Raw genomic sequence first — 56,129 nt, forward strand, 5'->3', positions numbered from 1 at the left:
TCGGCTGTAAATTTTTAAAGATCGATCGCGAAAGTGCCGCGCAGTTTCGTTCAGACAACCACTCAACTACCGGCTTCCTTCTGCGTTGCTGCGTCAGCAGCAGAGAAACGAGATTATGAAGACTGTCTGGCGATCTGTCAACAGGTTTTTTAACTTCGTTCAACCTGCCGCTCAACTTCGAATCACCCGCAGACCCAGTCGCCACAAGGCTTTCGCCTGGGCTTCCCGTCTCCCCGCGCCTTCATCGAAAGCGCGAAAGACCGGAATTCTAGTCACGCAGGTGACATCTTGCAAGCGGTTTTTTGATGGTCCAGCAAAGTCGGGCTAAACACGTCTCGCCTGCTCCATATAGCAGTCGCCATAGTGCTTCCGGCCGATGCCTTCTGGCTGCGCAGCAACGACGATCCCGCATCGCGCCCAGGCCCATCTGGCGCGCTCCTGCTGCCCAATCCGATGGCGCGCACGGAACCGACTAGAATATGGGGTTCTCTGCACCCCAACTCACAGATTTATGCGCTCGCGAATCGCCAAACGCCTTCCTCCTGACGCCGACAAGCTCGTCGGCCTCTCGCTCGCCCTGTTCGCCTCGGGCAGCCGCACCGAAGACCGCTTCTGGGAGGCAAAGCTCGACACGCTGCTAGCGAAGGTCGTGCGCAACGGCAATCAGACTACGCTCGACGCCGCGCTCGATCATCTGCAGCAGAATCATCCTGACGCCTACGGCGCGCTCGCCGACATGGCGGAGACGCACAGCGAGTCGTTCATCGTCGAACACGACGGCGCGCAATACGAGGCGCTGCTCGTCGCCGCGCCGGTGCTGGCCTGGACGCGCTATGTCATCCCTTCGGGCCCGCTGAAGGCCGAGGGAGCAGACGCCCTGCGCACCCATCTTCAGGCCCACGTGCTCGCGAACGGCACGCGCGTGGCGATGGCCCCTTATCTCTACAGCATCGACCAGTTGCCGCGCCACCATGTCGAAACCTGGCGACTCGCACAACAGCTTACGCAAGCGGCGCTGAGCGGCGCGCCGGCGAAAATCAGCTCGGGCGAACTGCCGGAAACGTCGCCGATCCTCGCTGATCCGCGTTTCCTGCTCGCCGTCGTCGCCGCACCTGTTGGCGCCCCGCTCTTCCGCTGGCAGGAAGAGGAGCACGGCTCACGCATCGAGCGCGGTCAATGCCTGGAACAATGGGCCACCCAGGGCGGCGCCAACCTTGCCGTCGTCATGCCGGGCTGCGAGTTCGAGTGCCTGCTGCCGGACGCCTACTACTCCGCCTGCCGCGACGCGGACGAGCGCGTGCGCCCGCACACGATCCGCACCGCCGTGCGCTATCTGCTCGACACGATCGGCGCAGGCGCGCAGGACTTGCGCGCGGTCGTCGCCGGCTTCGGCGAGCGCCGTATCGACGAATACCGCATCGCTTTCACGAAGCGCGGCAGCAACGATGTGCTGTATGGCGTGGTCTGGCCGCTCTATGGCCGCGAGAACGGCGACGCCGAGATCGACGAAGAACCGACCGAAGAGAATGTCAGTAGCGGTCCGCTCGAAGAGATCGTTGCGCTGCTGAAGGAATCGGGCATCACCGACATCCGTCGTCACGCTGGCCGCTTCGAGCCGGAATATTGCGATGACTGCGGCGTGCCGCTCTATGCGGATCCGCTCGGCGAGATCGTCCACGCCGAGATGCCAGAAGATGCTGAGCCCGTACAGCCACACTTCCACTAGGACAACGCCCAAATTCCTACCCGGTCCCGCCTGAGTGCGGGACTTTTTTTTGCCCTATGTCTTATGCCTTTTGGACAGGCCGCCAGCGCGCAACCTTTTTGTCATCATGGTGCTGTTGGTCTGGTTCACCGCCGCTTAGAAGCGGTGCGCGTTTCACAACATTGCGAGAGGCCGTCAACGAGAGGAGGGCATATCCATGCGGTTCGTTGTACTCAATCCGGACGCCGAAAGGCGCGAAGGGCTCAAGGCGCTGTTAAGACAAATCGACCGTCGCGCACGCTTCAATGATGCGCCGGACTGGCGCAGCGCTGAGCGCGCCTTGCAACGGTTCACCCCCAACCTCATCGTGATCGACTGGCACGACGGCATCCGCGCCGGCGAACTGCGCCACTTTGTCATGCGGCACCGCAGCTTGCCAGTCGCCATACTGGTTGACAGCACCGAGACGCCCACGACCATGCGCGCGCTCATCAACGAAGGCGCCCGCGGCGTCATCCGGCGCACAACGGACTCCATCCTGATCGTGAAATTTCTGGAGCTCATCATGCTTGGCGGCGATCATCTGCCGGCCGACGTGCTCGGTCCATGCACGCCATGGCCCCTGCCACCCCGGCGCAATGCCAAGGCCGCCGCACAGGCCCGCAAGGTGCGTCCGAAAGTCGACCTCTCACCACGACAGGAGCAAATCCTGCGCTGCGTCCATATGGGCAATACCAACAAGATGATCGCGAGAGCCCTCGGCATCAGCGAGGGCACGGTGAAAGTCCATCTGACAAGCATCTTTCAGCAGCTCGGCGCGCCTAATCGCGCGGCGGCCGTCGCGATCTACAACGGATTGCTCGCGAACCAGCTGCAGGTGCTGCGCGCGCGATGCGAGCGGGCGGCGAAGCCCAGGCACGGCGAGCACGGTCCGGTGCCATTGCGCGCACGCGACGGTCTGGCGCATCGCTATCCGTTGCTGTCAGGCGACAGTGGGGAGGCGCTACCCATCGCCGCGGAGCCGGTGACGCCTTATGGCGACCCCGCCGCGGCGCAGCAGATACGCCCCGTCGAGGTCGGCGAGGTCGGCGAGGCCAGCGAGAGCGCGGACGAGGAAGCCCTGGTGCTCGCCCGCGCACACGGCTTGCCTTCCAACGAGTAATATGAAGCACATGGGGTTCCTATTTACACCGCTTCCGCTCTGGGTTGCTATCGGTGCCTGGGTTGTCACCGTGGGGCTGCTCGCGCTCGCGCTATGGAAGAACCCCTTCAAGCGTCTTCAGGACGCAACGCTCCAGCACGTGTGGCTTGCGATCGTCGTCGCGATCTCCGTGCTGTGGGCAAGCAATGCGTGGCTCGAAGACGGCACCGTGCTGCACCTGCTCGGCGCCACGCTCGTGGTCACGCTATTCGACTGGGGACTCGCGCTCGTCGCCATGGGCGTCGTCGTCGGGCTCGCCGCGCTTGTCTTCGACGCCCCCTGGGAAGGCATCGCCCTCACCTTCCTGATATTCGGCGCCTTCCCTGTCGCAATTTCGGCGCTGCTGCAGCGCGCCTGTACCGCGTGGCTGCCGCGCAACCTCTTCATGTTCATCGTCGGCCAGGGTTTCGTGTCGCCGGCCATCGCCGTTTCGGCTGCGGCCTATCTCGCGCTCGGCACCCATGTCGCGCTCAACGGCGGATCGGCGATCACCGTGCCCGCAGGTTATGCATTCAGCGTATTTCTGCTCGCTTCGGGCGAAGCCTGGTTCACAGGCATGGCAACGGCGCTGATCGCCGTCTACCGGCCGACCTGGGTCACTACCTACGACGTGCGGCGCTATCGCCTGGGCGGCCCGCGAACCTGAGCGCTGCCCCAAGCCACGCCCCCCGCCGCCAGCAACGTGACGACGGGCGCGACGACACGTCGCGATCGGCCTTCGGCCCACACACAGCAGCGCTTGCGCCGATTCCATCGCTCAGGCAGAAGAAAATAATTGTTTCCGGATTGAACTCGGCCCGGCTGTGCAGCATCTTACGGTGCCTGACGTCTCACCCCTCATCCCTAGCAAGCAGATGGACCGCAACCATGCATCCCGCCGGCTGTTGCTCGTAGCCGGTCAACTGGCGGCGTGCGCCGCGAGCCTCATGCTCATCGCCGCGCCAGCCGCGCAGGCCGATCAACTCGATCAACACAACGATCTCGTCAATCAGTTCGTCACCCAGATGCACGCGGACCCGCTAGTCGCGGACTGCGCGGCGCATGGCGATTTCGTAGCCAGCACGTCGACGGCGCTCGATCACGTCGAGTTTCCGCCCAGTTCGTTCGACAGCGCACACGCGAGCGTGACGCCGTGGAACGACTCGTTCGACGAAGGCAAGCAGCGCGTGAAGGTCGATACGATCGTGACAGTCGACGGCATCGGCATCCCCAAAGAAAGCGGCAATTCGCCCTATGACCTGAAGTTTCGCTGCGGCTATGTCGGGCAGCAGATGCTCGCGTTCAGCTGGAACGATCCGGTCCCGCCGGCGCACGCACGCAGCGAGCGCGGCACGGCCTCGAGCGGCGCACATGGAAAGGGCAAGCATTCGACCAAGAAGGCCACTGGCAAAGGCTCGAAGAAGGCACCCGCCCACAAGTCGTCGACGAGCAGCACGAAGTCGTCCAGCAAATCGACGACGACGAAATCCACTGCGAAGAAAACGACTTCAAAGAAGAAGACGACGGCTCACTGAACGCGTCGGTGTTCTCGATGCAAGAAAAGGGGAAGCGGCCTGGCCGCTTCCCCTTTTCTTCATGTCTGCGTGGCGAAGGCGCGTGTTACGCAAACGCCTCCACGTGATGCAGGATGGCCTGTAGCATCGCAGCGCCAAGCGCGGCGCTACGCTCGCCGTTCCAGCCTACGCGTTCGTCGGGCAGATTGGCGTTGTCCTTGAACGGCATCTCGAGCGTCAGCGACAGGCAGCCATAGCGATGGCCGATGTACTTCGACGCGAGCTTGAGCGCATCTTCGCGGTAGCGGCTCGCCTCGTAGCCGTGCTGATCCTGGAAGTCGGGGCTCGCCACCTTGAACGCCTCGATGAACGCCTTCTGCTCCGTGCGTTGCTGATCGGTAAAGCCCGGCAGCATTTCCGAGCCCGCCACGAACACATACGGGAGCGTCTCGTCGCCATGGATGTCGAAGAAGAGATCGACGCCCGTGGCTTCGATCGCATCGCGCACGACCAGCACTTCGGGGCTGCGCTGCGCGTCCGGCGCCATCCACTCGCGGTTCAGGTTCGCGCCCACGGCGTTGGTGCGCAAATTCCCGTGCACGCTGCCGTCCGGATTCATGTTCGGCACGATATGGAACACAGCGCGGTCGTACAGCTTGCGCGCGACCGGATCGCCCGCCCAGTCGCCCCAACCGGCGAGCCGCTTGACCAACCCTTCGACGAACCACTCGGCCATGCTCTCGCCCGGATGCTGGCGCGCGATGATCCAGACCGTCTTCTTGGGCTTGCCATCAGGCGCAGTGTCGCCGGGCATGCCGAGCGAGAGCAGCGACATGGGCCGGCCTTCCACGCTTTGGCCGAGTTCCGTGAGCGCGGCGTGCGGCAGCTGCTGAAGCGCGCCAAGAAACTCCGAGTGACGCTCTTCGCTATACGGCTCGAAGTACGCGTAGTAGATGCTGTCGAAGTCGGGCGTGTGGTCGATGACGAGTTCCTTCCCGTCATACGAGGTCGGCACGCGGAACCAGTTCACGCGGTCGTAGCTCGCCGCGGCCTGGTAGTCGCGCCAGCCCTCGGGAAATGCGCAGGCCGACGCGTTCTCGAACGTCATCACGCAACGCTCGCCGCGCGCGCCCGAGAGGCGGAAGTAGAACCATTGCGCGAACTCGGACTGGTTGTCCGCTCGCACGCGCAAACGGATGTCGTCGGCGCGCTCGCACGACAGAACCTCGATCGCGCCCGCATCGAACTGGTTGGAGATGGCAATCGTCATGGTGTTTTCCTTCCCGCTTGCTTGTTCACTTACTCGGCGATGCGCCGACGAAATACATAGGTCGAATCGTTCGATGCATCCGCATCGAACGCGTAGCCTTCCACGTCGAACGCCTTGAGCCCTTCGGGCTCGGTAACGCGGTTCTCGACTGCGTAACGCGCCATCAACCCGCGCGCGCGCTTCGCGTGGAAGCTGATGATCTTGTAGCGCCCGCCCTTCCAGTCTTCGAATACCGGCGTGATCACAGGCGCGGCGAGCTTCTTCGGCTTCACGGCCTTGAAGTACTCATTGGACGCGCAGTTCACCACCACACGCGCGCCCTTCGCCGCTTTCGCGTGGTTGTGCTCGATCTGCGCATTGATCGCATGCGTGATGCGCTCGCCCCAAAACGCGTAGAGATCCTTGCCGCGCGCATTTTCGAAGCGCGTGCCCATTTCCAGGCGATAAGGCTGCAGCAGGTCGAGCGGACGCAGCAGGCCGTAGAGCCCGGAGAGCACACGCACGTGCTGTTGCGCATAGTCGAGATCCGCCGACGAGAGCGACTTTGCGTCGAAGCCTTCGTAGACGTCGCCGTTAAATGCGAGCACGGCCTGCTTCGCGTTGATCTGGCTGAACTGCTTCGACCAGTCGGCATAGCGCTGAAAATTCAGGCGCGCGAGCGGGTCGGAAATGCTCATGAGCGAACCGATCTGCTGCGGCGAGAGGCGGCGCAGGCCTGCGATCAGCTCGGCTGCGTCGTCGACGAAATCGGGGATAGTGTGGGCTTCGATGTGCGCCGGCGTGTCATAGTCGAGCGATTTGGCCGGCGACAGAACGATTATCATAGAGGCTTGCAGGCACGATGTGCCGATGTTCAAAGGCGAAAGCCCGATTGTAGCGAATTCACGAATGACCGGCCTCACGCCCCCAACCGCAGCACCCCTCTCGCCCGCCGCCGCTCGCGCGCTTCCCGTGGTTCTCGACTCGAACGTCTGGCTCGATATCCTCGTGTTCGACGACCCGCACACGCGCCCCATTCGCGCGGCGCTCGAGCGCCGCGCGATCCAGGCGCTGATTGACACGCGCTGCCAGGCCGAGTTGGCCCACGTGCTCGACTATCCGCAGTTCGCTGGCCGCGGCGTCGCGAAAGCGGACGCGCTCGCGGCGCTGGGCGGGCTCGTCGAACGGGTCGAGCTGCCCGAGCTGCCCGCCGACGCGCGGCCCCTGCCCCAATGCCGCGACCGCGACGACCAGAAGTTTCTGGAACTGGCGCGCGCAAGCGGCGCACAGTGGCTCGTCTCGAAGGACCGCGCGGTGCTCAAGCTCGCCAGGCGCGTGGCGCGCGACTTTGGCTTTCGCATTGCGACGCCTGACGCCTTCGTCGCCGAATGCGTGCAAAACGCTGCACAAGCGGCCCAGGCCTGATGCCCCTGCATCACGGCGCTTGCACCCGGCCTGACCACCGCAGCCGCGCCGATTTGCCTACAATCGGACTTTGACCCAATCTTTCCCGTCCCAACGTCCGACTCCCGCCCGCGACATGAACGCACCGCATCCCACGCAGAATTCGCAGGACACCCTGCTCACGCCCTCTTTTCCGTCGCGTCTGCCGAACGTCGGCACGACGATCTTCACCGTGATGAGCGCGCTCGCCGCCGAAAAGGGCGCAGTCAACCTGGGTCAAGGCTTTCCCGACTTCGATTGCGACGCGCGCATCGTCGACGCCGTCGCGCAAGCCATGCGCGGGGGCCACAACCAGTACCCGCCGATGACAGGCATCGCCGCGCTGCGCGAGGCGATCGCGGACAAGATCGAGCATGTGTACGGCCGCCGCTACGACGCCAATAGCGAGATCACCGTGACGGCCGGCGCCACGCAAGCCCTCCTCACGGCGATTCTCGCAACCGTGCACGCGGGCGACGAAGTGATCGTGGTCGAGCCGACCTACGACAGCTATTTGCCGTCGATCGAACTGGCGGGCGGCAAGCCCGTGTTCGTGACGCTCGAAGCGCCCGATTACGCGATTCCGTTCGACCGCCTCGCTGCGGCCATCACGCCGAAGACGCGCCTCATCCTCATCAATACGCCGCACAACCCCACGGGCACGGTGTGGCGCGCCGAGGACATGCAGAAGCTCGAGGAGATCGTGCGGGGCACCAACGTGCTGATCCTCTCCGACGAGGTCTACGAGCACATGGTCTACGACGGCCAGCCGCACGAGAGCGTGGCGCGCTATCCGGAACTGGCCGCGCGCAGCTTCATCGTGTCGAGCTTCGGCAAAACCTATCACGTGACGGGCTGGAAGGTGGGCTACGTCGCCGCGCCCGCGCCGCTCACGGCCGAGTTCCGCAAGGTGCACCAGTTCAACGTGTTCACCGTGAACACGCCGATGCAGTTCGGCCTGGCGCACTATCTGCGCGATCCGAAGCCGTATCTCGAACTGCCCGCGTTCTACCAGAAGAAGCGCGACTTCTTCCGCGCCGGCCTCGCCAACACGCGCTTCAAGCTGCTGCCGTGCGAAGGCACCTACTTCCAGTGCGTGGACTATTCGGCGATCAGCGATCTGCCCGAAGCGGAATTCTCGAAGTGGCTCACCGCGGAGATCGGCGTGGCCGCCATTCCGGTGTCGGCGTTCTATCACGAGACGCACGAATCGGGCGTCGTGCGCTTTTGCTTCGCCAAGCAGGAAAGCACGCTCGCGACCGCGCTCGAGCGGCTCGCGCGGCTCTGACGTCGTGCGCGCGCGATGAATCTGCGAACGGCAGTGCGTTCCCGATCATCGCGCGCAACTACGTGCAAAACCCCACAATGCTTACGAGTTCGCCTCGATATACGCCTTGCGGTCGGCGTTGACGCGCTGCGCCGTCGGGCGTTCACCGATCAGCTTGATATACGACTTCCAGTCGATGCCCACATCGGCGAGGAAATCGCTGCCGTACACCGCCTGCGTCGCGCGGCCCACGAGCGGCAGACTCACGAACGCCGCCGCATCGGCCACGCCGAAGTGCTCGCCCGCTACGTAAGGCGCGAACTTCGCGATCCGCTTGAAGGCCGCCACGTAGCGGCGCAGCCGCTTTTCCATGGTCGCCTTGACCTCGTCGGTCGCCTTGCCGCCGAAGAACGCTTCGCCGTAAAGCTCGCGCGCGTTCAGCTCCAGATGCGTCTCGATGAAGACGATCAGTTCGCGCTCCTTCGCTGCCTGCCACGGATCCGCCGCGAAAATGTGCTTGTCTGGAAAGCGCGCCGCCAGATACTCGACGATCACTTCCGACTCGCACAAGAAGCCCTGTTCCGTCTCGATAAATGGCACCTTGCCGCCCGGCGACTGCGCGAGCACCGCCTCTTCGAGCGGCAGCTTGTTCGGCACCTCCTCGAACGCGATGCCGTGCTCGAGCAGCAGAAGCTTGACCTTGTTGTAGTAATTCGAAAGCGCGAAACCGTGCAGCTTGATCATCCTCGTTGCCTCCTTGAGTGGGGCAATTCCCTTATCGGAACTGCCGAACCGTTTTCATAAAATTGTACGACCGTGCTATTCTAGGCCAATCATGGAGCCAGGCTTCCAATGACTTCACATCATTTCAACATTGAGACAATCGGCATAGTCGGCACCGGCGCGATGGGCCGCGGTATCGCCCAGATTGCCGCGCAGGCGGGCCTCGCGGTGCGCCTCTACGACACAAACCCGCAGGCGGTCGCCGCCGCGCGCGACTATCTCGCCGACACCTTCGCGAAACTCGCCGCAAAAGGCAAGCTCGACGAGCCCGCCGCCAACGCCGCGCTCGAACGCGTGAGCGGCGTGCACACGCTCGATGAACTCGCGGTCTGCGATCTCGTGATCGAAGCGATCGTCGAGAATCTCGAGGCCAAGCGTACCCTCTTTCGCGAGCTGGAAACCGTGGTGCGCGAGCGTTGCCTGCTCGTTTCGAACACCTCTTCGCTCTCCATTACCGCCATCGCCGCCACATGCAGCGATCCCTCGCGCGTGGCGGGCTATCACTTCTTCAACCCCGTGCCGCTCATGAAGGTGGTCGAGGTGATCGACGGCCTGCGCAGCGATCCCACCGCCGGCGACGCGCTGATGACGCTCGCGCGCCGCATGGGCCACACGCCCGTGCGCGCGAAGGACATGCCCGGCTTCATCGTCAATCACGCGGGCCGCGGCATGAATACCGAAGGCCTGCGCGTGGCGGGCGAAGGCGTTGCGAGCTTCGTCGAGATCGATCGCATCATGCGCGAGCAGGCGGGCTTTCGCCTCGGACCGTTCGAGCTGCTCGACCTCACCGCGCTCGACGTCTCGCATCCGGTGATGGAGTCGATCTACCACCAGTTCTATGAAGAACCGCGCTTCACGCCCTCGCCCATTACGGGCGTGCGGCTCGCGGGCGGGCTCGTTGGCCGCAAGGCGGGCGAAGGGTTCTATCGCTATGTCGATGGCAAACAGCAGGTGCCCGACGAGGCCGCAGCGCCCACGGCGCTGCCCGCGCGCGTCTGGGTGAGCCGCCGCAACGCCGCCGCGCGTGACGCCGTGCTCGCGCTCGCAGCGAAAGCGGGTGTGCCCGTCGACGAAAGCGATACGCCGGCAGCCGACGCGCTGATCGTCGTCGCGCCGCTCGGCCTCGACGCCACGACCGCCGCGCTCGACGAGCAGCTCGACGCGAGCCGCGTCGTCGCCATCGACACGCTGTTCCCGCTCGACACCGCGAAGCGCCGCACGCTGATGACGACGCCCGCCACCACGCGCGAAGCCCGCGACGCGGGCCACGCGCTCTTCGCCGCCGACGGTGTGCCGGTCACCGTCATCCGCGATTCGACGGGCTTCGTCGCGCAGCGTATCGTCGCGACGATCGTCAACATCGGCTGCGACATCGCGCAAAAACAAATCGCCACGCCCCGCGACATCGACCTCGCGGTCACGCTGGGCCTGGGCTATCCACGCGGCCCGCTCGCGCTCGGCGATGCGCTGGGCGCGCGCACGATCCTCACGATCCTGCGCAACATCCACACCGTGCTCGGCGAGCCACGCTATCGCCCGTCGCCGTGGCTCGCGCGCCGCGCGCAGCTCGGCCTTTCGCTGACGCAAGCAGAAGCAGCAGACATCAACGCATCGAACGAGGCACCGCAATGAGCGCCGAACTCCGCAGCACCCGCCCGCAAGGCCACGAATCGACACTCGTCCTCACGCTGTCGAACCCCGGCGCGCGCAACGCGCTGCATCCCGACATGTACGCCGCTGCCGTCGAAGCCTTCGACGCCGCCGAGCGCGACCCGTCGCTGCGCGCGATCGTCCTCACGGGCGCCGACAACTTCTTCTGCGCGGGCGGCAACCTCAACCGCCTGCTCGAAAACCGCGCGAAGGACCCTTCGGTGCAGGCCGCCAGCATCGACATGCTCGCTGCGTGGGTCACCGCGATGCGCCAGTCGAGCAAGCCGATCATCGCCGCCGTGGAAGGCGCGGCCGCCGGCGCGGGCTTCTCGCTCGCACTCGCCGCCGACCTGCTCGTCGCCGCCGACGATGCGAAGTTCGTCATGGCCTATTCGCGCGTGGGTCTGACGCCCGACGGCGGCGGATCGTGGTTCCTTGCGCGCTCGCTGCCGCGCTCGCTCGCGTTCGAGCTGATGGTGGAAGGCAAGCCGATCGGCGCGGCGCGTCTCGCGGAGCTGGGCGTCGTGAACCGGCTCGCGAAGCCGCACACGGCGCTCGATACGGCGCTTGCCTGGGCCGACGAACTCGCGAAGATCTCGCCGAATTCGGTGGCGCGCATCAAGGGTTTGACGAGCGTCGCGGACTCGCAACCGCTCGAAGCGCAGCTCGCTGCGGAGCGCGAAAGTTTCGTCGCGTCTCTGCATCACCGCGACGGCCTCGAAGGCATTACCGCGTTCCTCGAAAAGCGCGCCCCTGTCTACAAGTAAATCCGCCTCAATCCGCACGAGCGGCACACCCATGACCGAATATCACTTGCCCGCGCGCCGGCGCCTCTACGTGATGCGTCACGGCGACGTCACCTACTTCGACGAGACGGGTCGCGCAATCGACCCGGACACCGTGCCGCTCAACGAGAACGGCCGCGCCCAGGCCACCGCCGCCGGCGAAGCGTTCGCGTTGCAGGGGGTGCGTTTCGATCGCGTGATCGTGAGCGGACTGCGCCGCACGGTCGAGACTGCGCAGCGCGTGCTCGCGGCAACCGGTCAGTCGATCGAACTCGAAGTGCAGAGCGCGTGGGAAGAGATTCGCGGCGGCCGTCTCGCCGCCATTCCCCCCGCTGAAGTCGAAGCCGCCTTTCTGCGCGTGTTCGACGGCATCGTGCCGGAAGACACGCGCTTTCTCGGCGGCGAGACCATCGGCGAGCTGCTCGACCGCGTGCTGCCGCCGCTCGATGCGCTGCGCGCCGACCTTTCGTGGGACTCGGCGCTGCTCGTGCTCCACGGTGGCGTGAACCGCGCGATTCTCTCGCATGCAATCACGGCGTGCGGACGCGCATTCTTCGGCCATCTCGCGCAGGCCACGGGCTGCATCAACGCGCTCGATGTCGGCGCCGCGCCGCGAGACTGGGTCGTGCGCATGCTCAACCACGCGCCGCCCTCGCCGCTGCACCGCGACACCCGCAACACGACGATGGAGATGCTGTACGCGCAGTACCTGCGCTATAAACCGCGCGGCTGACGCGCGGCGACCCACAGGAGAATCAGGAGAAGGGAGACGAATATGGCGCAAGCCACCCCGGATGGAGACACGCAAAACAACGCGCAACCGCGCCCCGACTACTCGGCGTTCGAAGGTACGCGCCCGGTTGCCGAGCGCCAGCGCTTCGACACCGAGGCGCTGGGCGCCTGGCTCACCGCTCACGTGGAAGGCTTCCAAGGCCCCCTCACGATCGAGCAGTTCGCCGGCGGCCAGTCGAACCCGACGTTCAAGCTCGTCACACCCGGCCGCACCTACGTGATGCGGGCCAAGCCGGGACCCAAGGCGAAGCTGCTGCCGTCCGCGCACGCGATCGAACGCGAATACCGCGTGATGGACGCACTCGCCGCAACCGGCGTACCGGTCGCAAACATGCTCGCGCTGTGCGACGACGAAGCGGTGATCGGCCGCGCGTTCTACGTGATGGAGTTCGTCGAGGGGCGCGTGCTCTGGGACCAGTCGCTGCCCGGCATGACGCGCGAGCAACGCGGCGCGATCTACGACGAGATGAACCGCGTGATCGCCGCGCTCCACAACGTGAAGCCCGACGCCGTGGGCCTCGCCGACTACGGCAAGCCAGGCAATTATTTCGCACGCCAGATCGATCGCTGGAGCCGCCAGTATCAGGCTTCGGAAACGGAGCGCATCGACGCCATGCATCACCTGATCGAATGGCTGCCGCAGCACATGCCCGACGATGCGGGGTCACGCGTGTCGGTCGTGCATGGCGACTACCGCCTCGACAACCTGATCTTTCACCCGCACGAGCCGCGCGTGCTGGCCGTGCTCGACTGGGAGCTCTCCACACTCGGCGACCCGCTCGCCGACTTCTCCTATCACTGCATGGCCTGGCACGTCGATCCCGCACAATTCCGCGGCATTGCCGGGCTGGACTGGCAGGCGCTCGGCATTCCCGACGAGGCGCAGTACGTCGCGCGCTATTGCGAGCGCACCGGCCTCGAGATTCGCGGCGACTGGAACTTCTACCTTGCGTACAACATGTTCCGGATCGCGGCGATCCTGCAGGGCATCATGAAACGCGTGGTCGACGGCACAGCCGCGAGCGCGCAGGCCATCGACGCAGGCCGCCGCGCGAGGCCCATGGCGGAGCTCGCCTGGCGCTACGCGCAGAAGGTGCGCTGAATCCGGTTTGAGAACGACTCATTTTTCACTGTCACTGCATCGCATTGCGAGGTTACCGATGAATTTCGATTACTCCCCGAAAGTGCAGACGCTGCGCGAGAAACTGCTCGCGTTCTTCGACGAACACATCTATCCGAACGAAGCCGTCTTCCACGAGGAAGTCGAGCGCAATCGTGCGAATGGCAACGCGTGGGTGCCCACGGAGATCGTCGAGCAGTTGAAGGAAAAGGCGCGCGCGGCCGGGCTGTGGAACCTGTTCCTGCCTGCCTCCGAACGCGGCGCGGGCCTCACGAACCTCGAATACGCGCCGCTGTGCGAAATCATGGGCCGCGTGCACTGGGCACCTGAAGTGTTCAACTGCAGCGCGCCCGACACCGGCAACATGGAAACCATCGAGCGCTACGGCAGCGAGGCGCACAAGCAGCAATGGCTCGCGCCGCTGCTGGCAGGCCAGATCCGCTCCGCCTTCCTGATGACCGAGCCCGACGTGGCCTCGTCGGACGCGACGAACATCCAGACGCGCATCGAGCGCGACGGCGATGACTACGTGATCAACGGCACGAAGTGGTGGTCGTCGGGTGCGGGCGACCCGCGCTGCGCGATCTACATCCTGATGGGCAAGACCGATCCCGATGCGCCGCGCCATGCTCAACAGTCGATGATCCTCGTGCCCTCGGATTCGGCCGGCATCACCGTGCGCCGCCCGCTCACCGTGTTCGGCTACGACGACGCGCCGCACGGCCATATGGAGATCACGCTCGAAAACGTGCGCGTGCCCGCTGCGAACATTTTGCTCGGCGAAGGCCGCGGGTTCGAGATCGCGCAAGGGCGACTGGGACCGGGCCGCATTCACCACTGCATGCGTCTCATCGGCCTCGCGGAACGTGCGCTCGAATTCATGGCGAAGCGCGCCCTTTCACGTGTGGCATTCGGCAAGGCGGTCGCCCAGCAGACCGTCACGCAGGAACGCATTGCCGAAGCGCGCTGCATGATCGAACAGGCTCGGCTGCTCACGCTCAAGACCGCGTACATGATGGACACCGTTGGCAACAAGGGCGCGCGCGGCGAGATCGCCATGATCAAGGTGGTGGCGCCGAACATGGCCTGCCAGGTGATCGACTGGGCGATGCAGGTGCACGGCGCGGCGGGCGTGAGCGGCGACTTCCCGCTGGCGTACTCGTACGCTTCGGCGCGCACGCTGCGCTTCGCCGACGGCCCCGACGAAGTCCACCGCAACGCCATCGCCAAGCTCGAACTCGCGCGCCATATGGACGCGGGCGCGGCGTCGCGCGTCGAGATGCCGGTCACGCGTTCGTAGGTCCGCGGAAGTCCACAAGCGCAGCAGGGGCGCTCGTGCGCCCTCTGCGAGCGACGCCGATCTATGCTAATTTGCGCCAGATCGGGCGTCGCGGAAGACTATCCAGACTTTCGCGGCGCCTGCTTTCATGGTGCCAAGGAGCCACGATGATCGACGTCTACAGCTGGGCCACGCCGAACGGTCACAAAGTCCATATCATGCTCGAGGAAACCGGCCTCGAATACCGGGTGCATCCGGTCGATATCGGTGCGGGCGACCAGTTCAAGCCCGAATTCCTCGCCATCAGCCCGAACAACAAGATTCCCGCCATTACCGACTCCGAAGGCCCGCGCCGCGCCGACGGCCAGCCGTTTTCGCTGTTCGAGTCGGGCGCGATCCTGATCTACCTCGCCGCGAAAACCGGCCGCTTCATGCCTGAGGACCTCGCCGCGCGCTACGACGTGCTGCAATGGGTGATGTTCCAGATGGGCGGCCTCGGCCCCATGCTCGGCCAGGCGCACCACTTCCGCATCTACGCGCCCGAGAAGATCGACTATGCGGTCAATCGCTACACGAACGAAGCGAAGCGGCTCTACAACGTGATGGAAACGCAGCTGGAAAAGACCGAGTATCTGGCCGGGGACGAGTACACCATCGCGGATATCGCCGCATTCCCGTGGACGCGCTCCTGGCAAAACCAGGGCATCGATCTCGATTCGCTGCCCAACGTGAAGCGCTGGCACGAAACGATCGCGGCGCGGCCAGCGGTCAAGCGCGGCGTGGAAGTGCTCGCCAATGCGCGCAAGCCGCTCATGGACGACAAGGCGAAAGAGATGCTGTTCGGCGCGACGCAGTACGCCAGGCACTAACTCACAACGCCAAAACCCGCGCAATGCCAAAGGAGCGCCCGCCTTGCAGCGGAGCGCCCCTTTTCGTTGGCTACGCAACAACCTTAGAAGTAGTGCCGCGTGATGAACTCGGCCACGCATGCGGGCCGCTCGCTGCCCTCGCGCTCGATGCTCACATCCCACGCGACCTGCACGCCGCCGCCCTCCACGTCGCTCACTTCTTTCACCGCGATACGTGCACGCACCTTCGCGCCCACAGGGACCGGCTGCGTGAAGCGCACGCGGTTGAGCCCGTAGTTCACGCCCATGCGCTGACGCACGTGCAGCGTCCCTCCGAGCAGCACGGGAATCAGCGAAAGCGTGAGAAAGCCGTGCGCAATCGGGCCGCCAAACGGCGACTCGCGGCGCGCACGTTCGGCGTCGATGTGGATCCACTGGTGGTCACCGGTGGCATCGGCAAAACCGTGCACGTCCACCTCGCTCACCTCGCGCCAGCCGCTCACGAGCGGCCCCGCGCCGATCAGCGCGCGCAACGCCGCCGCGTCGGCAATCTGCATGACATCGCTTTCGCTCACGTTGCGCTCCCTGGATGGCGAAGGCCGAACAGCGCCTTCGAACGCACGGTCACGATCAGTTCGCCGTGCTGGTTGTGTCCTTCCCACTGCGTTTCGACGATGCCGCGATCGGGCTTGCTCGCCGAAACGCGCTTGCTCAGGATCGCGTTCGTCATCGTCAGCGTATCGCCCACGCGCGTGGGCTTGAGCCAGCGGATCTCGTCGACGCCGGGCGAGCCCATCGAGGTCGAGTCCTTGAGAAAGTTGCGCACCAGCATGCCCATCATGACCGAGCAGGTATGCCAGCCGCTCGCGACGAGCCCGCCGAACATCGACGCCTCGCCGCCCGCCTCGCTCATGTGGAACGGCTGCGGATCGAATTGCTCCGCGAAATGCACCACCTCGTCGCGCTTAAACGTGTGGGAACCGATCACATAGCGCTTGCCCACTTCGAGATCTTCGTAACTCACGCCCATCCATATTCTCCGCTGATGTTGCCTTCTACCGCCACGCGTTACGCTGCCTGCGCGAAACCGGGCAGCGAAGCGAAGCGTTCGAGATGATGATCGACATCACCGAGCGTCGTTTCGATGATCGCGAGACGCTTGAACAGATGCGCGGCCGCCACTTCGTTGGTGACGCCCATGCCGCCGTGCAGCTGCACGGCCTGCTGGCCGATGAAACGCGCCGCCTGCCCCACGCGCACCTTCGCTGCCGAGATCGCACGGCGCCGCTCTTCGGCCGATTCGCTACTGTAACGCGCGGCGGCGAGGTAAGTCAGCGAGCGGGCCTGCTCGGCGTGGATCAGCATCTCCGCCATGCGGTGCTGCAACGCCTGGAAGCGCGCGATCGGCACGCCGAATTGTTGACGCGTCTTCGTGTATTCGACCGTTGCGTGATTGAGCGCGTCCATTGCACCCACGGCTTCCGCACAGAGCAGGAACGTGGCGTAGTCGGCAATCTTCTCCCACGTCGTCGCGCCGGCGTGCGCGTCGCCCAGACGGCGCGCGTGCGCTTCCTTGAAGGTCAGCGTTGCGGCGCGCTGGCCGTCGATCGTGCGGTAATCGCTCACCTCGACACCCTGCGCATCGCGCGCGACGACGAAGAGCGCAACCTCGCCCGCGAAGCGCGCCGGCACGATCCAGTAGCTGGCCTGGGCGCCGTGCTGCACGACCGATTTCGTGCCGGTGAGCGCGAAGCCGTCGCCCGTTTCCTTCGCCTGCGTTTCCAGCGAGAACAGGTCGTATCGCGACTGCGGCTCGTGGAACGCGGCAGCAAGCTTGATCTCGCCCGAGGCGACGCGTTCGAGCAGCGCCGCGTTTTCCGCGTTTTCCGGTTCAGCCGCACCGCCCGCGAGCTTGAGCGCCTCGACGCCCACCGCGGTTGCCCAGTACGGCTCGACCACGAGCGCGCGGCCCAGCTCCTGCACGACGACGAGCACGTCGAACGGCGCGCCGTCGAAGCCGCCCTGCTCCGCCGGCACGGGCAGCGCGGTCAGTCCGAGTTCGACGAAGGCGTTCCAGTGCTGAGCCGAGACGCCAGCGGGTGTCTTCACGATCGCCTGACGCGCTTCGAAGCCGTAGTTCTTGTCGAGATAGCGACGCAGCGCGTCGGCGAGTTGCTGTTGTTCTTCGGTGAAGTTGAAGTTCATTGCGCCGCTCCTCAAATCCCCAGAATCATCTGCGAGATGATGTTCTTCTGAATTTCGTTCGACCCGCCGTAGATCGACGTCTTGCGATAGTTGAAGTAGTACGCCGCGAGCGGGGCCGCGTCGTCGTCACCGCCGGCCGCGTGTTCGTGCTCGCCTTCGAGGAAGGCCGGATCGAACGGCGCCGCAAGCGGGCCGACTGCGTCGACCATCAGCTCGGTCAGCGCCTGCTGGATCTCCGTGCCCTTGATCTTGAGCATCGACGCTTCGGGACCGGGGCCGCGCCCGTTGGACGCGCTCGCGATCACGCGCTCGGCCGTGACTTCGAGCGCCATCAGCTCGATTTCGACGGCGGCCACGCGCGCCGCGAACACGGGATCTTCGAGCAGCGGCTTGCCATGTTTCTTCTGCCTGAGCGCGACGCCCTTGAGGAACGCGAGTTCGCGGTTCGACGCGCCCACGCGCGCGATGCCCGTGCGCTCGTGGCCAAGCAGATACTTCGCGTAGGTCCAGCCGCGGTTCTCGTCCCCAACGAGATTTTCAACGGGCACCTTCACGTCTTCGAAAAATACTTCGTTGACCTCATGGTCTTCATCGAGCGTGATGATCGGACGCACCGTGATGCCGGGCGTTTTCATGTCGATGAGGAGAAACGAGATGCCTTCCTGTTTCTTGGCCGCAGGATCGGTGCGCACGAGGCAGAACATCATGTCGGCGTGCTGGCCGAGCGTGGTCCAGGTCTTCTGGCCGTTCACGACGTAGTGATCGCCTTCACGCACGGCGCGCGTGCGCAACGATGCGAGGTCGGATCCCGAACCCGGTTCGGAGTAGCCCTGGCACCACCAGTCTTCACCGGAAAGGATGCGCGGGAGATAGCGGCGCTTCTGGGCCTCGTTGCCGTACTTCATGAGCACGGGCGCGACCATCGACACGCCGAACGGCAGTACCGGCGGCGCGCCGATACTGCCGCACTCGGCGTCCCAGATGTGGCGTTGCGTTTCGGTCCAGCCTGGACCGCCCCATTCCGCGGGCCACGCAGGCGCGGACCAGCCCTGCTTGCCTAGCAGCGTGTGCCAGTTGGCGATGTCGTCGCGCGAGAGGCGTTTGTGGTTGAGAACCTTGTCGCGCATCGCTTGAGGCAGATTGGCCTCGAGCCAGGCGCGGATTTCGGCGCGAAATGCGTCGTCAGTCGGGGTGTAGTCCAGATCCATGCGCAATGTCTCCTGGCCGCGGCCGGTGCGGAGCGTTCCCCCGCGCCGCAGCGAAGACCCGCATGGCGTTATTGCAGCGGACCCTTCAACGCGGCCGGAACCGGCAGCGGCATCACATCGATGCCTTCTTCGACGAGAGCTTGCGCATCGTCCGCAGAAGCAACTCCACGGATGTTGCGCGACGGCGCTTCGTTGTAGTGAATGCGCCGCGCCTCCTCGGCGAAACGGTCGCCTACGTTCTCCGTCTTCTCGAGGACCTCGCGGATTACACGCATCGCATGCGCCTGCCATTGCGCTGCCTGCTCGTGCGGCGACGCTTTCGGCGTTTCGCTCGCGCCGGACAGGTTCAGCCGGGGCGCGGACGGCAAGCGGGTCACGTGGGTGGCGCCGCACATCGGACATTCGACCAGCTTGCGGGACAGTTGCGACTCGAAGTCGTCAACCGATGCGAACCAGCCTTCAAACCGATGGCCGTCTGGACACTGTAAATCGAGGACCTTCATGGGGAATCGAGGCTTGCGATGAGTTTAGCGCAAATCGTAAATTTGTGAACGATCGTTCGAAAAAATTCCTGCGGCCAGCCACCGGGGATTTTCCCGGGGTTCGATTGTAGCGCCGCTCGGGCGGGCGCGCTGGAGGTGCTTCGAGGCGTATTCTGCTTCCGGTGCGCGTAGAAGCGACAACGGCGGCCACCAGGGCCGCCGTCGATCGGGAATTGGCTGCGCTGCGTAGCGTGTCAGCCCTGCTCCGCCTTCGCGAGCGGCCACGCGCCCGACAGCGCCTTTTCGAGCCAGAACGTACCGACGATCGTCTTCACGTCGGTGATCTTGCCCGTTCGCACCCATTCGAGCAGTTCGGGAACCGTCGCCGTGAAGGTTTCGAGAAACTCGCCGTCGTCGAGTTGCGCCGCGCCTGCGGTCAAGCCGCGTGCGAGGTAAATGTCGATGAACTCGGTCGAGTACGAGATCACGGGATGGATCTGCGCGAGATACACATACTCGCGCGCCGTATAGCCCGTCTCCTCCTTCAGTTCGCGGATCGCGCAGGCGAGCGCGCCCTCCTGCGGATCGAGCTTGCCTGCGGGGAATTCGGTCATCACGCGCGAGAGCGGATAGCGGTACTGGCGCTCCATCAGCACGCGGCCGTCGTCGAACAGCGGGATGACCATCACCGCGCCAGGATGCTGAACGAACTCGCGCGTGGCGTGCTTGCCGTCCGGCAGCGCAACGGTGTCGCGCTTCAGGGTAAGGAAATTGCCCGCGTAGAGCGTCGTGCTTTCCACGCACGTCTCGGCGAGCGCCGGGTCGTGTTGATGATGTTCAGCCATAGTCAGCCTCGTGGGTGCTCAGAAAAATCGGGAAGCCGCGGGCGCGCCGCATGAATTGAAATCGGCCGGACTGCGGGCCGGACTGCAGGTCGCACCGCGCGTGCCGGCCGCATGCCGGCCACGCGCGTCACGCCGGGCGGCGTTTGACGAGATATTGCCAGGTGAAGCCGGGGAACGCGAACACGACAAAAAGACTGAAGGTGATCGCGTAGAACTGCCAGCCCTGGTCAAAACGATTGCCGGCGCGCGCCTCCAGCAGGAAGCCGAACGTACCGACCACAAAATACAGCACGATCATTTCAGCGATGCGAATCCACGCACTCTTCTTCGGTGCGCGAAGCGGCACGACGCCGAACAATCGCTGGTTGAGGAACGGCAGGTTGGCGCCCGCGAGCGCCAACAACACGATGAACCAGCCCGCTGCCGACATTAGAGTGGCAGCGTATGCGTGACAGCCTGCAGGCAGATCGACATCAGCGGGCCAGGAATGATGCCCAGCACGAGCACCGCCACGCCGTTGAGCGTGAGCAGCGCGCGGTTGCATGCGTGGCTCTCGATCGGAGCTTCGTCCTGCGGTGCGTCGAAGTACATCAGCTTGACGATACGCAGGTAGTAGAACGCGCCGAACAGCGACGTGATCACGGCGAGCACGGCAAGCCATGTGAGGCCCGCGTTCATGGTCGCTTCGAGCACGGCAAGCTTCGCGTAGAAGCCGACGGTCGGCGGAATGCCGGCGAGCGAGAACATCATGAGCATCATGACGAACGCGAATACCGGATTGCGCTGATTCAGGCCCTTGAAGTCGTCGATCGTCTCCGCTTCGAAATCGCGGCGGGAGAGCAGCATGACGATGCCGAACGCGCCGAGCGTCGTGATCAGATAGACGATGCTGTAGAACATGGCCGAGCTGTATGCGCTGGCCGCGCCCGTCGCCTTGTTGTCGACGATGCCGGCGAGCAGGCCGAGCAGCACGAAGCCCATGTTCGAGATGGCCGAGTACGCGAGCATGCGCTTGATGTTGCGCTGGACGATACCCGTAATGTTGCCGACGATCATCGAGAGTGCCGCGAGGATGATCAGCATCTCCTGCCAGTCCACTGCCAGCGGCAGCAGGCCCATCACGAGGAAGCGCACGGCCCACGCGAATGCCGCGACCTTCGGGCCGCCGCCGGTAAGCAGCGTCATGGCCGTAGGCGCGCCTTGATAGACGTCGGGCACCCACATGTGGAACGGCACCGCGCCCATCTTGAACGCCACGCCGGCGACGATGAACACCACGCCGAACAGCAGGACGATATCGTTGATGTGGCCCGAAGCCACGGCCTTGAACACTTCGTTCAGTTCGAGCGAGCCGGTCGCGCCGTACAGCATCGAGATGCCATAGAGCAGGAAGCCCGAAGCGAGCGCACCCAGCACGTAGTACTTCATGGCCGCTTCGTTCGACTGCGTCGCGTCACGACGCAGTGCGATGACCGCGTAGAGCGAGAGCGACATCAGCTCGAGGCCGAGGTACAGCGTCAGGAAGTTGTTGCCCGAGATCATCGTGAGCTGGCCGAGCAGCGAGAACAGGCCAAGCAGGAAGAACTCGCCCCGGAACATGTCGCGGTCTTCGAGATACTTGCGCGAGTACACGATCGACACGGCGTAGCCGAGCGTGACCACCGCCTTCATGGCGCTCGCGAACGGATCGACCACGTACATGCGCGTGAAGTAGTAGTACACGTGCGGATCGAACGCGTCCACCGCGAACCAGATACCGGCTATGACCGTGGTCAGCAGCGCGATGAAGTAGGTCGTGCGCCGGTTTTCAGGACCGGTGAACGTGTCGTTGAGCCACGCGACGACGAGGCCGGTCATCACCAGGCCGTCGGGCAGCAGAGCGTACATAGGGGCGTTTGGCATGATCTTTTGTTCCTCCGCTCGGGTATTACTGTGACAGCGGCAGTTTCGACACTGCGACGTGGGAGAGGAGGTTTTCCACGGAAACGTGCATCACATCGGTAAAGGGCTTCGGGTAGACGCCCATGAAAAGCGTAAACAGTGCGAGCACCCCAAGAATGAAGTATTCGCGACCGTTGATGTCCTTCAACTCGCGAACGTGGTCGTTCGCGATGGCGCCGAAGTACACCCGCTTGTACATCCACAACGTATAGGCCGCGCCCAGGATCAGCGTGAACGCCGCCCCGAAAGCGATCCAGAAGTTGTACTTCACAGCCGCCAGAATCACCATGAATTCGCCGACGAATCCCGAGGTGCCCGGCAGACCGCAGTTGGCCATCGCGAACAGCATGACTAGCGCCGCGAACTTCGGCATGGTGTTGACCACACCGCCGTAATCCGCGATATCGCGTGTGTGCATGCGGTCATACAGCACGCCGATGCACAGGAACATGGCGCCCGAGACGAAACCGTGCGAGATCATCTGGATGATCCCGCCTTCCATCGCGAGCTGGCTCGACGGGCCGAACATAAAGAAGCCGAGCGTGACGAAGCCCATGTGGGCGATCGACGAGTACGCGACCAGCTTCTTCATGTCCGCCTGCACCATCGCCACGAGGCCGATGTAAATCACGGCGATCAAGGACAGCGTGATGATGACCGGCGCCAGGTAGTGACTTGCGTCCGGCGTGACCGGCAGCGAGAAACGCAGGAAACCGTACGCGCCGAGCTTGAGCATGATCGCGGCCAGCACGACCGAGCCGCCCGTGGGCGCTTCGACGTGCGCGTCCGGCAACCACGTGTGGACCGGCCACATCGGCACCTTGACGGCGAACGCGAAGAAGAACGCGATGAACAGCAGGATCTGCGGCGTCATGGCGATCTTCGCGGCCTGCCAGGAGGCGAGGTCGAAGGTCCCGGTAATGCGGTACAGGTACAGCAACGCGACCAGCATGAGCAGCGAGCCGGCTAGCGTGTAGAGAAAGAATTTGAACGCTGCGTACACGCGGTTCGGGCCGCCCCACACACCGATGATGATGTACATCGGAATGAGCGTGGCTTCGAAGAACACGTAGAACAGCAGACCGTCGGCGGCGCAGAAAACACCGATCATGATGCCCGACAGGATGAGGAACGACGCGTAATACTGCGCGACGTTCTTCGTGATGACCTGCCAGCCCGCGATCACGACGATCACGGTGATGAGTGCCGTCAGCACGACGAACCACATCGCGATGCCGTCGACGCCCAGGTGATACGCAATATTGAACCGCTCGATCCAGACTGCCTTCTCCTCGAACTGCAGGGAAGCCGTGCTCGTATCGAAGCCCGCGACGAGCGGAAGGGTGACGAGGAAACTAAGCACCGAACCGATGAGTGCGAGCCAGCGGTCCGCACTCGGGTTCCGACGGGAACCCACTACAAGAACGATGACGCCGAATACGATCGGCATCCATATCGCAATACTGAGAATCGGAGTTGCGTGCATGCGTTTCCTCGCCTTATTTTGCCTTATTTGCCGCCGAGCGTTACAAACAGGGTAAGGAGGCCAAGCATGCCAATGATCATGGCAAATGCGTAGTGGTAGATATAGCCGGATTGCAGGAAACGAATGACACTTGCAAACCAGCCGATAAACTTGGCGCTCCCGTTTACGACGCCGTCGATCACGACGACATCGCCCTCCTTCCACAGACCGCGACCGATCGCGACTGCTCCGCGAGCGAAGACGATTTCGTTGATCTTGTCGAGGTAATACGCGTTTGCCAGCAGCTTGTAGACCGGCGAGAAAGTGCGCGACACGACGGCCGGCAGTTCCGGGCGCTTCATGTAGAAGAACCACGCCACCACCACACCCGCGAGTGCGAGCCACACCGGCAGACCCGAGAACGCATGCGCGCCCATCGCGGCCCAGCCCTGGAATTCCTTGCCCATCTCCGCGAGCGCTTCGTGGTTCTCGCCAACGAAGATGACGTTCTGGAACGCCACGCCATGCGAGAAGAAGTCACCGAAGAGCAGCGGCTGGATCGCGAACGCACCGGCGATCACCGAGGGAATCGCGAGCAGAACGAGCGGCACCCAGATGACCCACGGCGACTCGTGCGGCACGTGCACGTGGTGTTCGTCGTGACCGTGGCCATGATCGCCGTGACCGCTGTGGGCAGCATTGGCGGCTTCGATCGCCATCGGCGATTCCGGATGCTTCGGACCGCGGAAGCGCTCTTCACCGTGGAACACGAGGAAGTACATACGGAACGAGTACAGCGCCGTGACGAACACGCTCGCGACCACCGCGAAATACGCGAAGCCCGAACCCGGCAGGTGCGAGAGCTTCACTGCGTCGATGATCGAATCCTTCGAGTAGAAGCCCGAGAAGAACGGCGTGCCGATCAGCGCGAGCGAACCGATGAGCGAGGTGATCCACGTGATGGGCATGTACTTGCGCAGGCCGCCCATGTTGCGCATGTCCTGATCGTGGTGCATGCCGATGATGACCGAACCCGCGCCGAGGAACAGCAGCGCCTTGAAGAACGCGTGCGTCATCAGGTGGAAGATCGCGACCGGGTAAGCCGAGACGCCGAGCGCCACGGTCATGTAACCGAGCTGCGAGAGCGTGGAGTAAGCCACCACACGCTTGATGTCGTTCTGGACCACCCCGAGGAAGCCCATGAAGAGCGCGGTAATGGCGCCGATCACGACGATGAACGACAGCGCGGCTTCCGAAAGTTCGAACAGCGGCGACATGCGCGCGACCATGAAGATACCGGCCGTCACCATGGTTGCCGCGTGAATCAGCGCGGAGATCGGCGTCGGGCCTTCCATCGAGTCGGGGAGCCAGACGTGCAGCGGGAACTGGGCCGACTTGCCCATTGCGCCGATGAAGAGGCAGATACACGCAACGGTGAGCAGGTTCCACGAGGTGCCCGGGAACGTCAGCGCGGCGATTTCATGACCCTTCGCGAAGATGTCGTTGTAGTTCAGCGAGCCGCCGAACGCGAGCAACAGGCCAATACCGAGCAGGAAGCCGAAGTCGCCCACGCGGTTCACGAGGAACGCCTTCATGTTCGCGTAGATGGCGCTTTCACGCTTGAAGTAGAAGCCGATCAGCAGGTACGAGACGAGACCCACCGCTTCCCAGCCGAAGAACAGCTGCAGGAAGTTGTTGGCCATCACGAGCATCAGCATCGAGAACGTGAAGAGCGCGATGTACGAGAAGAAGCGCTCGTAGCCCTCTTCTTCCGCCATGTAGCCGATCGTGTAGATGTGCACCATCAGGGACACGAAGGTCACGACGACCATCATGAGCGCAGTCAACGAGTCGATGAGGAAGCCAACTTCGAACTTCAGGCTGCCGACCGACATCCATTCGTAGACAGTCGCGTTGAAGCTCGCGCCGCCCATCACGTCAAAGAACGTGATGAGCGAAAGCACGAACGCAATCGCGACGCCGAGAATGGCCACCGTATGCGCGCCCGCGCGCCCGATCGTTCTGCAAAAGAGACCGGCAATCAGAGAACCGGCGAGAGGAGCCAGCGGGATCGCCAGCAGAAGAGTTTCGTTGAGAGTCGTTGCCATAAAGTCAGCCTGCCTTAGCCTTTGAGCTGATCGAGATCCTCGACATTGATCGTGTCGAGGCTGCGGAACAGGGTCACAAGAATAGCCAGACCAATTGCAGCTTCCGCCGCCGCAACTGTAAGCACGAAGAACACGAAAATCTGTCCGTGAACGTCACCGAGGTAATGCGAGAACGCGACAAAGTTCGTGTTCACCGCTAACAACATCAGCTCAATCGCCATCAGGATGATGATGACGTTGCGCCGATTGAGAAAAATGCCAACGATCGAGATCGCAAAAAGGATCGCGCCGAGGACGAGGTAATGGGCCAGTGTCAGCATGGTTCGCTCCTTCGCGCTTAGCTCTTCGTTGCCGGTGCGGCCGGCGCGGCACCCGCCGCGGGCGCAGCCCCGGCTTCCGCCTGCGCCGGTTCCGCCGGCTCAGGCACTTCCACGACGGCCTGCATCTTCACGAGGCGCACGCGGTCCTGACGACGCACGTTGACCTGCTTCGACACGTTCTGACGCTTCGAGTCCTTCGGCTCGCGCACCGTGAGCGCGACGGCCGCGACGATCGCCACCAGCAGCACGAGGCCAGCGACTTCGAAGGCGAAGATGTAGTCGGTGTAGATGATCTTGCCGATCAGGTGCGCATTCGAGATCGCGGCGGCAGCGGCCGGCGTGGTGTCGGGTACCGGCGTGCTCGTCGCGCCGAAGCCGTGCCACAGTATCAGCGCAGTTTCGACCACGATGATCGCGCCCACGATGGTCGCCACCGGGATGAAGCGCTTGAAGTCGCGGCTCAGCACGTCGATGTTGATGTCCAGCATCATCACCACGAACAGGAACAGCACCATCACCGCGCCCACGTAGACGAGCACCAGCAGGATCGCGAGGAATTCGGCCTCGAGCAGCATCCAGATCGCGGCCGCGTTGAAGAACGCGAGCACGAGGAAGAGCGCAGACGCGACGGGATTGCGCGAAGTGATCACCTTCAGCCCTGACAGCGTGAGCAGCAGCGCGAAGATGTAGAACAGGACGGTCGTGAATTCCATGATTACTGGTTCATCGTTGAGGCCTTCGTGAGGCGGATTGCGCGGCGCAGACTGGCGGCCAGACCAGGGAGCGTCGCGCCGCGGCGGTCAGGCTGCGGTAAAGCGCGGGTGTTCGACACACGCGTTCCCCACAGCCGGCCCGAACCGCGGGCCGATGCAGCGTCAAACTGAAAGATCAACGGTACGGTGCATCCGCTGCCTTGTTCGCCGCGATCTGCGCTTCATAGCGATCGCCCACGGCCAGCAGCATATCCTTCGTGAAATACAGATCGCCGCGCTTCTCGCCGTGATACTCGAGAATGTGCGTTTCGACGATCGAGTCGACCGGGCAGCTCTCTTCACAGAAACCGCAGAAGATGCACTTGGTCAGGTCGATGTCGTAACGCGTCGTGCGGCGCGTGTTGTCCTCGCGCACTTCCGATTCGATCGTGATCGCGAGCGCGGGGCACACGGCCTCGCACAGCTTGCACGCGATGCAGCGCTCTTCGCCATTTTCATAGCGGCGCAGCGCGTGCAAACCCCGAAAACGCGGGGATATAGGCGTCTTTTCTTCCGGGAACTGCACGGTGAACTTGCGCTTGAAGGCGTAACGCCCCGTCAGCGCGAGCCCCTTGAGCAGCTCGGTCAGGAAGAACGTCTTGAAGAAGTTTTGGATAGCGTTCATGGTTGTGTTCGCCCCTTATTTCCAGATGCTCAACGGCGACATGTACCAGAAGCCGACCACGATCAGCCACACGATGCACACCGGAATGAACACCTTCCAGCCGAGACGCATGATCTGGTCATAGCGATAGCGCGGGAACGTCGCGCGGGCCCAGATGAAAACCGACAGCAGACAGAAGACCTTCAACACCAGCCAGAACACGCCCGGGATGAAGTCGAGGAACGCGAACGGGGCGCTCCAACCGCCAAGGAACATCACCGAGGCAAGCGCCGAGATCACGATCATGTTGATGTACTCGGCGAGGAAGAACAGCGCGAACGCCATACCCGAGTAATCGACCATGTGACCCGCGACGATTTCCGACTCCCCTTCCACCACGTCGAACGGGTGGCGGTTCGTTTCGGCAATGCCCGAGATGAAGTAGACGACGAACATCGGCAGCAGCGGCAGCCAGTTCCACGAGAGGAACGTGATGCCCCAGTTTGCGAACATGCCGCGCATCTGGCCTTCGACGATCACCGAAAGATTCAGGCTGCCCGACACCATCAGCACGACGACGAGCGCGAAGCCCATCGAAATTTCGTACGAAACCATCTGCGCCGCGGCGCGCATGGCGCCGAGGAAGGCGTACTTCGAGTTCGACGCCCAGCCCGCCAGAATCACGCCGTACACGCCGATCGACGAGATCGCCATCGCGTAGAGCAGGCCCGCGTTGATGTCGCCGAGCACCGCGCCCGCCTGGAACGGAATCACCGCCCACACCGCGAAGGCCGGCACCACGACCATGATCGGCGCGACCATGTAGATCCAGCGGCTCGCCTGCGCGGGCTGAATCACTTCCTTGAGCAGCAGCTTCAGCACGTCGGCGATCGGCTGCAACAGACCTGCCGGGCCCACGCGGTTCGGGCCGAGACGCACGTGCATCCAGCCGATCAGCTTGCGCTCCCAGAGGATCAGGTACGCAACACACAGCAGGATCACCACCGCGACGACGAGAATGCGCACCAGCGCCCAGACGGTGGGCCATGCCACGCCGAGCAGTTGGCTGCCGCCTGCATTGATCGTATCGAACAAGCTCATTTACGCCTTCTCCACCAGCAGTTCACCGAACAGGCTGCCGAGTTGCGCACCGGCCGGCGTCGCCGCCGACACGCGCACCACCGTCGGCGCAAGATTCGCATCGCGCGTTGCAGGCGCCGTCACCGACAGATCGCCCTGGCGCACGCGCACGGCGTCGCCTTCCTTCAGGCCGAGCTGGTCGAAGTATGCCGCCGGCAGGCCGATCGCGTTCGCCACGCGGGCAGCCATGGTGAGCTGCAGCGCTTCGCCGCGGCGCACGATTTGATCGGCGTGGTAGATCGGCACGTCGGCGATGCGCTCGAAGCGGCCTTCCGCGGCCTTCGCGAGGCTGCCGCGCGCCACCGTGGCGCCGGCCTTGTTCGACAGGCGGCCTTCGAAGCTGCCGTCGCCGAGCGCCTTGCGGCGCACTTCCTCGGCGGTGTCGTATTCGAAGCCCTTGGCGCCCAGCAGCGTGCCGAGCACGCGCAGAACCTTCCATGCCGGACGCGCGTCGCCGAGCGGGCGCACGACGCCGTTGAAGGTCTGAGCCGTACCTTCGGCGTTGATGAAGGTACCCGAGGTTTCCGTGTACGGCGCGATGGGCAGCAGCACGTCCGCGTAGTCGAGGCCCGTCTTGTACGGCGAGAACACGGCGACCATTTCGGCCTGCGCGAGCGCAGCGCGCGCGGCGGCCGGGTTGGCCGTATCGAATTCCGGCTCGACGTTCAAGAGCAGATAGCCCTTGCGCGGCTGCTCGAACGCTTCGCGTGCGTTCAGGCCGTCGCGGCCCGGCAGTGCGCCGGCGATATGCGCGCCGACCGTGTTGGCCGCTTCCGTGAGGAAGCCAAGCGTCGCGCCCGTCGTTTCGGCGATGAACTGCGCGGCAGCGTGCAGGCGCGAGAATTCCGGATGCTGGACCGCGGCGTTGCCGAGCAGCACGTAGCGGCGCTCGCCGCTCGCGAGCGACGCGGCGACCTGCTTCGCGGCTTCCGTGGCCTGTGCGCCTGCGAAGCCTTCGGGCACCGCAACGCCCTTCGCCTCGGCAACGGCCGCTGCGATCGAAGCCAGTTCGTCGAGCCATGCCGAAGGCGCGGCGACGATGCGCTGTGCGTTCGGGATCAGCGAGCCGTCAGCGGTGGCCTGCAGGAAACTGACCTGTGCCCCGCCCTTCGCAGCCTGGCGCAGACGCGCGGCAAACAGCGCGTGGTCGCGGCGCAGGAACGAACCGATCACGAACGCCGAGTCGGCATACGAGAGCTCGGCGATCTTCGTGCCGAGCCACGGTGCGCCTTCGAGCGGCGCCGAGAAGTCGCTCTGGCGCAGGCGGAAGTCGACGTTCGGCGTGCCGATCGCGTCCGCGAACTGCTTCGCGAGATAGAGCTCTTCGAGCGTGCCGTGCGGGCTCGCGAGCAGCGCGAGCTGGTTCTCGCCGTGCTCGTCGCAAATGCCCTTGATGCCCTTCACGACGTATTCCAGCGCGGTCTGCCAGTCGGTTTCGATCCACTCGCCGCCCTGCTTGATCATCGGGCGCGTGAGACGGTCTTCGCTGTTCAGTCCTTCGTAGGAGAAACGGTCCTTGTCCGAGATCCAGCATTCGTTGATGGATTCGTTCTCGAACGGCAGCACGCGCATCACGCGGTTGTTCTTCACCTGCACGACGAGGTTCGCACCCGTGGCGTCGTGCGGGCTCACCGACTTGCGGCGCGACAGTTCCCAGGTCCGCGCCGAGAAGCGGAACGGCTTGCTCGTGAGCGCGCCGACCGGGCACAGGTCGATCATGTTGCCGGAGAGTTCCGAGTCGACCGTCTTGCCGACGAACGAGGTGATTTCCGAGTGCTCGCCGCGGCCGAGCATGCCGAGTTCCATCACGCCGGCGATTTCGTCGCCGAAGCGTACGCAGCGCGTGCAGTGGATGCAGCGCGACATCTCTTCCATCGAGATGAGCGGACCGACGTTCTTGTGGAACACCACGCGCTTTTCTTCGCTGTAGCGCGAGGCGGACTTGCCGTAACCGACGGCCAGATCCTGGAGTTGGCATTCGCCGCCCTGATCGCAGATCGGGCAGTCGAGCGGGTGGTTGATCAGCAGGAATTCCATCACGGCTTGCTGACCCTGCACGGCCTTGTCCGACATGGTGCGCACGACCATGCCTTGCGACACCGGCGTCGCGCACGCGGGCACGGCCTTCGGCATCTTCTCGACATCGACGAGACACATCCGGCAGTTGGCCGCGATGGAGAGCTTCTTGTGATAGCAGAAGTGCGGGATGTACGTGTCCACGCGCTGAGCAGCCTGGATCACCATGCTGCCCTCGGGCACCTGCACCTTCTTGCCGTCTATTTCAAGTTCAACCATGATGGTTAATCGTCCCTAACCTGTTACCGCTCAATTTCACAGCGGCATTCCCCGTTGCGTCGTGCTACGCGGCGATGTGCGCAACCCGGCACAACGCGCTGTCTTGACTCGCCGTCAGGCGGCCACCGTTTCCGAGGCCGCGTGCGAGCCGGCATGACCGCCGACGAGACAACGCTTGTTGTGCACGTGATATTCGAATTCGTCCCAGTAGTGCTTGAGCATGCCGCGCACCGGCATGGCCGCCGCATCGCCGAGCGCACAGATCGTGCGGCCCATGATGTTGCCCGCCACCGAGTTCAGCAGGTCCAGGTCTTCCTGGCGGCCTTCGCCGTGCTCGATGCGGTTCACCACGCGATACAGCCAGCCCGTGCCTTCGCGGCACGGCGTGCACTGGCCGCACGACTCTTCGTAATAGAAGTACGAGAGGCGCAGCAGCGAGCGCACCATGCAGCGCGTTTCGTCCATGACGATGACGGCGCCGGAGCCGAGCATCGAGCCCTGCTTGGCGATGGAGTCATAGTCCATGTCCGTCTGCATCATCAGGTCGCCCGGAATGACCGGCGCCGACGAGCCGCCCGGAATCACGGCCTTCAGTTTCTTGCCGCCGCGCATGCCGCCGGCCAGCTCCATGAGCTTCGCGAACGGGGTGCCGAGCGGGATCTCGTAGTTGCCCGGACGCTCCACGTCGCCCGAAATCGAGAAGATCTTCGTGCCGCCGTTGTTCGGCTTGCCGAGTTCCATGTACGTCTGCGGACCCACGCTCAGCAGGAACGGGACGGCTGCGAACGTCTCGGTGTTGTTGATCGTGGTGGGCTTGCCGTACACGCCGAAGCTCGCCGGGAAAGGCGGCTTGAAGCGCGGCTGGCCCTTCTTGCCTTCGAGCGACTCGAGCAGCGCGGTTTCCTCGCCGCAGATGTACGCGCCATAGCCATGGTGCGCGTGCAGCTGGAACGAGAAGTCCGTGCCGAGAATGTTGTCGCCGAGATAGCCCGCCTGGCGCGCTTCTTCCAGCGCAGCCTCGAAGCGGCGATACACCTCGAAAATCTCGCCGTGGATGTAGTTGTAGCCCACGGTGATGCCCATCGCGTACGCGCCGATGGCCATGCCTTCGATCACGCTATGCGGATTCCAGCGCAGGATGTCGCGGTCCTTGAACGTGCCCGGCTCGCCCTCGTCCGAGTTGCAGACGAGATACTTCTGCCCCGGGAACTGACGCGGCATGAAGCTCCACTTCAGGCCGGTCGGAAAGCCCGCACCGCCGCGGCCGCGCAGACCGCTCGCCTTCACGTCGGCGATCACCTGCTCGGGCGGAATCTTTTCTTCGAGAATACGGCGCAGCTGCTTGTAGCCGCCGCGCGCGACGTAGTCTTCGAGATGCCAGTTCTCGCCGTTGAGGCCCGCGAGAATCAGCGGTTTGATGTGACGGTCGTGCAACGAAGTCATTTCGAAAGCTCCTCGAGCAGCTGGTCGATCTTCTCGCGGCTCATGAAGCTGCACATGCGGTGATTGTTCACGAGCATCACCGGTGCATCGCCGCACGCGCCCATGCACTCACCTTCTTTCAAGGTGAACTTGCCGTCGGGCGTGGTTTCGCCGAAGTCGATACCGAGCTTCTGCTTCAGGTATTCGGCGGCGCTCTCCGAGCCGCCTTCCGGGCCGAGCTGGCACGGCAGATTCGTGCAGAGCGTGATCTTGTGCTTGCCGACCGGCCTCGTCTCGAACATCGTGTAGAAGGTGGCGACTTCCTGGACCGCGACAGGCGGCATGCCGATGTAGTCGGCCACGAACTGCATGATTTCGGGGGACAGCCAGCCATGCTCTTCCTGAGCAACGGCCAAAGCCGCCATCACGGCGGACTGTCGCTGATCGGCGGGATACTTCGTCAACGCGCGATCGATTTCTTTCAGGCCTTCAGCTGAGATCATTTTCAGACACGACTCTTTCAATTCCTACCGAACGAAAACCTGCCGCGCGTTCTCATACATTCGCTGCGACAGACGTGGCGTTCCATGCTGCGTGCGCCCGGGACCGGGCGCACCTTACTGCGCGCCGCCTTAGCGGTCAATTTCACCGAACACGATGTCCTGCGTGCCGATGATCGTGACCGCGTCGGCAATCATGTGGCCGCGCGCCATTTCATCGAGCGCGGACAGGTGGGCATAACCCGGCGCACGGATCTTCAGACGATACGGCTTGTTCGCGCCATCTGACACCAGGTAGATGCCGAATTCACCCTTCGGATGTTCGACGGCAGCATATGCCTCGCCTTCGGGCACGTGGAAGCCTTCCGTGAAGAGCTTGAAGTGGTGAATCAGCTCTTCCATGTTCGACTTCATGTTCACGCGCGAAGGCGGCGCAACCTTGTGATTGTCGACCATCACAGGGCCGGGATTCTTGCGCAACCACTCAATGCACTGTTTCGCGATGCGGGTGGACTGACGCATTTCTTCGACGCGCACGAGATAGCGGTCGTAGCAGTCGCCGTTCACGCCCACCGGAATGTCGAAGTCCATCTGGTCGTAGACTTCGTACGGCTGCTTCTTGCGCAGGTCCCACTCGATGCCCGAACCGCGCAGCATCGCGCCCGTCAGGCCGAGCTGCATGGCGCGCTCGGGGCTCACCACGCCGATGCCGACCAGACGCTGCTTCCAGATACGGTTGTCGGTGAGGAGCGTTTCGTACTCGTCGACGCAACCGGGGAAGCGCGTGAAGAAGTCGTCGATGAAGTCCAGCACCGAGCCCTGGCGCGCCTCGTTCATGCGGGCGAGCGCCTTCTCGTTGTGGATCTTCGACGCCTTGTATTGCGGCATTGCGTCAGGCAGATCGCGGTACACGCCGCCCGGACGGTAGTAGGCCGCATGCATGCGCGCACCCGAGACCGCCTCGTAGACGTCCATCAGATCTTCGCGCTCGCGGAACGCGTAGAGGAACACCGCCATCGCGCCGACGTCGAGCGCGTGCGAGCCGATCCACATGAGGTGGTTCAGCACGCGCGTGACTTCGTCGAACAGCACGCGGATGTACTTCGCGCGGATCGGCACTTCAATGCCGAGCAGCTTCTCGATGGCGAGCACATAGCCGTGCTCGTTGACCATCATCGACACGTAGTCGAGACGATCCATGTACGGCACCGACTGGATGAACGTCTTGCTTTCGGCGAGCTTTTCCGTCGCGCGATGCAGCAGGCCGATGTGCGGATCGGCGCGCTGGATCACTTCGCCGTCGAGCTCGAGCACGAGGCGCAGCACACCGTGCGCTGCCGGGTGCTGCGGGCCGAAGTTGAGCGTGTAGTTCTTGATCTCTGACATGCGACCCTCTTAGTGTTTCTTCAGACCGCCGTAGCGATCTTCGCGGATCACACGCGGCGTGATCTCGCGCGGCTCGATCGTGACGGGCTGGTAGACCACGCGCTTCTGCTCCGGGTCGTAACGCATTTCGACATAGCCCGAAACCGGGAAGTCCTTGCGGAACGGGTGGCCGATGAAACCGTAGTCGGTCAGGATGCGGCGCAGGTCGGGGTGGCCTTCGAAGACGATGCCGTACAGGTCGAACGCCTCGCGCTCGTACCAGTTGGCCGAATTCCAGATCTCGACGAGCGACGGCACGATAGGCACTTCGTCGTCCGGCGCGAACACGCGCAGACGCACGCGCCAGTTGTTCGCGAGCGAGAGCAGATGCGACACCGCGGCGAAGCGCGGGCCTTCCCAGGCGCCGTCACCGAAGGTCTGATAGTCGACGCCGCACAGGTCGACCAGTTGCTCGAAGCGCAGCGAGGGATTGTCGCGCAGCTCCTTGGCCACCGCGAGGGACTCGCCCGCCTTGACGACCAGCGTCAGTTCGCCGAGCGCCTCGGTGAGGCTGACGATGCGCGCGCCGAGGGTCGCTTCGAGGTTCGCTTTCAGGGTCTCGAGTTTGCTTGCCATATTGTGGGGAGGCACTCGGCCTTTATTGACGGGCGATGGTGCTGGTGCGGCGAATCTTCGCCTGCAACTGGATCACCCCGTAGACCAGGGCTTCCGCTGTCGGCGGGCACCCCGGCACATAGACGTCGACCGGCACGATGCGATCACAACCGCGCACGACCGAATACGAATAGTGGTAGTAGCCGCCGCCGTTGGCGCACGACCCCATCGAAATGACCCAGCGCGGCTCGGCCATCTGGTCGTAGACCTTGCGCAGCGCCGGCGCCATCTTGTTGCAGAGCGTACCGGCGACGATCATGACGTCCGACTGACGCGGGCTCGGACGAAACACCACGCCGAAACGGTCAAGGTCATAACGGGCCGCGCCCGCGTGCATCATCTCGACCGCGCAACACGCCAGACCGAACGTCATCGGCCACAGCGAGCCAGTGCGCGTCCAGTTGATCAGCTTGTCAGCCGTGGTGGTGACAAACCCTTCCTTCAAGACCCCTTCGATACTCATGTGCTTTCCACTCCAGACGGACAGCCCACAGTTTCCCCGCAGTGCCGCCCATGCAATCCGGCGATTAACCCATTATTCCCAGTCGAGACCACCCTTCTTCCAGATGTAGGCAAAGCCCAGCAGGAATTCGAGCAGAAACAGCATCATCGACAGGAAGCCCGGCCAGCCGATGTCGCGCAGGGCCACGCCCCACGGAAACAGGAACGCCGTTTCGAGGTCGAAGATGATGAAAAGGATGGCGACCAGGTAGTAGCGTACGTCGAACTTCATTCGGGCGTCTTCGAAGGCTTCGAAGCCGCACTCGTACGGCGAATTTTTTTCGCTGTCTGGCCGGTTGGGACCGAGGACCTTGCCGATTGTCACTAGCGCTATGCCCAGACCAACACCCACGAGGAGGAACAGAAGGACGGGGAAATAGGCAGCGAGGTTCAAGGCTATCCTCTATATCGGTTGGTTCTGAGGTTCCGCTGGAACTTGCGCCGCTCCGCGGGAATCACTTCACGTACTTCGCGCTGCGAACAGAAGACGAACACGACGTAAGAAGCAAAAATGCCAGCCGAAGCTGAAGCAAGCGGCTGGCATTTTTAGATAACATTGGTGCCGACGGCGAGACTCGAACTCGCACAGCTTTCGCCACTACCCCCTCAAGATAGCGTGTCTACCAATTTCACCACGTCGGCACTACATGCAATCCGGGACAACAAAATCTTGCAACCCGCGAATCGCTTCAAGACTTAGATTCTAACTTGTTTCCGTTTGTTGTTCAACGCACAAAACAAGTTTTTCAAACTTATTTCGGAACGTCGCTGCCGGGTTGCGAGGCTGCTGCAGCCGGCGAAGCCGCCGCCGGAGCGGATGCGCCAGGAGCAGATGCAACCGGCGCCGAAGCAGCCGGCGCCGAGGCTACGACCGGGGCTGGAACCGAAGCGCCAAGCAGGCCCGCCGAAGGCTTCGCATGATACGACCCCAGGTAAGTTAACGCAAGGGTGGAGCAGAAAAACACCGTTGCGAGAACTGCCGTAGTGCGCGAAAGGAAGTTCGCGGAGCCGCTCGCGCCGAACAGGCTGCCCGACGCGCCGCTGCCGAATGCGGCGCCCATGTCCGCGCCTTTGCCGTGCTGCAGCAAGACGAGGCCGATCACCCCGAGCGCCGACAGAAGCTGGACGACGATAATCAACGTTTTCAAATACAGCATCACACTCACCTGAGTCCTGGTTGAACGTCCGCCCCTCCCGGAGCAGACGCGTAAGCAGCCCGCACGACGCGTTCTAGTTCGAATGCTTCGTGCGCAAGCCTTTAGCTCGCGACGCTGGCGCCCGCCGCAGCGGCCACGCAGATCGCGAGGAAATCACCCTCTTTCAGCGACGCACCGCCGATCAGGCCGCCGTCGATGTCGGCCTGACGGAAGAGCTCCGCCGCATTTTCCGGCTTCACGCTGCCGCCGTAGAGCAGCGGCACGTCCGCCACTTGCGCGCCCTTGGCCACGAGGCGCGCGCGCAGGAACGCATGCACCTGCTGAGCCTGCTCCGAGCTCGCGCTCTTGCCCGTGCCGATCGCCCAGACCGGCTCGTAAGCGACGACGATACGCGCCGCCTCTTCGACCGACAGCACGGCCAGCACGGCATCGATCTGTGCGCCGACCACGCGCTCGGTCGCGCCCGACTCGCGTTCTTCGAGCGTCTCGCCTACGCAGACGATAGGCGTGAGGCCCGCCGCAAGCGCGCGCTGCGCCTTCACAGCGACGCATTCGGAACTCTCGCCGTGGTATGCGCGGCGTTCCGAGTGACCAACGATCGCAAACGTGGCTTCGAAGTCGGCAACCATGCCTGCCGCGACTTCGCCCGTATAGGCACCCTGCTCGTGCGCCGAAATGTCCTGCGCGCCCCACTGAACCCGGCTGCCGCCGAGCAGTGCCTGCGCCTGCGCGAGATACGGGAACGGCACGCACACACCAACGTGCACGTCCGGGGGCAGCGGCTGCGCGCCGCGCGCAACGCCTTCTAGCAGTGCCGCATTGGCCGCGAGGCGGCCATGCATCTTCCAGTTACCGACTACGAGCTTCGATCGTTGTTTCGTCATTGTTCCGGTTGCTGTTAAAAGCGGACGCAAAACACATAATTTTACTGCGTGAAATCCAGACGGGTCAAACCGGCCCGCCCGCGATGCACAAAAATACGCGAAAAAAATCCCGAAAAATCAAGCACGAGCAGGTCGCTCGTGCCGATGCGCCGTCAGGCCGCGCTACTCCAGTCGAGCATGATCTTGCCGATATGCTCGCTGCTTTCCATCAACGCATGGGCCTCGGCGGCCTGCGCGGCGGGGAATACGCGGAACACGACGGGTTTGATGCGGCCCTCTTCGATGAGGGGCCAGACCTTCGCCTTGAGTTCCTGAGCGATCTGGGCCTTGAACTCCACGGAACGCGCACGCAGCGTCGAACCGGTCACCGTGAGCCGGCGGCGCAGGATCTCGCCCATGTTGAGTTCGGCCTTGGAGCCGCCGAGCGTCGCGATGAGCACGATGCGGCCACCGGTCGCCAGCGCGGAAAGCTCGCGCGCCACGTAGCCGCCGGCCACCATGTCGAGAATCACGTCCACACCGCGGTCGTTCGTGAGCGCCTTCACGACCTCCACGAAATCGCTGCTGCGGTAGTTGATGGCGCGGTCGGCGCCGAGCGCCTCGCAGGCGCGGCACTTGTCGTCCGAGCCCGCGGTTGCGAACACGCGAAAGCCGAGGGCATGCGCGATCTGGATCGCCGTCACGCCGATGCCGCTCGAGCCGCCCTGCACGAGCAGCGTCTCGTTCTCGCCGCCCTCGCCCTGGCCCAGGTAGGCGCGCTGGAAGACGTTGCTCCAGACCGTGAAGAACGTTTCGGGCAGCGAGGCCGCCTCGACATCGGTGAGCCCCTTCGGCACCGGCAGGCATTGCCCTAGCGGCGCGACCGCGTATTCGGCGTAACCGCCGCCCGCGATCAGCGCGCACACGCGATCGCCAATTTTCAGGCCGAACGGATTGTTCTTCTCGTCGATCGAGCCGCCGACGATCTCGCCCGCCACCTCGAGCCCGGGCAGATCGGAAATGCCCGGCGGCGGCGCATACGAGCCCTTGCGCTGGAACACGTCGGGACGGTTCACGCCCGAGGCGCTCACCTTGATCAGCACTTCGCCAGCCTTAGGCTCGGGAGTTGGCCGTTCGGCCAGCTTGAGCACGTCCGGCGCACCGAATTCCGTAATCTCGACTGCCTTCATCTCGCGTCTCCTCAGCGCTTCGCGCCCCGTCTGGATGGCGCTGCGCACGCGACAGGATTGACGCATGCGCACTGCCATTCACCCTCATTGTCATAAAAAACGGCCGGCGCGTTCTGCACGCTGCCGGCCGTTGGAGCTTACCGCTTTACTGCTGCGGCTCGCCTTGCGGTGCGCCGTCATTGGCTTGCTCGTTGAGCAGCGCCTTGGCGGACAGGCGCACGCGGCCCTTTTCATCCGTCTGGATGACCTTGACCTTCACAACCTGGCCTTCCTTCAGATAGTCGTTGATGTCCTTGATGCGCTCGTTGGCGATCTCGGAGATGTGCAGCAGACCATCCTTGCCCGGCAGCAGGTTCACGATCGCGCCGAAGTCCAGCAGCTTGAGGACCGCGCCTTCGTACACCTGGCCCACCTCGATTTCGGCCGTGATGTTCTCGATGCGCTTCTTCGCTTCGGCCATGCCTTCGCTCGACGTCGAAGCGATGGTCACGACGCCATCATCCGAAATGTCGATGGTCGTGCCCGTTTCTTCCGTCAGCGCGCGGATCACCGAACCGCCCTTGCCGATCACGTCGCGGATCTTTTCCGGGTTGATCTTGATGGTGATCATGCGCGGAGCGTACGCCGACAGTTCGGTGTTCACGCCCGACACAGCCGAGGTCATCTTGCCGAGGATGTGCATGCGGCCTTCCTTCGCTTGCGCGAGCGCGACCTGCATGATTTCCTTGGTGATGCCCTGGATCTTGATGTCCATCTGCAGCGCGGTCACGCCTGCTTCCGTACCCGCCACCTTGAAGTCCATGTCGCCGAGGTGATCTTCGTCGCCGAGGATGTCGGTCAGCACGGCGAACTTGTTGCCTTCGAGGATCAGGCCCATCGCGATGCCGGCGACGTGCGCCTTCATCGGCACGCCGGCGTCCATCAGCGCGAGGCAGCCGCCGCACACCGATGCCATCGACGACGAACCGTTCGACTCGGTGATTTCCGAGACCACGCGGATCGAGTAGCCGAATTCTTCGGCGCTCGGCAGGCATGCGACGAGCGCGCGCTTGGCGAGACGGCCGTGGCCGATTTCACGGCGCTTGGGCGAACCGACACGGCCCGTTTCGCCGGTCGCGAACGGGGGCATGTTGTAGTGGAGCATGAAGCGGTCGCGGTACTCGCCTTCGAGCGCGTCGATGATCTGCTCGTCGCCCTTGGTGCCGAGCGTCGCGACGACCAGCGCCTGCGTTTCGCCGCGCGTGAAGAGCGCCGAACCGTGGGTGCGCGGCAGCACGCCCGTGCGGATCTCGATCGGGCGAACCGTGCGCGTGTCGCGGCCGTCGATACGCGGCTCGCCATTCAGGATCTGCGAACGGACGATCTTCGCTTCGAGGTCGAACACGATGTTGCCGACCGTGGCCTTGTCGGCCGCCGTCGTGCCGGCCGCAGCCGCTTCTTCTTCGAGCTTGGCCGACGTGGCTGCGTAGACTTCCTTCAGCTTGGTCGAACGCTGCTGCTTGTCGCGCAGTTGATACGCGGCGAGCAGGTTGTCGTTGGCGATGGCCGTGACGCGCGCGATGAGCGCTTCGTCCTTCGGCGCCGGCGTCCAGTCCCACTCGGGCTTGCCGCCGTCACGCACCAGCTCGTGGATCGCGTCGATGGCCGTTTGCATCTGCTCGTGGCCGAACACGACCGCGCCGAGCATCACGTCTTCCGGCAGCTGGTCGGCTTCCGACTCCACCATCAGCACAGCGCGCTCGGTACCGGCCACGACGAGATCGAGGCTCGATTCCTTGATCTGGGCGCGCGTGGGGTTGAGCACGTACTCGTTGTTGATGTAGGCCACGCGTGCGGCGCCCACCGGGCCGTTGAACGGCAGACCCGAGATCGCCAGCGCAGCCGACGCGCCGATCAGCGCGGGGATGTCAGCCGGGACTTCCGGGTTGATCGACAGGACGTGGATCACGACCTGGACTTCGTTGTAATAGCCTTCCGGGAAAAGCGGGCGCAGCGGACGGTCGATCAGGCGCGAGATGAGCGTCTCGCCTTCCGACGGACGGCCTTCGCGGCGGAAGAAGCCGCCCGGGATCTTGCCGGCCGAATAGGTCTTTTCGATGTAGTCGACGGTGAGCGGGAAGAAGTCCTGACCCGGCTTGGCGGTCTTCGCGCCGACGACGGTCGCGAGCACGACGGTGTCTTCGACGTCGACGATGACAGCACCGCTCGCCTGACGGGCGATCTCACCCGTTTCGAGGCGCACGTTGTGCTGGCCCCATTTGAATTCCTTCACGACTTTATTGAACATGGTCATGGTCACTCACTCCTTACTCATTTGTTATGCGCCGCCCGCACACGCGGACGATGCGGCAAGACAGGCTCCGACACCGCGCAGGAAGAGGAGTGTTATGCCATTCCAGCGGATCGCGAGGTTGCAAAACGGTTGCAATGCGGCTGTGACGCATCGCCGCGTACGATCTGCTGGAATGACACAAAGCTCTGCCCCCGAGGCCCGGCCCTGCTGCTTGTACTGCTGGTGCTACGTGGTGTTGCCTTGTGTTACGGACCGGTGTTCATCGCATCGAAGCGGCTTGAAAAGCAGCATGAAGCGCACCGTTCAAAAACAAAATGCCTGCATCAGTGGAACTGACACAGGCATCTTTGCGGAAGACCTTCCGATTACTTACGCAGACCCAGCTTCTCGATCAGCGTGCGGTAACGGTCAGCGTCCTTGCCCTTCAGGTAGTCGAGCAGCTTGCGGCGGCGGCTCACCATGCGCAGCAGACCGCGGCGGCTGTGGTGATCCTTCGCGTGCGACTTGAAGTGCGAGGTCAGTTCGTTGATACGCGACGTCAGGAGCGCAACCTGAACTTCGGGCGATCCCGTGTCATTGGTGCCGCGCGCGAATTGCGCGACGACGTCGGACTTCTTGATATCTGCTACGGACATTTTGCTTTTCCTTTAAAACAAACGAGCGGTCACGGAAGAAAGGCCGTGCCGTGGCTTGGTTCTGACTGCGTGATTGTCTTGCCGCAGGTTCGCGACAAGGGGCGTATTGTAGCACAGCCCCGATTTGCCGCGAACCCGCTTGTAAGGCGCGCCGTCAAGGCCGCTTCATCTGGCAGACCGTAGCGGGCACGGTGCGCTGCGCGGGCAGCGCCAGCACCGTGCGAAAGCCATAGCCGGAACCCTCGTTGTCGTTGCGCACGCCGGGCGTGCCCTGCTTGTCCATCTCCATGACGTAAAGGGGCTGGATCACCTGGTGGTCGTCGGCACGCATCCACATGGGGTGAAAGCCATTGTCGAATCGCATGCCCTCCAGCGCCTTCGCGACCGCGCCGGGATCGGCCGTGCCCGCCTTCGTCATGGCCTGCGCGAGCATCTCCACCATCATCGACATGCGCAGCACCGGGTAGTCGTCCTTAGCCGCCGGGTAGCGGGCGCGGAACGCCTTGTACCACGCGTCGGAGGCCGCGCCGCCTACGTTCGGGTGCCAGTCGGCCACAGCGATCACGCGCTTCACGCCCGCGTCGCCCAGCGCCGCCGGTGCGCCCAGGCTGTTGCCGTAGAAGGTGTAGAACTTGGTGTCGAGGCCCTGCTCACGCGCGGCCTTCACGAGCAGCGTGAGGTCGTTGCCCCAGTTTCCGGTGATGACGGCGTCGGCGCCCGCGGCGCGAATCTTGGCGATGTAAGGCGCGAAGTCCTTCACGCGGCCAATGGGGTGGAACTCGTCGCCGACGACGGCAATGTCCGGACGGTCCTTCGCCAGCGCGGCGCGCGCGAGCGTGCTCACGTCGTGGCCGAAGCTGTAGTCCTGGTTGAGCAGATACACCTTCTTCACCGACTTGTCCGCGGCGATCACTTCCGCGAGCGCGTCCATGCGCATGCCCGCGTGCGCGTCGAAGCGGAAATGCCAGAAGCTGCAATTCGCGTTGGTGAGCGCGGGGTCGTCGGCAGAATAGTTGAGGAAGAGCTCGCGGTTCTCCGGATCGCGCGCGGCCTGGCGATCGACCGCCGACTCGAGCGCCGCCGCCACCGCCGAGCTGTTGCCCTGCATGACATAGCCGATATGGCGGTCCTGCGCCATGCGCAGCTGTACGAGCGCCGCCTCGGGGCTGCCCTTGCTGTCGAGCGTCACCAGTTCGAGCGGATGCGCCCCGTCACGCAGCACGACGCCGCCGCGCGCGTTGACCCGCTCCACGCCGAAGCGCAGGTTGCGCTCGACGGCCGCGCCCGCGTCCGCGAACGGGCCCGACATGCCTTCGATGAGCGCGAGCTGGATCGGCTTGCCGGTCGGCGCCTCATCCGCCCGTGCGCCGGTTGCGGCCGCGAGCCCTGCCGCCAGCGCCGTCATGGCGACCATGATCGCCACCGCACGCGCCATGCGTGCCGTCATGCGCTTTTCTCTCATTGTTTGATGCCAGCCCGATTGTCATTCGAAGCGCGGATCATAGGCCGCGAGGCCGGGCGACGGCAAGGCCGCGATCCTCCGCGTGCGCGGACAGGCCCGCCCCGCGAGCGCCTCGCGCCGTGTCAAAATAAGGGTTCCACATTCACGGCGGTCATTGAAACCTTGCCATCGGGGGACATCATGTTCACGCGCCTATTCACCTCGCTCGCAACGCCCGTGCGCCTCGCCTCGCGCCGCTTGCGTCTCGGGCTCCTCGCGGGCGTGGGCGCACTCGCGCTCGCCGGCTGTGCGCAGCCGTGGCAGCAATTCCATGCTGGCGACGACGCGCAGTCCGTGATCGCCCGCTTCGGCCCGCCGGCTGAAACCTACGACCTGCCCGACGGCGGCAAGCGCCTGATGTGGCCGACCCAGCCGATGGGCGAAACCACCACCGCCGCCGACATCGACGCGAGCGGCAAGGTCGTGAACCTGCGCCAGGTGCTGCAGCCCAACGAGTTCTATCGCGCGGAAATCGGCAAATGGACGCGCACCGACGTGCTCGTGAACTTCGGCCGCCCGGTCGAAACCTCCTACTTCCCGCTGATGAAGAAGGAAGCGTGGACCTACCGCTACCTCGAAGACAACGTCTGGTACATGCTCTACAGCTTCTACTTCGACGACCAGGGCATTCTGCGGCTCACGCAGAAGACGCCCGATCCGCTGCACGATCCGGATCGCCGCAGCCTGTTCTGATTGTTTTGATCGCGCCCCCGGGCGCAGCAAAGAACAAAACCCCCGCGCTCTCGCGAGCCGGGGGTTTTTGATTGCCTGGCGCTGCGAGCGAGGCAAGACGCCTCGCCACCGCTTACACCGCTTCGGAGCGCTGCGGATTGACCTTGTCGCCCGAGTAGAGCTTGTTGAGCGCGGAGATATACGCCTTCGCCGAAGCGGCAACGATATCCGGATCGGTGCCCACGCCATTGACGATGCGGCCGGCCTTCGAGAGACGCACGGTCACTTCGCCCTGCGCCTGGGTGCCCGTCGTGATCGCGTTCACCGAGTACAGCAAAAGCTCCGAGCCGCTGCCCACTTCGGTTTCGATCGCGTTGAGCGTGGCGTCGACCGGGCCGTTGCCCGCGGCTTCGCCGGTCACTTCCTTGCCGTCTGCCGAGAACACGACGCGTGCGTGCGGACGCTCACCCGTCTCCGAATGCTGCGCAAGCGAGATGAACTTGAAGTGCTCCTGATCCTGCGCCTGGGCCGACTCTTCCGTGACGATCGCGATGATGTCTTCGTCGAAGATTTCGGACTTGCGGTCGGCCAGCTCCTTGAAGCGCGCGAACGCGTTGTTCAGTTCGCCTTCGCTGTCGAGCTGGATGCCCAGTTCCTGCAGGCGCTGCTTGAACGCATTGCGGCCCGAGAGCTTGCCGAGCACGATCTTGTTCGCGCTCCAGCCCACGTCTTCCGCGCGCATGATCTCGTAGGTGTCGCGCGCCTTGAGCACGCCGTCCTGGTGGATGCCCGACGCGTGCGCAAACGCGTTCGCGCCGACGACGGCCTTGTTCGGCTGCACCACGAAGCCGGTGATCTGCGAAACCAGCTTCGAGGCCGGCACGATCTGCGTGGTGTCGATGCCGAGATCGAGACCGAAGTAGTCCTTGCGGGTCTTCACGGCCATCACGATTTCTTCGAGCGACGTGTTGCCCGCGCGTTCGCCGAGACCGTTGATCGTGCACTCCACCTGGCGCGCGCCGCCGATCTGCACGCCGGCCAGCGAGTTCGCCACGGCCATGCCGAGGTCGTTATGGCAGTGCACCGAGAACACAGCCTTGTCCGAGTTCGGAATGCGCTCGCGCAACGTCTTCACGAGGTTGCCGTACAGCTCGGGAATGCCGTAGCCGACCGTATCGGCGATATTGATCGTGGTCGCGCCTTCGTTGATGACGGCTTCGAGCACGCGGCACAGGAAGTCCATGTCCGAGCGGCTGCCGTCTTCGGGCGAGAACTCCACGTCGTTCGTGAACTTGCGCGCGAAGCGCACCGCCAGCTTCGCCTGCTCGAGCACCTGCTCGGGCGACATGCGCAGCTTCTTCTCCATGTGCAGCGCCGAGGTGGCGATGAACGTGTGGATGCGGAAGTGGTCGGCGACCTTGAGCGCGTCGGCGGCGCGCTGGATGTCCTTGTCGTTCGCGCGGGCGAGCGAGCAGATCGTGCTGTCCTTGATCATGCCGGCGATCGTCTGGATCGCGTCGAAGTCGCCGTTCGAGCTGGCCGCGAAGCCCGCTTCGATGATGTCGACCTTCATGCGCTCGAGCTGCTTCGCGATGCGGATTTTCTCTTCCTTCGTCATCGACGCGCCAGGCGACTGCTCGCCGTCACGCAACGTCGTATCGAAGATGATGAGCTTGTCTGCTGCCATTTCGGGTCTCCAGGGGGACTTGTTCAGTGTCTAAAACGGATTCTGGGTGTTCGCGCCACCGATGGCGACGCTGACAATGAACGAGGCTTACGGAGGGCGAGCGAGATCAGCGCGGCAGGCGCGCTAGCGCTAGCGTGCTTGGTAGCGCGCCGGCTTGAAGGGAGAAGAGGGGGAACTGGATGGTGTCCATGCCGCCGACTATAGCCGGAATCCGCCGATAGCGCAATTGGAGGCAACCAGCGTGGGGCGAGCGCGAAAAGAAAAAGGGCCACGCTCGCGCGCGGCCCTCTTTGCGGCACGCCCTCACCCGCGCCCTAGCGCTCGCGCGGCGACGAGCGCGCCGGATTCGAGCGCCCGCGCACGGCCTGGTACGCCCAGAACACATAGCCCGAGAGGCCGTAGAGCACGAACAGGCCGAACAGCATCAGCGGCGGATCGGACGACACCAGCACGAACGCCACCACCACGAGCAGCGTGGCCGCGAACGGCACGCGATGGCGCACGTCGAGCGCCTTGCCGCTGTAGAACGGCGCGTTGGACACCATCGTCACGCCCGCGTAGATCGTCAGCACGAAGGCCACCCACGGCAGCCATGAGAGCTTCACGGGCACGCGGTTGTCGGTGGCGAGCCAGACGAAGCCGGCAATGAGCGCGGCCGCGGCCGGGCTTGGCAGGCCCTGGAAGAAGCGCTTGTCCACCACGCCGATGTTCGTGTTGAAGCGCGCAAGACGCAGCGCCGCGCCCGAACAGTAGACGAATGCCGCGAGCCAGCCCCAGCGCCCGAGATCCTTGAGCACCCACTCGTACATCACGAGCGCGGGCGCCACGCCGAACGACACCATGTCCGAGAGGCTGTCGAACTGCTCGCCGAACGCGCTTTGCGAGTGCGTCATGCGCGCCACGCGCCCGTCCATGCCGTCGAGCACCATTGCCACGAAAATGGCGATGGCCGCCACCTCGAAGCGCACGTTCATGGCCTGCACGACCGCGAAGAAGCCGCAGAAGAGCGCCGCCGTGGTGAACGCGTTCGGCAGCAGGTAGATGCCGCGCTTCTTCAGGAACTCCTGGCGCGCCGCGCGCCGGTTCGCGGCGACGCCCATGGGCTCCTGGACGGCCTTGTTGCGCCGGAACGGCCGCGGCAGCGGGCCGCCGGCGGGGTTACGGGGTCGACGCTGTTTGAATCCGGCCATCGCAACCCTCCTTTATGCCGATTGGGTCGGCAGTTCGGCGAGGATCGTCGACGAGGCAGACACCTTCTCGCCAATCGACACACGCGGGCGGCTGCCCACGGGCAGGTAGACGTCGACGCGCGAGCCGAAGCGGATGAAGCCATAGCGCTGGCCGCGCGAAAGCGGCTCACCGGCACGCACGTAGCAGAGAATGCGGCGCGCGATGAGGCCCGCGATCTGCACGGAGGTGACGGTCGTGCCGTCGGCCATCGTCAGGACCACGGCATTGCGCTCGTTCTCGGTCGAAGCCTTGTCGATGGCGGCGTTCAGGTACGCGCCCGGAAAGTACTCGACCTTGGCGACGGCGCCGTCCACGGGCGAACGTTGCGAGTGGACGTTGAAGACGTTCATGAACACGCTGATCTTGAGCGCTTCACGGTTTGCATACGGGTCGTGCGCGGTTTCCACGGCGACGATGCGGCCGTCCGCCGGGCACAGCACGGCGTTGGCCTGGCTCGGGATCGGGCGCGGCGGATCGCGGAAAAACTGGACGACGAAGATCAGGATCAGCCAGAAGGGCCATGCGAGTCCGAAGCCTGCGACCGCATGGATCAAGAGCGCCACGACGGCCGCAATGGCGATGAACGGCCAGCCTTCGCGCGCGATGATCGGATGAGGGTAATTCATGGTGGCTTCGCTGTTATTTTAAAAACCGTAGGATAGCAAAAGCCGCCCAGGGTTCATCCCACCTGGGCGGCTTTTTCGGGTCTAGCTCAGGTCAAACTGATGAGTGACGGCAAAAAACCGTACACGCGATCAGATTGATGCCGTCAGATTAGTTCTTCGACTGGTCGACGAGCTTGTTCGCGGCGATCCACGGCATCATCGCGCGCAGCTTCGCACCGACCACTTCGATCTGGTGCTCGGCGCCGAGACGGCGGCGCGATTGCAGCGTGGGTGCGCCGGCCTTGTTTTCCAGGATGAAGCTCTTGGCGTATTCACCGGTCTGGATGTCCTTCAGGACTTCCTTCATGACCTTCTTCGTCTCGGCCGTGATGACGCGCGGGCCCGTCACGTACTCGCCGTACTCGGCGTTGTTCGAGATCGAGTAGTTCATGTTGGCGATGCCGCCTTCATAGATCAGGTCGACGATCAGCTTCAGTTCGTGCAGGCACTCGAAGTAAGCCATTTCCGGCGCGTAGCCGGCTTCGACCAGCGTTTCGAAGCCAGCCTTGATCAGGTCGACCGTACCGCCGCACAGCACGGCTTGTTCGCCGAACAGGTCGGTTTCGGTTTCTTCGCGGAAGTTCGTTTCGATGATGCCGGCACGGCCGCCGCCGTTCGCCGCTGCGTACGACAGGGCGATGTCACGCGCTGCGCCCGACTTGTCCTGGTGGACAGCGATCAGGTGGGGCACGCCGCCGCCTTGCGAGTAGGTGCCGCGGACCGTATGGCCCGGCGCCTTCGGGGCGATCATGATGACGTCCAGATCCGCGCGCGGGATCACCTGGCCGTAGTGCACGTTGAAGCCGTGCGCGAACGCGAGCGCTGCGCCGTTCTTGATGTTCGCGTGGACTTCCTTCGCGTAGACATCGGCGATCTGCTCGTCGGGCAGCAGCATCATGACGACGTCGGCGTTCTTCACCGCTTCGGCCACTTCCTTGACCTGCAGGCCGGCGTTCTCAGCCTTGCTCCACGATGCGCCGTTCTTGCGCAGACCGACCGTGACGTTCACGCCGCTGTCCTTCAGGTTCAGCGCGTGTGCGTGGCCTTGCGAGCCGTAACCGATGATCGTGACCTGCTTGCCCTTGATGAGGGAGAGATCGGCGTCCTTGTCGTAGAAAACTTTCATGTTGGTTCCTTGGCGAGAGTCTGGTGAATATCGGTACTGCTGTTAGCTTTTGCTTCACCGGATGCGTCATTATTTGCGCATCCGGCCAGGTTCCGGTGCAAGATCGACTGTGGTCGGGTCACACCTTCAGAATGCGCTCTCCGCGCCCAATGCCCGAGCCGCCCGTACGGACGGTTTCGAGAATCGCGGTCGCATCGATCGCTTCGATGAACGCGTCGAGCTTCTCGCTCGCGCCCGTCAGTTCGATCGTGTAGGTCTTTTCGGTGACGTCGATGATGCGGCCGCGGAAAATATCCGCCATCCGCTTCATCTCCTCACGTTCCTTGCCGACCGCCCTTACCTTGATCAGCATCAGCTCGCGCTCGATGTGGGCGCCCTCGGTAAGGTCGACCACTTTCACCACCTCGATCAGGCGGTTCAGATGCTTCGTGATCTGTTCGATCACGTCGTCCGAGCCAATGGAAACGATGGTCATGCGCGACAGCGAACGGTCTTCGGTCGGCGCCACCGTCAAGGTTTCAATGTTGTAGCCGCGTGCAGAGAAGAGGCCGACCACGCGCGAGAGCGCGCCCGGCTCGTTTTCCAGCAGAACGGAAATAATGTGTCTCATGATGTGATCCGCGATTTATCCAGTTTGACGAGGCTGCCGCCCTCCCCTGCGAACCCGCGCGCCCGTTGTGTGGACGCGCGCCGCGCGAAGTCGAAACGGCGCCGTGCAAATACCGTTACAGGTCTTCCGAGCCGAGCAGCATCTCGGTGATGCCCTTGCCGGCCTGTACCATCGGCCAGACGTTTTCGGAAGGGTCGGTCTGGAAATCGAGGAACACCGTGCGGTCCTTCAAACGCAGCGCTTCCTTGAGCGCCGGCTCGACGTCCGCCGTCTTTTCGATCCGCATGCCGACGTGGCCGTACGCTTCGGCGAGCTTCACGAAGTCAGGCAGCGCATCCATATAGGAATGCGAATAGCGCTTGCTGTATTCGATCTGCTGCCACTGGCGGACCATGCCGAGGTAGCGGTTGTTCAGCGAAATGATCTTCACGGGCGTGTCGTACTGCTTGCAGGTCGACAGCTCCTGAATACACATCTGGATCGAGCCTTCGCCCGTGATGCACAGCACGTCGTCGTCGGGGTGCGCCATCTTCACGCCCATCGCCGCCGGCAGGCCGAAGCCCATGGTGCCGAGGCCACCGGAGTTGATCCAGCGGCGCGGCTGGTTGAAGCGGTAGAACTGTGCGGCCCACATCTGGTGCTGGCCCACGTCCGAACACACGAAAGCGTTGCCGCCCGTGAGCTCCCACGCCTTTTCCACCACGTACTGCGGCTTGATGATCTCGCTCGAACGGTCGAACTTCAGGCAGTTCTTCTCGCGCCAGCCTTCGATGTCCTTCCACCAGTCGGCGAGCGCGGCCGTATCCGGGCCGTGTTCGGCGTGCTGAAGCTGCTCGATGAGCTCCTTGAGCACTTCCTTCACGTCGCCGACGATGGGGATATCGACCTTCACGCGCTTGCTGATCGACGACGGATCGATGTCGATGTGGATGATCTTGCGCGGACGCGAAGCGAAGTGCGCGGGGTCGCCGATCACACGGTCGTCGAAGCGCGCACCGATCGCGATCAGCACGTCGCAGTGCTGCATCGCCATGTTGGCTTCGTAGGTGCCGTGCATGCCAAGCATGCCGAGGAACTTGCGGTCGCTCGCGCGGTAGCCGCCCAGACCCATCAGCGTGTTCGTGACCGGGTAGCCGAGCAGATCCGCGAACTGGTTCAGTTCGCGCGACGCATCCGCGAGGATGATGCCGCCGCCGGTGTAGATGTACGGACGCTTGGCCGAGAGGAGCAGCGACACCGCCTTGCGGATCTGCCCCGAGTGGCCCTTGGTGACCGGGTTGTACGAACGCAGCGTAACGCTTTTGATCGGTTCATACGTGCACGGCGTCTTCGACACGTCCTTCGGAATGTCGATCAGCACGGGGCCGGGACGGCCGGTGCGCGCAATGAAAAAAGCTTTCTTGACGGTAGCGGCGAGGTCGCGCACGTCCTTCACGAGGAAGTTGTGCTTCACGCAGGGACGCGTGATGCCGACCGTGTCGCACTCCTGGAAGGCGTCTTGACCAATCGCGGCGGTAGGCACCTGGCCGCTGATGATCACCATCGGGATCGAATCCATGTAGGCCGTCGCGATGCCCGTCACCGCATTGGTGACGCCAGGCCCCGAGGTCACGAGACACACGCCGACGTTGCCGGTCGAACGCGCATAGGCGTCGGCCGCGTGCACGGCTGCCTGTTCGTGGCGCACGAGAATGTGCTGAATCTTGTCCTGCTTGTACAGCTCGTCGTAAATGTAGAGTACCGAGCCGCCGGGATAGCCCCAGATGAATTCGACCTGCTCGTCCGCGAGCGCCTTCATCAGCACGGTTCCGCCGATGGAGGTATGAGCTTGAGGGTCAGATTCTTGCGAAGGGGGGACCGACGTGGAGAATTCCGCGCTGGGCATGTTCATCATTGACCTTTCGAATTTTCGGCAAAAAATTGATCGGGTGCTCTCTGCCGGGCTTGTGGCTCGGGTTCAAGCGGCGCGTCCAGTTGACAGATGAGCTTCTTGGGCCACATCCGAATTGAGACAAGTCACTTATGTTGCGAACCGTCGAAGATAGCGGCTCGATGTCTTTCGGTCAAGCAATTATTGAGAAGGCGGGCACGAACGTTGCGACAGCGCGCACGCCTCGCGGCGCCCGCCAGGGGCCGGCTGGGAAGCCACCAGGGCCGGCGCTTCCATGATGCGAAACATTCTCACGGCTTCCCGCTACCCTGTCGGCGCGAAAATTTGCTAGGATCCGCGAGTTTTACGACATTTTTCGAACGATTACGCGTACGCTGGCGGCGGCGCCCTGCACCGGATGGCATCAGACAAGGAACTCGCCGACTTTCTGGCGGGCGTCGAAAGACGCGCGTTCAAGCAGACGGTCTACGCCGTAAGGGACGACGACGCCTCGCTCGACATCGTGCAGGACGCGATGATCAAGCTCGCGGAAAAATACGGAGACCGCCCGGCCGCAGAACTCCCCCTGCTCTTTCAGCGTATTTTGCAAAATACGATGCACGACTATTTTCGTCGGCAGAAAGTACGCAATACGTGGGTGAGCCTGTTTTCGTCGCTCGGCAACGCCGACGACGACGAGTTCGACCCCCTCGAAACCTTCGAGGCGCAGCAGGGCACGGCTGGCGCCGAGAGCAGCGAGCAGCAGATCGAGCGCGCCCAGGTGCTCCAGATGATCGACGACGAGATCCAGAAATTACCGGCACGTCAACGGGAGGCGTTTCTGATGCGTTACTGGGAGGATATGGATGTCGCCGAGACTGCCGCCGCAATGGGCTGCTCCGAAGGCAGCGTGAAAACGCACTGCTCGCGGGCCACCCACACGCTGGCTCAAGCGCTCAAGGCCAAAGGAATCACCCTATGAGCTCCGCCCTCGAAAATAAAGAACTGGCGTTCGTGCGGGAAATGCGTCGTGCGCTCGATGAGAGCGCCGCCAACCTGCCCGCTGCTACCACCGCCCGACTCGCCGCCGCACGCAAGACCGCACTCGCCCAGAAAAAGGCCGAGGTCGTGCTCGTGCGCGCCCCGGCGCTCGCCGCGGCCGGCGTCGGCAGTCTGTCCGGCGCGCCCACGCACCGGCCCGCGCGGCGCCGTTCGGCGCTCGCGCGCTTCGCGCTCGCCTGGCCGCTCGCGGCACTCGTGGCGGGCCTCTTTGCCATCGCGTACTTCGAAGATCAGCAACGCACCGCTGAACTCGCCGATATCGACGCAGCCATGCTGAGCGACGACCTGCCGCTCACGGCCTACCTCGATCACGGGTTCAACGCGTATCTGACGCGCGCGCACTAAGGAAATCTGAGCAGGAGACTGACGGGGTGAGTTACAAGCGCGGCCTGGCCGTTGTCATTGGATGTGTGGTCGCGGCAGTCGTGTCGTATGTGGCGACCTACCCGCGCTTTCATCCCGAGCCCACCGGCGAAAACACCGCCGGCGCGCCCGCGCAGGTGAAAGCGCCCGCGGTCGATAATTCGGTCACGACCACGTTCGCGCCGTTGCCCGGCCAGTCCAATCCGCTCGCATGGGCCCATTTGAACGACGCGCAGCACGCCGCGCTCGCGCCGTTCGCCGTCGAATGGGACCGTTTCAGCGACGAGCGCAAGCGCAAATGGCTGAAGATCGCCGCACGCTACCCGAAAATGTCGCCCGAAGCGCAGAAGCGCCTGCATGAGCGCATGGCGGAATGGGTCGGCATGACGCCGGAGCAACGGCGTGTCGCGCGCGAGAACTATCAGGTTTCCAAGGAATTGCCGGCGCAGGCGCGCCAGCGCGCCTGGAAGGCTTACCAGCAGCTCCCCGAAGAGCAAAAAGAACGCCTTGCCGCGAGCGAGCACAAGCGCCGGCCCACCGTCGTGAGCGCCCCGCCCAGCGGCAACAAGAGCGAAATTCGCGATATCCAGCGCCTCGTCAACGAGCGCGATCACCGCGGCCTGCCGCATGCGCCCGCAGGCGTCACCGGGGCATCGGGCGCGGCTGGCGCGAGCAGCACGGGCTCGGGTCTCGCGCCCGCCACGCCCGGCGCGCCGAGCGAGCCGGCGGTGGCTTCGTCGTTTGCGGCGGGCATTCCTGCCGCCGGCAGCTTCGTGCCGGCCACGCCCATCCCGGTCTCGCCCGCCGAAGCACCCGCGGCGTTCAAGGGCTCCTGAAGCCTCCACCAGGCGCTCGCAGCGCCCTCGCGCGCGCCCTCCGCACCCTCGTTAACCCCGCCGCGGCGTTCCGGTCGTTTTGCCGCGCGCGTGTTCGAGGTTATGCTCTGGACGTCCCGTCCCCGAACTGACGCCATCGTGTCCGAAAGCGCCCAAGCCGCCGCCCTGCCGTCCGCCGTCGCCTGCCCGGTTGAACCTGCGCCCGTTTCGATTCGCCGCCGCCTCGCCGCGTTCGTCTACGAAAGCGTGCTGCTGTTCGGCGTCGTCTTCGCCGGGGGGCTCGCGTTCAGCCTCGTCCTGCAGCAGCGCAACGGCTACACGCATCACAACGCGATGGCGGTCTGGATCATCTTCGTGGCCGGCGCGTACTTCGTCGGCTTCTGGCACAAGGGCGGACAGACGCTGCCGATGAAGACCTGGCGCCTGCGTGTGGTCGGCCCGGACGGCAAGCCGCCCACGCTCGCGCGAGCGACGCTGCGCTACCTCGCCGCGTGGCTCTGGTTCCTGCCGCCGCTCGTGCTGCATCCGCTGCTCGATCTTTCGATTCCGCACACGCTTGCGCTCGTTGCCTTCTGGTTCGTGATCTGGGCCGCGAGCGCCCGCCTCTCCCACGACCGCCAGTTCCTTCACGACCGCCTTGCGGGCACGCGCATTGTCGCAATCGCGCGACAGGGCGCGAAGGCGTAGCAGTCGCACAACATCCCCCATCGGGCCGGAAAAGCGGCTGCACAGTACCACCTGGGACTGCGTAACGAGACCTTCTCGTGACTGTCATGTTGCCGTCACGGCGGCATGGCGCAATGCGCGTATTACAACCTGCCGCGCGCGCCATGGCCCAAAAGACGTCAGCGACCACCCTGTTCCGGCAGACCACCGGACGAGGCACCGACTCCGCCACGTTCCACCCATCTCCCGGCGGAGCCACCTTTCCCGTCCCGCCCCTGCCGCCCTCGTCGATCGACGACGCCCCCACCACCGGCTCCCACGACGACGACCATCCCGATCCCACCCGCTACCGCACGATCTGGCTCTCCGACATCCATCTCGGCACGGGCGGCTGTCAGGCGTCGTATCTGCTCGATTTTCTGCGCCACAACGAGTCGGAGTATCTGTACCTCGTGGGCGACATCATCGACGGCTGGCAGTTGAAGAAGGGCTGGTACTGGCCGCAGGCGCACAACGACGTCGTGCAAAAGGTGCTGCGCAAGGCGCGCAAGGGCACTCAGGTCGTCTACATCCCGGGCAACCACGACGAGAGCGCGCGCCAGTTCTGCAATCTCGCATTCGGCGACATCCACGTGCGCGAGGAAGCCTTCCACACGACGCTCACCGGCAAACGCCTGTGGGTCGTGCACGGCGATCTCTTCGACGGCGTGATCCAGCACGCCAAGTGGCTCGCCTATCTCGGCGACTCGGCCTACACGCTGATCCTCCTGCTCAACCGCTGGTTCAACCGCGTGCGCGCGAAGCTCGGCTTCCAGTACTGGTCGCTCTCGCAGTACCTCAAGCATCAGGTCAAGAACGCGGTGAACTTCATCTCCTCGTTCGAGCGCGTGATGACCGACGAAGCGCGCCGCCGCGGCTGCGACGGCGTGGTCTGCGGCCACATCCACAAGGCCGAGATCCGCGACATCGACGGCATCCTGTACTGCAACGACGGCGACTGGGTGGAGAGCCTGTCCGCGCTCGTCGAGACGTTCGAGGGCGAGTTGCGCATCGTCTACTGGACCGTGAAGCGAGCGCCGGAAGCGCAGGTCTCGACGCGCAAGGCGCGTGTGAGCGCCGCCTGAGCGTCGACTGATACCGCCAGGCAGCAGCAGCCATAACCGCACTACCGAACGACAAGAGGGCCGACGACCGATGAAAGTAATGATCGTGACCGATGCATGGGAGCCGCAGGTCAACGGCGTGGTTCGAACTCTGAAGAACACGACGCGCGAACTCATCGCGCTCGGGCATCAGGTCGAACTGCTTACGCCGCTGGAATTCCGCACGATACCGTGCCCCACCTACCCGGAAATCAAGCTCTCGCTGTTTCCGAAGCGGCATCTGAAGGAACGCATCCGCGCATTCGGGCCCGATGCGATCCACATCGCGACCGAAGGTCCGCTCGGACTCGCGGCGCGCCGCTATGCGATCGACCACGACCTGCCGTTCACGACCGCGTATCACACGCGTTTTCCCGAATACGTGCAGGCGCGCTTCGGCATTCCGCTCGCGGCGACCTACCGCTTCCTGCGCTGGTTCCACAAGCCCTCGCTCGCGGTGATGGCGCCCACGCCCATTGTGAAGACCGACCTCGAGAAGTTCGGCTTCACGAACGTTGTGCTGTGGACGCGCGGCGTGGACCTCGACATCTTCCGGCCGATGGAATCGAAGGTGCTCAACACGGCGCGCCCCATCTTCCTGTATGTGGGCCGCGTGGCCGTGGAGAAGAACGTCGAGGCGTTTCTCAAGCTCGATCTGCCCGGCTCGAAATGGGTGTGCGGCGAAGGCCCGGCGCTCGCCGAGTTGAAGTCGCGCTATCCCCAGGCGAATTACCTGGGTGTCCTGAGCCAGCCCGAACTCGCGAAGGTCTACGCTGCCGCCGACGTATTCGTGTTCCCGAGCCGCACCGACACCTTCGGTCTCGTGCTGCTCGAAGCGCTCGCATGCGGCACGCCGGTGGCCGCCTACCCGGTGACGGGTCCGATCGACGTGCTGGGCACGGGCGGCGCGGGCTCGATGAACGAAGACCTGCGCGAAGCGTGCCTCGAAGCGTTGAAGATCGACCGCGCCGAGGCGCGCGCCTGGGCCGAGCGCTTCTCGTGGCGCGCGGCCTCCGAGCAATTCGCGGCGCATCTCAAGCCGCGCTCGCGCGCGACGATGGAGCCTTCCAGCGCCGCAGCCTGAGCGCGAGGCCGGCTATGGTGCGCGCTTCGATAGT

Annotated in this window: 55 protein-coding genes and 1 tRNA gene; 19 read left to right on the top strand and 37 right to left on the bottom strand. The window is 64.0% G+C overall.

Annotated elements, in window-relative coordinates; all coding sequences use genetic code 11:
* The first annotated feature begins 511 nt into the window (after positions 1 to 511).
* The 4 genes from A3CW_RS0122885 (at position 512) to A3CW_RS0122900 (ending at position 4,420) form a co-directional block, all read left to right on the top strand.
* Positions 512 to 1,726: a DUF2863 family protein gene (locus tag A3CW_RS0122885; protein ID WP_028205646.1), complete on the top strand. Its 1,215-nt coding sequence runs from the start codon at positions 512 to 514 to the stop codon at positions 1,724 to 1,726.
* A 196-nt stretch (positions 1,727 to 1,922) separates the two neighbouring features.
* Positions 1,923 to 2,867 (top strand): helix-turn-helix transcriptional regulator, encoded by a 945-nt coding sequence (locus tag A3CW_RS47280; protein ID WP_063750860.1) that lies wholly within the window; start codon positions 1,923 to 1,925, stop codon positions 2,865 to 2,867.
* Between the two features lie 10 nt (positions 2,868 to 2,877).
* The gene (locus A3CW_RS0122895) at positions 2,878 to 3,552 is read left to right on the top strand and encodes an energy-coupling factor ABC transporter permease (RefSeq protein ID WP_028205647.1); all 675 of its coding nucleotides are present in this window, start codon (positions 2,878 to 2,880) and stop codon (positions 3,550 to 3,552) included.
* A 208-nt stretch (positions 3,553 to 3,760) separates the two neighbouring features.
* Positions 3,761 to 4,420 (top strand): BspC domain-containing protein, encoded by a 660-nt coding sequence (locus tag A3CW_RS0122900; RefSeq protein ID WP_028205648.1) that lies wholly within the window; start codon positions 3,761 to 3,763, stop codon positions 4,418 to 4,420.
* 85 nt (positions 4,421 to 4,505) lie between these two features.
* Here A3CW_RS0122900 and A3CW_RS0122905 read toward each other — a convergent pair whose 3' ends face one another.
* Positions 4,506 to 5,669 carry a M14 family metallopeptidase gene (locus A3CW_RS0122905; protein ID WP_028205649.1) on the bottom strand — a complete coding sequence of 388 codons (1,164 nt, stop codon included), beginning with the start codon at positions 5,667 to 5,669 and terminating at the stop codon, positions 4,506 to 4,508.
* A gap of 29 nt (positions 5,670 to 5,698) precedes the next feature.
* On the bottom strand, positions 5,699 to 6,493 hold the full coding sequence (gene yaaA / locus A3CW_RS0122910) for a peroxide stress protein YaaA (protein ID WP_028205650.1): 795 nt from the start codon (positions 6,491 to 6,493) through the stop codon (positions 5,699 to 5,701).
* 64 nt (positions 6,494 to 6,557) lie between these two features.
* On the opposite strand from yaaA, the gene A3CW_RS0122915 reads away from it, so the two are divergent.
* A complete protein-coding gene (locus tag A3CW_RS0122915; protein ID WP_028205651.1) occupies positions 6,558 to 7,073 on the top strand; it encodes a putative toxin-antitoxin system toxin component, PIN family in 516 nt (171 codons plus the stop codon).
* A 115-nt stretch (positions 7,074 to 7,188) separates the two neighbouring features.
* Positions 7,189 to 8,379 (top strand): pyridoxal phosphate-dependent aminotransferase, encoded by a 1,191-nt coding sequence (locus A3CW_RS0122920; protein ID WP_028205652.1) that lies wholly within the window; start codon positions 7,189 to 7,191, stop codon positions 8,377 to 8,379.
* An 81-nt stretch (positions 8,380 to 8,460) separates the two neighbouring features.
* On the opposite strand, the gene A3CW_RS0122925 is transcribed toward A3CW_RS0122920, so the two are convergent.
* Positions 8,461 to 9,102: a glutathione S-transferase family protein gene (locus tag A3CW_RS0122925; protein ID WP_028205653.1), complete on the bottom strand. Its 642-nt coding sequence runs from the start codon at positions 9,100 to 9,102 to the stop codon at positions 8,461 to 8,463.
* Between the two features lie 108 nt (positions 9,103 to 9,210).
* Between A3CW_RS0122925 and A3CW_RS0122930 the strand changes: the two genes are divergently transcribed.
* The 6 genes from A3CW_RS0122930 (at position 9,211) to A3CW_RS0122955 (ending at position 15,636) form a co-directional block, all read left to right on the top strand.
* Positions 9,211 to 10,773: a 3-hydroxyacyl-CoA dehydrogenase gene (locus tag A3CW_RS0122930; RefSeq protein WP_028205654.1), complete on the top strand. Its 1,563-nt coding sequence runs from the start codon at positions 9,211 to 9,213 to the stop codon at positions 10,771 to 10,773.
* The gene (locus tag A3CW_RS0122935) at positions 10,770 to 11,558 is read left to right on the top strand and encodes an oxepin-CoA hydrolase, alternative type (RefSeq protein WP_028205655.1); all 789 of its coding nucleotides are present in this window, start codon (positions 10,770 to 10,772) and stop codon (positions 11,556 to 11,558) included. The genes A3CW_RS0122930 and A3CW_RS0122935 overlap by 4 nt, the downstream gene beginning before the upstream one ends.
* 31 nt (positions 11,559 to 11,589) lie before the next feature.
* On the top strand, positions 11,590 to 12,309 hold the full coding sequence (locus A3CW_RS0122940) for a histidine phosphatase family protein (protein WP_028205656.1): 720 nt from the start codon (positions 11,590 to 11,592) through the stop codon (positions 12,307 to 12,309).
* A gap of 42 nt (positions 12,310 to 12,351) precedes the next feature.
* Positions 12,352 to 13,470, top strand: coding sequence for a phosphotransferase (locus A3CW_RS0122945; RefSeq protein WP_028205657.1), 1,119 nt, complete (start codon positions 12,352 to 12,354; stop codon positions 13,468 to 13,470).
* A gap of 58 nt (positions 13,471 to 13,528) precedes the next feature.
* Complete coding sequence (locus A3CW_RS0122950; RefSeq protein ID WP_028205658.1) at positions 13,529 to 14,788, top strand: acyl-CoA dehydrogenase family protein; 1,260 nt, start codon at positions 13,529 to 13,531, stop codon at positions 14,786 to 14,788.
* Positions 14,789 to 14,934: 146 nt separating this feature from the next.
* The gene (locus tag A3CW_RS0122955) at positions 14,935 to 15,636 is read left to right on the top strand and encodes a glutathione binding-like protein (protein ID WP_028205659.1); all 702 of its coding nucleotides are present in this window, start codon (positions 14,935 to 14,937) and stop codon (positions 15,634 to 15,636) included.
* Positions 15,637 to 15,719: 83 nt separating this feature from the next.
* On the opposite strand, the gene A3CW_RS0122960 is transcribed toward A3CW_RS0122955, so the two are convergent.
* The 28 genes from A3CW_RS0122960 to A3CW_RS0123095 form a co-directional block, all read right to left on the bottom strand.
* Complete coding sequence (locus A3CW_RS0122960) at positions 15,720 to 16,172, bottom strand: MaoC family dehydratase (RefSeq protein ID WP_035513716.1); 453 nt, start codon at positions 16,170 to 16,172, stop codon at positions 15,720 to 15,722.
* Positions 16,173 to 16,186: 14 nt separating this feature from the next.
* On the bottom strand, positions 16,187 to 16,645 hold the full coding sequence (locus A3CW_RS0122965; RefSeq protein ID WP_028205661.1) for a MaoC family dehydratase: 459 nt from the start codon (positions 16,643 to 16,645) through the stop codon (positions 16,187 to 16,189).
* Between the two features lie 38 nt (positions 16,646 to 16,683).
* Complete coding sequence (locus tag A3CW_RS0122970) at positions 16,684 to 17,820, bottom strand: acyl-CoA dehydrogenase family protein (RefSeq protein ID WP_028205662.1); 1,137 nt, start codon at positions 17,818 to 17,820, stop codon at positions 16,684 to 16,686.
* Between the two features lie 11 nt (positions 17,821 to 17,831).
* Positions 17,832 to 19,028: an acyl-CoA dehydrogenase family protein gene (locus A3CW_RS0122975; protein ID WP_028205663.1), complete on the bottom strand. Its 1,197-nt coding sequence runs from the start codon at positions 19,026 to 19,028 to the stop codon at positions 17,832 to 17,834.
* A gap of 68 nt (positions 19,029 to 19,096) precedes the next feature.
* Positions 19,097 to 19,531, bottom strand: coding sequence for a DUF1178 family protein (locus A3CW_RS0122980; protein ID WP_028205664.1), 435 nt, complete (start codon positions 19,529 to 19,531; stop codon positions 19,097 to 19,099).
* A gap of 233 nt (positions 19,532 to 19,764) precedes the next feature.
* Complete coding sequence (locus A3CW_RS0122985; protein ID WP_028205665.1) at positions 19,765 to 20,355, bottom strand: NUDIX domain-containing protein; 591 nt, start codon at positions 20,353 to 20,355, stop codon at positions 19,765 to 19,767.
* 127 nt (positions 20,356 to 20,482) lie between these two features.
* The gene (locus A3CW_RS0122990; RefSeq protein ID WP_028205666.1) at positions 20,483 to 20,785 is read right to left on the bottom strand and encodes a DUF2818 family protein; all 303 of its coding nucleotides are present in this window, start codon (positions 20,783 to 20,785) and stop codon (positions 20,483 to 20,485) included.
* Positions 20,785 to 22,257 (bottom strand): NADH-quinone oxidoreductase subunit NuoN, encoded by a 1,473-nt coding sequence (gene nuoN, locus A3CW_RS0122995; RefSeq protein ID WP_035513687.1) that lies wholly within the window; start codon positions 22,255 to 22,257, stop codon positions 20,785 to 20,787. The genes A3CW_RS0122990 and nuoN overlap by 1 nt, the downstream gene beginning before the upstream one ends.
* 25 nt (positions 22,258 to 22,282) lie before the next feature.
* Positions 22,283 to 23,782 carry an NADH-quinone oxidoreductase subunit M gene (locus A3CW_RS0123000; protein WP_028205668.1) on the bottom strand — a complete coding sequence of 500 codons (1,500 nt, stop codon included), beginning with the start codon at positions 23,780 to 23,782 and terminating at the stop codon, positions 22,283 to 22,285.
* A gap of 23 nt (positions 23,783 to 23,805) precedes the next feature.
* Positions 23,806 to 25,869: an NADH-quinone oxidoreductase subunit L gene (gene nuoL / locus A3CW_RS0123005; protein WP_028205669.1), complete on the bottom strand. Its 2,064-nt coding sequence runs from the start codon at positions 25,867 to 25,869 to the stop codon at positions 23,806 to 23,808.
* A gap of 14 nt (positions 25,870 to 25,883) precedes the next feature.
* Positions 25,884 to 26,189: an NADH-quinone oxidoreductase subunit NuoK gene (nuoK, locus tag A3CW_RS0123010; protein ID WP_006052894.1), complete on the bottom strand. Its 306-nt coding sequence runs from the start codon at positions 26,187 to 26,189 to the stop codon at positions 25,884 to 25,886.
* 17 nt (positions 26,190 to 26,206) lie between these two features.
* A complete protein-coding gene (locus A3CW_RS0123015; protein ID WP_028205670.1) occupies positions 26,207 to 26,902 on the bottom strand; it encodes an NADH-quinone oxidoreductase subunit J in 696 nt (231 codons plus the stop codon).
* Between the two features lie 175 nt (positions 26,903 to 27,077).
* Entirely contained in the window at positions 27,078 to 27,566 is a 489-nt protein-coding gene (nuoI, locus tag A3CW_RS0123020) for an NADH-quinone oxidoreductase subunit NuoI (RefSeq protein ID WP_028205671.1), read from the bottom strand.
* 15 nt (positions 27,567 to 27,581) lie between these two features.
* Positions 27,582 to 28,646: an NADH-quinone oxidoreductase subunit NuoH gene (gene nuoH / locus A3CW_RS0123025; RefSeq protein ID WP_028205672.1), complete on the bottom strand. Its 1,065-nt coding sequence runs from the start codon at positions 28,644 to 28,646 to the stop codon at positions 27,582 to 27,584.
* On the bottom strand, positions 28,647 to 30,980 hold the full coding sequence (nuoG, locus tag A3CW_RS0123030) for an NADH-quinone oxidoreductase subunit NuoG (RefSeq protein WP_028205673.1): 2,334 nt from the start codon (positions 30,978 to 30,980) through the stop codon (positions 28,647 to 28,649).
* A gap of 114 nt (positions 30,981 to 31,094) precedes the next feature.
* On the bottom strand, positions 31,095 to 32,423 hold the full coding sequence (gene nuoF / locus A3CW_RS0123035; protein ID WP_028205674.1) for an NADH-quinone oxidoreductase subunit NuoF: 1,329 nt from the start codon (positions 32,421 to 32,423) through the stop codon (positions 31,095 to 31,097).
* Positions 32,420 to 32,905, bottom strand: coding sequence for an NADH-quinone oxidoreductase subunit NuoE (gene nuoE / locus A3CW_RS0123040; protein WP_028205675.1), 486 nt, complete (start codon positions 32,903 to 32,905; stop codon positions 32,420 to 32,422). The genes nuoF and nuoE overlap by 4 nt, the downstream gene beginning before the upstream one ends.
* 129 nt (positions 32,906 to 33,034) lie before the next feature.
* Positions 33,035 to 34,288 (bottom strand): NADH-quinone oxidoreductase subunit D, encoded by a 1,254-nt coding sequence (locus A3CW_RS0123045; RefSeq protein WP_028205676.1) that lies wholly within the window; start codon positions 34,286 to 34,288, stop codon positions 33,035 to 33,037.
* Positions 34,289 to 34,297: 9 nt separating this feature from the next.
* Positions 34,298 to 34,903 carry an NADH-quinone oxidoreductase subunit C gene (locus A3CW_RS0123050; protein ID WP_028205677.1) on the bottom strand — a complete coding sequence of 202 codons (606 nt, stop codon included), beginning with the start codon at positions 34,901 to 34,903 and terminating at the stop codon, positions 34,298 to 34,300.
* A 22-nt stretch (positions 34,904 to 34,925) separates the two neighbouring features.
* Positions 34,926 to 35,405 (bottom strand): NuoB/complex I 20 kDa subunit family protein, encoded by a 480-nt coding sequence (locus tag A3CW_RS0123055; RefSeq protein ID WP_027819582.1) that lies wholly within the window; start codon positions 35,403 to 35,405, stop codon positions 34,926 to 34,928.
* Between the two features lie 72 nt (positions 35,406 to 35,477).
* Complete coding sequence (locus A3CW_RS0123060; protein ID WP_028205678.1) at positions 35,478 to 35,837, bottom strand: NADH-quinone oxidoreductase subunit A; 360 nt, start codon at positions 35,835 to 35,837, stop codon at positions 35,478 to 35,480.
* A gap of 163 nt (positions 35,838 to 36,000) precedes the next feature.
* Positions 36,001 to 36,085, bottom strand: a tRNA-Leu gene (locus A3CW_RS0123065).
* A 110-nt stretch (positions 36,086 to 36,195) separates the two neighbouring features.
* Positions 36,196 to 36,600, bottom strand: a complete 405-nt coding sequence (gene secG, locus A3CW_RS0123070) for a preprotein translocase subunit SecG (RefSeq protein WP_028205679.1) — start codon at positions 36,598 to 36,600, stop codon at positions 36,196 to 36,198.
* 101 nt (positions 36,601 to 36,701) lie between these two features.
* Entirely contained in the window at positions 36,702 to 37,484 is a 783-nt protein-coding gene (gene tpiA, locus A3CW_RS0123075; RefSeq protein ID WP_051481655.1) for a triose-phosphate isomerase, read from the bottom strand.
* Between the two features lie 152 nt (positions 37,485 to 37,636).
* The gene (locus A3CW_RS0123080; RefSeq protein WP_028205681.1) at positions 37,637 to 38,653 is read right to left on the bottom strand and encodes an NAD(P)H-quinone oxidoreductase; all 1,017 of its coding nucleotides are present in this window, start codon (positions 38,651 to 38,653) and stop codon (positions 37,637 to 37,639) included.
* Positions 38,654 to 38,798: 145 nt separating this feature from the next.
* On the bottom strand, positions 38,799 to 40,946 hold the full coding sequence (gene pnp / locus A3CW_RS0123085) for a polyribonucleotide nucleotidyltransferase (protein ID WP_028205682.1): 2,148 nt from the start codon (positions 40,944 to 40,946) through the stop codon (positions 38,799 to 38,801).
* Between the two features lie 365 nt (positions 40,947 to 41,311).
* Entirely contained in the window at positions 41,312 to 41,581 is a 270-nt protein-coding gene (gene rpsO, locus A3CW_RS0123090) for a 30S ribosomal protein S15 (RefSeq protein ID WP_028205683.1), read from the bottom strand.
* Between the two features lie 154 nt (positions 41,582 to 41,735).
* A complete protein-coding gene (locus A3CW_RS0123095; RefSeq protein ID WP_028205684.1) occupies positions 41,736 to 43,028 on the bottom strand; it encodes a branched-chain amino acid ABC transporter substrate-binding protein in 1,293 nt (430 codons plus the stop codon).
* A gap of 195 nt (positions 43,029 to 43,223) precedes the next feature.
* On the opposite strand from A3CW_RS0123095, the gene A3CW_RS0123100 reads away from it, so the two are divergent.
* Positions 43,224 to 43,775 carry a hypothetical protein gene (locus A3CW_RS0123100; RefSeq protein WP_028205685.1) on the top strand — a complete coding sequence of 184 codons (552 nt, stop codon included), beginning with the start codon at positions 43,224 to 43,226 and terminating at the stop codon, positions 43,773 to 43,775.
* A gap of 112 nt (positions 43,776 to 43,887) precedes the next feature.
* Here A3CW_RS0123100 and A3CW_RS0123105 read toward each other — a convergent pair whose 3' ends face one another.
* The 6 genes from A3CW_RS0123105 to A3CW_RS0123130 all read right to left on the bottom strand — a co-directional run bounded on the left by A3CW_RS0123105 (position 43,888) and on the right by A3CW_RS0123130 (position 50,963).
* Entirely contained in the window at positions 43,888 to 45,441 is a 1,554-nt protein-coding gene (locus A3CW_RS0123105; protein ID WP_028205686.1) for a 2-isopropylmalate synthase, read from the bottom strand.
* Between the two features lie 314 nt (positions 45,442 to 45,755).
* Positions 45,756 to 46,631, bottom strand: coding sequence for a CDP-diacylglycerol--serine O-phosphatidyltransferase (gene pssA / locus A3CW_RS0123110; RefSeq protein WP_028205687.1), 876 nt, complete (start codon positions 46,629 to 46,631; stop codon positions 45,756 to 45,758).
* A gap of 12 nt (positions 46,632 to 46,643) precedes the next feature.
* The gene (locus tag A3CW_RS0123115) at positions 46,644 to 47,297 is read right to left on the bottom strand and encodes a phosphatidylserine decarboxylase (RefSeq protein WP_028205688.1); all 654 of its coding nucleotides are present in this window, start codon (positions 47,295 to 47,297) and stop codon (positions 46,644 to 46,646) included.
* A 148-nt stretch (positions 47,298 to 47,445) separates the two neighbouring features.
* Positions 47,446 to 48,462 (bottom strand): ketol-acid reductoisomerase, encoded by a 1,017-nt coding sequence (gene ilvC, locus A3CW_RS0123120; RefSeq protein ID WP_028205689.1) that lies wholly within the window; start codon positions 48,460 to 48,462, stop codon positions 47,446 to 47,448.
* Positions 48,463 to 48,580: 118 nt separating this feature from the next.
* Positions 48,581 to 49,072 carry an acetolactate synthase small subunit gene (gene ilvN / locus A3CW_RS0123125; protein WP_028205690.1) on the bottom strand — a complete coding sequence of 164 codons (492 nt, stop codon included), beginning with the start codon at positions 49,070 to 49,072 and terminating at the stop codon, positions 48,581 to 48,583.
* Between the two features lie 115 nt (positions 49,073 to 49,187).
* On the bottom strand, positions 49,188 to 50,963 hold the full coding sequence (locus tag A3CW_RS0123130; RefSeq protein ID WP_028205691.1) for an acetolactate synthase 3 catalytic subunit: 1,776 nt from the start codon (positions 50,961 to 50,963) through the stop codon (positions 49,188 to 49,190).
* Positions 50,964 to 51,360: 397 nt separating this feature from the next.
* On the opposite strand from A3CW_RS0123130, the gene A3CW_RS0123135 reads away from it, so the two are divergent.
* From A3CW_RS0123135 to A3CW_RS0123160, 6 genes are all read left to right on the top strand, one after another.
* Positions 51,361 to 51,924 carry an RNA polymerase sigma factor gene (locus A3CW_RS0123135; protein WP_028205692.1) on the top strand — a complete coding sequence of 188 codons (564 nt, stop codon included), beginning with the start codon at positions 51,361 to 51,363 and terminating at the stop codon, positions 51,922 to 51,924.
* Entirely contained in the window at positions 51,921 to 52,349 is a 429-nt protein-coding gene (locus A3CW_RS0123140) for a DUF3619 family protein (protein ID WP_028205693.1), read from the top strand. The genes A3CW_RS0123135 and A3CW_RS0123140 overlap by 4 nt, the downstream gene beginning before the upstream one ends.
* A gap of 26 nt (positions 52,350 to 52,375) precedes the next feature.
* Complete coding sequence (locus tag A3CW_RS0123145) at positions 52,376 to 53,203, top strand: DUF3106 domain-containing protein (RefSeq protein WP_028205694.1); 828 nt, start codon at positions 52,376 to 52,378, stop codon at positions 53,201 to 53,203.
* Positions 53,204 to 53,305: 102 nt separating this feature from the next.
* Entirely contained in the window at positions 53,306 to 53,890 is a 585-nt protein-coding gene (locus A3CW_RS0123150) for an RDD family protein (RefSeq protein WP_051481656.1), read from the top strand.
* Between the two features lie 143 nt (positions 53,891 to 54,033).
* Positions 54,034 to 54,993, top strand: a complete 960-nt coding sequence (locus A3CW_RS0123155) for a UDP-2,3-diacylglucosamine diphosphatase (RefSeq protein ID WP_028205696.1) — start codon at positions 54,034 to 54,036, stop codon at positions 54,991 to 54,993.
* Positions 54,994 to 55,063: 70 nt separating this feature from the next.
* The gene (locus A3CW_RS0123160; protein ID WP_028205697.1) at positions 55,064 to 56,095 is read left to right on the top strand and encodes a glycosyltransferase family 4 protein; all 1,032 of its coding nucleotides are present in this window, start codon (positions 55,064 to 55,066) and stop codon (positions 56,093 to 56,095) included.
* Positions 56,096 to 56,129: the final 34 nt, after the last annotated feature.

It is taken from the genome of Paraburkholderia nodosa DSM 21604, from assembly GCF_000519185.1.
In the GTDB taxonomy this organism is placed as follows: domain Bacteria; phylum Pseudomonadota; class Gammaproteobacteria; order Burkholderiales; family Burkholderiaceae; genus Paraburkholderia; species Paraburkholderia nodosa.

Bases quoted from the DNA above. Each gene is read 5' to 3' on its own strand.
- pssA (WP_028205687.1), bottom strand. From the start codon at position 46,631: ATGGCCGGATTCAAACAGCGTCGACCCCGTAACCCCGCCGGCGGCCCG.
- A3CW_RS47280 (WP_063750860.1), top strand. From the start codon at position 1,923: ATGCGGTTCGTTGTACTCAATCCGGACGCCGAAAGGCGCGAAGGGCTC.
- A3CW_RS0122895 (WP_028205647.1), top strand. From the start codon at position 2,878: ATGGGGTTCCTATTTACACCGCTTCCGCTCTGGGTTGCTATCGGTGCC.
- A3CW_RS0122950 (WP_028205658.1), top strand. From the start codon at position 13,529: ATGAATTTCGATTACTCCCCGAAAGTGCAGACGCTGCGCGAGAAACTG.
- nuoF (WP_028205674.1), bottom strand. From the start codon at position 32,423: ATGACTTCGTTGCACGACCGTCACATCAAACCGCTGATTCTCGCGGGC.
- A3CW_RS0122905 (WP_028205649.1), bottom strand. From the start codon at position 5,669: ATGACGATTGCCATCTCCAACCAGTTCGATGCGGGCGCGATCGAGGTT.
- nuoL (WP_028205669.1), bottom strand. From the start codon at position 25,869: ATGGCAACGACTCTCAACGAAACTCTTCTGCTGGCGATCCCGCTGGCT.
- A3CW_RS0122975 (WP_028205663.1), bottom strand. From the start codon at position 19,028: ATGGATCTGGACTACACCCCGACTGACGACGCATTTCGCGCCGAAATC.
- A3CW_RS0122955 (WP_028205659.1), top strand. From the start codon at position 14,935: ATGATCGACGTCTACAGCTGGGCCACGCCGAACGGTCACAAAGTCCAT.
- nuoG (WP_028205673.1), bottom strand. From the start codon at position 30,980: ATGGTTGAACTTGAAATAGACGGCAAGAAGGTGCAGGTGCCCGAGGGC.
- A3CW_RS0123045 (WP_028205676.1), bottom strand. From the start codon at position 34,288: ATGTCAGAGATCAAGAACTACACGCTCAACTTCGGCCCGCAGCACCCG.
- A3CW_RS0122965 (WP_028205661.1), bottom strand. From the start codon at position 16,645: ATGGGCGTGAGTTACGAAGATCTCGAAGTGGGCAAGCGCTATGTGATC.
- nuoK (WP_006052894.1), bottom strand. From the start codon at position 26,189: ATGCTGACACTGGCCCATTACCTCGTCCTCGGCGCGATCCTTTTTGCG.
- tpiA (WP_051481655.1), bottom strand. From the start codon at position 37,484: ATGACGAAACAACGATCGAAGCTCGTAGTCGGTAACTGGAAGATGCAT.
- rpsO (WP_028205683.1), bottom strand. From the start codon at position 41,581: ATGTCCGTAGCAGATATCAAGAAGTCCGACGTCGTCGCGCAATTCGCG.
- A3CW_RS0122935 (WP_028205655.1), top strand. From the start codon at position 10,770: ATGAGCGCCGAACTCCGCAGCACCCGCCCGCAAGGCCACGAATCGACA.
- A3CW_RS0123100 (WP_028205685.1), top strand. From the start codon at position 43,224: ATGTTCACGCGCCTATTCACCTCGCTCGCAACGCCCGTGCGCCTCGCC.
- nuoE (WP_028205675.1), bottom strand. From the start codon at position 32,905: ATGATCTCAGCTGAAGGCCTGAAAGAAATCGATCGCGCGTTGACGAAG.
- ilvN (WP_028205690.1), bottom strand. From the start codon at position 49,072: ATGAGACACATTATTTCCGTTCTGCTGGAAAACGAGCCGGGCGCGCTC.
- A3CW_RS0123150 (WP_051481656.1), top strand. From the start codon at position 53,306: ATGCTCTGGACGTCCCGTCCCCGAACTGACGCCATCGTGTCCGAAAGC.
- A3CW_RS0122915 (WP_028205651.1), top strand. From the start codon at position 6,558: ATGACCGGCCTCACGCCCCCAACCGCAGCACCCCTCTCGCCCGCCGCC.
- A3CW_RS0123135 (WP_028205692.1), top strand. From the start codon at position 51,361: ATGGCATCAGACAAGGAACTCGCCGACTTTCTGGCGGGCGTCGAAAGA.
- A3CW_RS0123130 (WP_028205691.1), bottom strand. From the start codon at position 50,963: ATGAACATGCCCAGCGCGGAATTCTCCACGTCGGTCCCCCCTTCGCAA.
- A3CW_RS0123160 (WP_028205697.1), top strand. From the start codon at position 55,064: ATGAAAGTAATGATCGTGACCGATGCATGGGAGCCGCAGGTCAACGGC.
- nuoN (WP_035513687.1), bottom strand. From the start codon at position 22,257: ATGCCAAACGCCCCTATGTACGCTCTGCTGCCCGACGGCCTGGTGATG.
- A3CW_RS0123000 (WP_028205668.1), bottom strand. From the start codon at position 23,782: ATGCACGCAACTCCGATTCTCAGTATTGCGATATGGATGCCGATCGTA.
- A3CW_RS0123105 (WP_028205686.1), bottom strand. From the start codon at position 45,441: ATGGCAGCAGACAAGCTCATCATCTTCGATACGACGTTGCGTGACGGC.
- A3CW_RS0123115 (WP_028205688.1), bottom strand. From the start codon at position 47,297: ATGAATTACCCTCATCCGATCATCGCGCGCGAAGGCTGGCCGTTCATC.
- A3CW_RS0122985 (WP_028205665.1), bottom strand. From the start codon at position 20,355: ATGGCTGAACATCATCAACACGACCCGGCGCTCGCCGAGACGTGCGTG.
- A3CW_RS0122940 (WP_028205656.1), top strand. From the start codon at position 11,590: ATGACCGAATATCACTTGCCCGCGCGCCGGCGCCTCTACGTGATGCGT.
- nuoH (WP_028205672.1), bottom strand. From the start codon at position 28,646: ATGAGCTTGTTCGATACGATCAATGCAGGCGGCAGCCAACTGCTCGGC.
- nuoI (WP_028205671.1), bottom strand. From the start codon at position 27,566: ATGAACGCTATCCAAAACTTCTTCAAGACGTTCTTCCTGACCGAGCTG.
- A3CW_RS0122930 (WP_028205654.1), top strand. From the start codon at position 9,211: ATGACTTCACATCATTTCAACATTGAGACAATCGGCATAGTCGGCACC.
- A3CW_RS0123055 (WP_027819582.1), bottom strand. From the start codon at position 35,405: ATGAGTATCGAAGGGGTCTTGAAGGAAGGGTTTGTCACCACCACGGCT.
- A3CW_RS0122920 (WP_028205652.1), top strand. From the start codon at position 7,189: ATGAACGCACCGCATCCCACGCAGAATTCGCAGGACACCCTGCTCACG.
- A3CW_RS0122960 (WP_035513716.1), bottom strand. From the start codon at position 16,172: ATGCAGATTGCCGACGCGGCGGCGTTGCGCGCGCTGATCGGCGCGGGG.
- A3CW_RS0122925 (WP_028205653.1), bottom strand. From the start codon at position 9,102: ATGATCAAGCTGCACGGTTTCGCGCTTTCGAATTACTACAACAAGGTC.
- A3CW_RS0123140 (WP_028205693.1), top strand. From the start codon at position 51,921: ATGAGCTCCGCCCTCGAAAATAAAGAACTGGCGTTCGTGCGGGAAATG.
- A3CW_RS0123155 (WP_028205696.1), top strand. From the start codon at position 54,034: ATGGCCCAAAAGACGTCAGCGACCACCCTGTTCCGGCAGACCACCGGA.
- A3CW_RS0122980 (WP_028205664.1), bottom strand. From the start codon at position 19,531: ATGAAGGTCCTCGATTTACAGTGTCCAGACGGCCATCGGTTTGAAGGC.
- ilvC (WP_028205689.1), bottom strand. From the start codon at position 48,462: ATGAAAGTTTTCTACGACAAGGACGCCGATCTCTCCCTCATCAAGGGC.
- A3CW_RS0122990 (WP_028205666.1), bottom strand. From the start codon at position 20,785: ATGTCGGCAGCGGGCTGGTTCATCGTGTTGTTGGCGCTCGCGGGCGCC.
- A3CW_RS0122885 (WP_028205646.1), top strand. From the start codon at position 512: ATGCGCTCGCGAATCGCCAAACGCCTTCCTCCTGACGCCGACAAGCTC.
- secG (WP_028205679.1), bottom strand. From the start codon at position 36,600: ATGCTGTATTTGAAAACGTTGATTATCGTCGTCCAGCTTCTGTCGGCG.
- A3CW_RS0123015 (WP_028205670.1), bottom strand. From the start codon at position 26,902: ATGGAATTCACGACCGTCCTGTTCTACATCTTCGCGCTGCTGCTCACG.
- A3CW_RS0123080 (WP_028205681.1), bottom strand. From the start codon at position 38,653: ATGAAGGCAGTCGAGATTACGGAATTCGGTGCGCCGGACGTGCTCAAG.
- A3CW_RS0122900 (WP_028205648.1), top strand. From the start codon at position 3,761: ATGGACCGCAACCATGCATCCCGCCGGCTGTTGCTCGTAGCCGGTCAA.
- pnp (WP_028205682.1), bottom strand. From the start codon at position 40,946: ATGACCATGTTCAATAAAGTCGTGAAGGAATTCAAATGGGGCCAGCAC.
- A3CW_RS0122945 (WP_028205657.1), top strand. From the start codon at position 12,352: ATGGCGCAAGCCACCCCGGATGGAGACACGCAAAACAACGCGCAACCG.
- A3CW_RS0123050 (WP_028205677.1), bottom strand. From the start codon at position 34,903: ATGGCAAGCAAACTCGAGACCCTGAAAGCGAACCTCGAAGCGACCCTC.
- A3CW_RS0123095 (WP_028205684.1), bottom strand. From the start codon at position 43,028: ATGACGGCACGCATGGCGCGTGCGGTGGCGATCATGGTCGCCATGACG.
- yaaA (WP_028205650.1), bottom strand. From the start codon at position 6,493: ATGATAATCGTTCTGTCGCCGGCCAAATCGCTCGACTATGACACGCCG.
- A3CW_RS0122970 (WP_028205662.1), bottom strand. From the start codon at position 17,820: ATGAACTTCAACTTCACCGAAGAACAACAGCAACTCGCCGACGCGCTG.